The following is a 57,115-nucleotide window of genomic DNA, read 5'->3' on the forward strand; positions in this document are numbered from 1 at the left end:
CACCCGCACCGCCCCCGGCACCCCCGACCCCACAGCAGGCAAGAAAGCGAAGATGTGACTTCGGCGGAATCCACCGCCAGGCGCGAACCGGAGGATTCCAGAACACCGACCGCCCCCGGCGGAGTGGACGAGAGGCTGCTGGCGCGGCTCAAGGTCCTCGCGGTGTGTCTGCTCCTGGGAGCACTGGCGGCGAGCATCGACCCCGGCAGGATCGTCAGCGACACCAAGATCGACCTGACGGTCAACCCCCTGGGGTTCATGGAGCGAGCCCTGCACCTCTGGGACGCCTCGTACTTCGGGCAGATCCAGAACCAGGCCTACGGGTACTTCTTCCCCAACGGCCCCTTCCACCTGCTGTTCGATGTGCTCGGCATGCCCGAGTGGCTCATCCAGCGCCTGTGGATGGCGGTGCTGCTCATCGCCGCGTTCGTGGGGGTGTACAAGGTCGCCGAGGCCCTGGGGCTGGGCACCGTCAACACCCGCATCATCGCCGGTGTGGCCTACGCGCTCGCCCCGCGCGTGCTCACCCTGCTGTCGTACAACTCGGCCGAGCTCCAGCCCATGCTGCTCATGCCGTGGATCCTGCTGCCGCTCGTCCTGGGCGCCAGGCACGGGTACCCGCCCGCGCGCATGGCGCTGCTGTCCGGCCTGGCGTTCCTCATGTGCGGCGGCACCAACGCCGCCTCCGAGCTGGCGGTCCTGGTCGTCCCCGGCCTGTACCTGCTCACCAGGGCCGGCGGCCCGCGCAAGTGGCGGCTGATCCTGTGGTGGTCGGGCGCACTCGTGCTCGCGTCGTTCTGGTACGTCGTCCCGCTGCTCATCATGTCGCGGTACGTGTACTCGTTCATGCCCTACACGGAGGACGCCGCCGTCACCACGGGGATCGCCTCCCTGTTCAACTCCCTGCGCGGTACCTCCAACTGGATGGGCTTCCTGCCCGACATGGGCAACACCGCCCTGCCCTCGGGCGCGGAACTCTCCCTGACCCCGTGGCTGGTCGCGGTGACGGCGCTGGTCGCCGGGCTGGGACTGGCCGGGCTCATCAACCGCCGCACCCCCGAACGCCTCTTCCTCATCAGCTGCCTGCTGGCAGGCACCGTGATCGTCGTCGCGGGCCACACCGGGGCCCTCACCGGCCCCTTCGCGCCGCTCATGCGGGATCTGTTCGACGGTGCCCTGGCGCCCTTCCGCAACGTCCACAAGTTCGACGCGCTCATCCGACTGCCGATCGTCCTCGGCCTCGCTCACCTGCCCGTCGTGGTCGCCAGGGACTGGGCCGACCGCCGCGACCGCGATCCCGGAGCGGTGGCCGGGGTCCGCCGGACCGTGGCCGGAGCGAGCGCGGCGGTCTTCCTGGTCACGCTCACGCCCATCGCGACCGTCGGCATCGCCCCCAGGGGCGGGTTCGAGGAGATCCCGGACCACTGGTACGAGGCCGTGGAGTGGCTGGAGGACCAGGGTGAGGACCGGGGCATGACCATGGCGCTGCCGGGGTCGGCGCGCGGCGAGTACGAGTGGGGTCGCCCCCTCGACGAACCCATGCAGCCGCTGCTCTCCGGTGCCTGGACCAACCACCAGATCATCCCGTGGGGCTCCTCGGGTGTCTCGCGGATCAACCACGAGATCGACCAGCGGGTCTCCTCCGGGCGCGGCTCCGAAGGGCTGGCGGACACCCTGGCACGGATGGGCGTCACCCACCTGATCGTCCGCAACGACCTCCAACGGGTGGGCAACAACGGCGGCTGGCCCGCCCGCGTCCACCAGTCGCTCAGGAACTCCCCGGGGGTCGCCGAGGCCGCCGAGTTCGGCCCGGTGATCGGCTCGGTCGACCACTCGTCCGCGTCCCAGTGGTTCGACCAGCCCTACCCCTCACTCACGATCTACGAGGTGGAGGGGGCCGCGCCCACGGTCGGCACCGTGCCGTCGGGCGACGCGCTGCGGGTGACCGGCGGCCCGGAATCGGTCCTCCACCTGGCCGAGCAGGGCATGGTCAACGACGACCGCCCGATCCTGCTCGGCGACGACCCCGGCGCCGACGCGGTCGCCGCGCAGGACACGATCGTCACCGACACCGTCCGCCGCCGCGAGGTCGTCTACTCCGACGTGCGCCGCAACGTCTCGGCCACCATGACCGAGGACCAGGAGCTGGAGCGCGACGTCCCCGCCCCCGACATCATGGACCCCGCCTGGGAGGAGTACGTCTCCCACGCCGAGGACCTGGGTGTGGCGGGGGTGACCGCGTCCAGCTCCGAGGCCGGTGTGGAGTCCCGGGCCAGCGACCGCGACCCCGGGCACGCCCCCCACGCGGCCCTGGACTCCGACCTCGGCACCGCCTGGCGGTCCAGCGCCTTCGCGGGCGCCCTCGGCCAGTGGATCGAGGTCGAGTTCGAGGAGCCCCGCGACCTCGGCGGGCTGAGCGTGGCCTTCGAGCAGCTCTCCGGCGAACCGCCGCCCTCGCGGGTCACCCTCATCACCGACGAGGGCAGGACCGAGGCGGCCGTGGCCGCCACCGACGAACCCCAGGAGCTGGCGGCGCCGCCCGGGCTCACCACCACGCTCCGGGTGCGGATCGACGAACTGGCCTGGGAACCGGAGTACCGCTTCGGCACCCGGGTGGGGATCTCCATGATCTCCCTGCCCGGCCTGGAGCCCACCCGCACGCTGAGGGTCCCCGGTCCCACCGACGCCGGGACCCTCCTCTTCACCGGGTCGACCGGCACCGCCCCCGGCTGCATGGAGGGGTCGCACGTGTGGGTGTGCAACCCCCGGCTGGAGGTGAGCGGTGAGGACGCCAGCGGACTCGACCGCACCTTCGACCTCTCGGCCGGAGCTGCCGCCGGGCCGCACGCCATCTCCGGGGAGGTGGTCCTCACCGACCCCCGCGAGGCGGAGAACGCCGCGAACCGGGCCGGTGGGTACCCGCTGGTGACCGGTTCCTCCACCGCCGTCAGCCACCCCGCAGCCATGGGCCGGGGCGCGCTCGACGACGACGAGACCACCGTCTGGTATCCGGACCCCGAGGAGAGGGAACCCTGGCTCGACATCGAGCTGGGGGAGCGGACCGCGATCGACCACATGAGGGTCGAGTTCCCCCGGGCCGACAGCGTGATGCGGCCGATCCGCGTCACCGTCGAGGGCGGCGGGACCGTCCGGGAGGGGTGGCTGGACGGCAGCGGCAGGGTCGACTTCGCCGAACTGACCGCCTCCTCCGTGCGGGTGACCTTCGAACGCCCCGAGGGTCAGGCCCTGGAGATCGGCGGCGTCGAGCTTCCGGACGTGCCCGCCGTGGACCCGCTCCCCGAGGGGGACGCCTCCACCACCTGTGGCCTGGGCCCGACCCTGCGCGTCAACGGCGAGCGTGTGGAGACCCGGATCAGCGACGGGACCCTCGCCGACCAGCTCACCGGCCGCCCGCTGCGGTACGAGACCTGCACCGACCTGGACCTGACCGAGGGCGAGAACCGGATCGTGGTCGACCCGGGCAACCGCTACCAGGTGCGTTCGGCCGTGGTGGAGACCAGCGACGGCGCGGCCGGTGGAACCCCCGGGGTCGACATGGCGGCGGTCGACGCGGTGCACACCTGGGGGCCCGGTGAGCGCCGCTTCGACGTGGACGTCGACGAGGACAGCTTCCTGGTGGTCAACGAGAACTTCAACGAGGGCTGGGAGGCCCGGGTCGACGGCGGCGACGGGCCGCTGGAACCGGTCCGGCTCGAGGGTTGGAAGCAGGCCTGGGTGCTGCCCGAGGGCAGCGCGGGCACGGTCACCCTCACCTACGCCCCGGACGCCGTCTACCACCGCGTGCTGGTGGCGGGCGGCGCCCTGGCCGCGCTGCTCGTGGTTCTGGCCCTGTGGCCGCGCCGCTGGCTGCCGGGCGGCAGGCGGTCGACGGCCGCCCAAGGCCCGCATGGTTCGCGCGCCCTGCCCGGCGTGGGGCCCGGCTGGCTGCCCCGACGAGTGGTGCTGCCGTTGGGCCTGGCCTACGGGGTCTGGATCGCGGGCTGGGCCGGTGCGGCCGTGGTCGGGCTGATCCTGCTGACCCTGTGGTGGCTGGCCCGACGGGCCCCGAAACGCCTGCGCCACGCCAAACCCGGCAGGCCGTCCCTGGGAGGTCGGGCACTGCCGTACCTCGCGGGGCCCTGGGTGGTCACGGTGTCCCTGGCCCTGGCCGGACTGGCCATGGCCTCGGGGACGCACCTGGTGGTGAACATGCCCTTCCACGACATCACCGAGACCCTGGGCACGGCGCTGCGCGGCTGGGTTCCGCAGGCGCTGTGCCTGCCCGCGATGGCCCGGCTCGTCCTGGCCCTGGGCCAGCGAGGGGACGGGTACGGGCCACCCTTTGCCGATGCCCCCGGGGCTCCGGCCGAGGGCTCCACGGAGACCTCCGGAGGCGGGGACCGGCGGACCGGACCGCCCGAGAACGGGACGGAACCGGAACGGGTGACCGACCGGCTGCCCGAGGCCGGTCACGACGTCGAGGAGGTGCGCGGGTGACGGCCCCCATGAGAACCGGCGCGGAACCGCCCCGGAGCCTGCCCCGGGGCACCCTCCTGGTGGCGGCGGGGACGTTCCTGCTGACCCTCTCCCTGTTGCTGCCGCTGTACGTGCACGACCGCGTCGCCCTGCTCCCGGCCGACGCCACCCTCGGCCTGCGCATGGTCGACGCCGACGCCAGCTACCTGGACACCGCCACCTGGAGCCTGGTTGAGGGCGCCGACCTCGAACGGGACACCCGGGTGGTGGCCTCCGGGCACGGCGCCGACTGGTCGGCGTGGGAGATGACGGTGGACACCTCCTCGTCGGAGCGGGTGCTCGACCACTGGAGCCGCAGGGTCATCGTGGACCGCAGGACCGGTCGGGCGGTCAACTGCTGCGGTGAGCACGTCAACGGCGACCGCGCGGTGCGCCAGGCCGGGCTGGTCCTGTACTGGCCGCCCGGGGCGGCCGAGGGGAACCACTCCTTCTACGACGCCGAGGTGCGCTCGGCCCCCTCGGTCGAGTTCGAGGACGACGACGCGGTCGCCGGGGTGGCCGTGCGCCGCTACACCCAGACCGTGGACGCCACCCAGGTCCCCGACTCCGCGCGGGAGGTACCCGCCGCCCTGTTCGATCCCGACGCCGACGGCACCGTCAGCGCGAACCGCTGGCTCACGGCCGAGCGGACCTTCTGGGTCGAGCCGGTCACCGGCATCGTCGTGAACCTGGAGGAGCGCAGGCACGAGACCTTGCGGCCGCAGAACGGCTCGGGTGAGGTGGACCTGCTCGACACGGAACTGACCCTGTCCGACGGACAGGTCTCCGGCTACGCCGAACAGGCCCGGGTGCGTTCGCTGCTGCTGCGTGGACTCGACCGCTGGGCGCCCTGGACCCTGGCCCCGATCGGTGCCGTCGCCGTCCTGGTCGGTCTCCTCGGCGCCTGGCGGTCCCGGACCCCGGCCGCCGAGACGGAGACCGAAGCGGCGACCGGAACCGAGGAGCGCTCGCCGGAGGACGCGAAAACCGGGTGACGATCCGGGGGAGCGGAGGGCAGGATCGGTCCGAACCGATCCCCCGGAGGCGCCGTGCCCGACGATCCCCCGAACCCCGCCGCCCCGGCGGCGCGCCGCCTCCGCGCGGCGGCGCTGCTCACCGCCATCCTGCTGTCGTCGATGGGGGACGAGGTGGTGCTGGTCGCGGCCGTGTTCCAGCTCGCCGAGACCGGGAACTCCCTGTGGGTCACCGCTCTGCTGACCGCCCAGATCGGTCCGCTCGTCCTGCTCGCGCCGCTCGCCGGGGCGGTACTGGACCGCTTCGACACCGGCCGTGTCCTGGTCCTGGCCTGCGTGGGGCAGGGCCTGGCCATCCTGCCCGCCGTCTGGTTCCCCCACCCCGGTGTCCTGGTGCTGTGTGTCCTCACGGTCAGCTCCCTGGCGGCCCTCGTCAATCCCGCGATCCTCACCCTTCTGCCCGGCGCCGCCGGGGACCTCTCCCCGGTGCACGCCAACTCGCTGTTCGAGGGGGCCCGGGCCTCGGCCACCGTGCTCGGCCCTCTGGTGGGAGGGGTGCTGGTGGGCCTCTTCGGGATCGTCCCGGCCCTGCTCACGGACTCGGCGAGCTTCTTCGTGGCGGCCGGGACCTTCCTGCTCCTGGGCGTGCGGCGCCCCGCGGCCAGTACCACCGGCACCCTGTGGTCGGGCGCGTTGGACGGTGCCCGCCACGTCCTCCGGGCCCGGCTGTTCCGCGTGCTGATGCCGGTCCTGCTCCTCGCGGTGGTGGCCACGTCCACCACCAACGTGGCCATGGTGTTCGTGACACGGGAGGTGATGGGACACGGGGCCGAGGTCTTCGGGGCGCTCACGGCGGGCTGGGGCGCGGGCCTGCTGTCGGGTGCGTTGGCCGTGTCGGTGCTGCGCCCGGCCCCGACCGGGCGCGGGGTGGCGCTCGCCGCCGCCCTCGTGGGTGCGGCGCTGGCACTGTGGGCCTGGTTCCCGGTGCTGTGGGTGGCGGCAGTGTGCGTGGTGCTGGCCGGTGCGGGCAACTCCGTGTTCAACATCCTGCTCAGGTCGGTGGTCCACCGGCACACACCGGAGTCCCTCCTGGGGCGGGCCCACGCGCTCATGGGCGCGGTGGTCAACGGAGGTTTCGTCGTGGGATTCCTGATCGCCGGATGGTTCGCCGCTGACCACCCCCGGGAACTGCTGGCCGCCGCCGGGTCGGTGGCCCTCCTCGCCGGGCTGGTCGGGGCACTGGTCGTCCGGCTCTCCGGCGCGGACACCGGGACCGCAGGGACGGACGGGACGGACGGTGATCCCGGGGTCCCGGAAGGGCGGATCGCATAGGATTCCACCCATGTGCGGTCGCTATGCCCAGTCCAGGAACGTGCACCAGCTCCAGCTGGCCTTCGCCCTCCCCGAGGAGGCCCAGGACGGCACGGGGGACCCGCGCGCCTGGCCGCCGCTGGAGGAGCTCGACCCGGACTACAACATCGCGCCGGGCAGCCCGGTGTACGCCGTGCTCGGCCCGCCGCCCCAGGGGGGCACCTCCGGTGAACCGGGGCCGCGCTCCCTGCACACGATGCGCTGGGGCCTCGTTCCCGGCGGCGCCAGGGACCGCAACGTCGGCTACCGCATGATCAACGCGCGCGGCGAGACGGTCGCGGACAGGCCCGCCTTCCGCACCGCCTACCGGCACCGCCGGTGCCTCCTCCCGGCCGACGCCTACTACGAGTGGCAGCTGCTCAACAAGGACGGCACCACCGAGGCCAGCACCTCTCCCGCCACCGACCCACAGCACAAGAGGCGCAAGGCCAAGGCCGCCAAGAAGCCCTTCTCCGTGCACTATTCCGGAGACGAACCGCTCGCCCTGGCCGGGATCTTCGAGCGCTGGCGCGACCCCGAGGTCGACGACCCGAGCGACCCCGACGCCTGGTTGTGGACCTGTGCGGTCATCACCACCGAGGCCGCCCCCGAACTCGCCCACATCCACGAACGCATGCCCGTCGTGGTGCCGCGCGAGGACTGGTCCGTCTGGCTCGACCCCGCCACCGGCGCCGAGGAGCTGGCCCACGTGCTGGACGACTCCCCGGTGGACCGGTTCTCGGTGGACGAGGTCTCCACCGAGGTCAACAGCGTCAAGAACAACGGTCCCCACCTGCTGGAACCGGCCGAGGACTCCGGCCGCGGCGAACCGGAGACACTTTTCTGACCCCGGTGAGGCTGGACAGGGCCGGGGACGGCCTGTGTATGGTGTGCGAGGCCACGGGGGAGTGCTTCCCCGGGCCCTGGACACCGTGATCGAGGTGTCCCGGCACGTTTGACGTGCGCACATGTGAATACGCAACGCGGGAGCTCGCGCCATGGCGGGCTGAGAGGGCGACTCAAGGGTGTCGCCGACCGCAGAACCTGTTCGGGTAATTCCGACGTAGGGAGGCATGCCATGACGGCTATCGACGGTCGTGACGTTTCCACCGCCGACGAGCACCGGGTGACCACAGGTCCCATCATGGGATCTCGCAAGGTCCACGACGAGATCACCACCCCTGAGGGCACCACCCTCCGCGTCCCGCGCCGCCGGGTGGATCTCAGCAACGGCAGCCACTTCGATCTGTACGACACCTCCGGCCCCTACACCGACGACAACGCACGCATCGACGTCCACCAGGGGCTCCCGCGCACCCGCGAGACGTGGGCACTGGACCCCGTCGACGGGGCGACCACCCAGCTGGCCCACGCCAGGGCCGGAACCATCACCCCCGAGATGCGCTTCGTGGCCGCTCGGGAGGGCGCCGACCCCGAGTTCGTCCGCGCCGAGGTCGCCATCGGCCGCGCGGTCATCCCGGTCAACCGCAACCACCCCGAGTCCGAACCCACCATCATCGGCAAGAACTTCCTTGTGAAGATCAACGCCAACATCGGCAACTCCGCCGTCACCTCCTCGGTGCCCGAGGAGGTCGAGAAGATGGTGTGGGCCACACGTTGGGGCGCCGACACCGTGATGGACCTGTCCACCGGCAAGCGCATCCACGAGACCCGCGAACGCATCGTCCGCAACTCACCGGTGCCCATCGGCACCGTCCCGATCTACCAGGCACTGGAGAAGGTCAACGGCGACCCCACGAAGCTGAGCTGGGAGATCTACCGGGAGACCATCATCGAGCAGGCCGAACAGGGCGTGGACTACATGACCGTCCACGCGGGCGTCCTGCTCCGGTACGTGCCGCTGGCCGCCCGCCGCGTCACCGGCATCGTCTCGCGCGGCGGCTCCATCATGGCCGCGTGGTGCCTGGCCCACCACAGGGAGAGCTTCCTCTACACCCACTACGAGGAGCTGTGCGAGATCCTGCGCCGCTACGACGTCACGTTCTCCCTGGGCGACGGCCTGCGCCCCGGCTCCATCGCCGACGCCAACGACGAGGCCCAGTTCGCCGAGCTGCGCACCCTGGGCGAGCTCACCCACATCGCCCGATCGCACGACGTGCAGGTGATGATCGAGGGCCCCGGCCACGTGCCGATGGACAAGATCAGGGAGAACGTGCGCCTGGAGGAGGAGCTGTGTGGTGAGGCGCCATTCTACACGCTCGGCCCCCTGGCCACGGACGTCGCCCCCGGCTACGACCACATCACCTCCGCGATCGGAGCCGCGCAGATCGGCTGGCACGGCACCGCGATGCTCTGCTACGTGACCCCCAAGGAGCACCTCGGGCTGCCCAACCGCGACGACGTCAAGACCGGCGTCATCACCTACAAGCTCGCCGCCCACGCCGCCGACGTCGCCAAGGGACACCCGGGCGCCCAGGAGTGGGACGACGAACTGTCCAGGGCGCGCTTCGAGTTCCGGTGGCAGGACCAGTTCCACCTGTCCCTGGACCCGGAGACCGCGCAGGCCTTCCACGACGAGACCCTGCCCGCCGAACCGGCCAAGACCGCGCACTTCTGTTCGATGTGCGGGCCCAAGTTCTGCTCGATGAAGATCTCCCAGGACGTGCGCAGGTACGCCGAGGAGAACGGCCTGGACACCGTCGAGGCGATCGAGAAGGGCATGGCCGACAAGTCCGCCGAGTTCGCCGACGGCGGCAACCGCGTCTACCTGCCGCTCGCCGACTAGGGAGCGCCCGTCCCGGGCCCGTCACACCGCAGGGTGTGGCGGGCCCGCCGGCCATCGCCCAGAGTCACAGCAGCACCGGTGGCACCGGCGGTACCACCAGCTTCACACCCACCAGAAGCAACTGGAGCGGCGCCGGGCCCGGCTACTCGGGCTTGTGGGCGCTGGCGACCAGGTGGACGCCGACGTAGTCGTCGGAATCGGCCGCGTGCAGTTCCATCTCGACCAGCCGCGCCATGGACCTGGGATCGCGGGCCAGCATCATCTCGACCGTGGACGCCGACAACACCGTGCGCGGCTTGATCCACTCCAGTTCGAGCCCGGCCTCGGTGACCATCTCCGTGACCTGCTCGGCGGTGAAGCAGCGGGTGATCGAACCGTCCGGCCAGGGCACCAGGAGCACGTCGGCGCTGGGCGCGTGGCTCAGCTCCGGCCAGGCGTCCTGTTCGGCCAGCAGCGCCATGCCCAGGACCACGGAGTCCACGCAGACCAGCACCCGGCCGCCAGGACGCAGCACCCGGGCCACCTCGGACATCGACGACTCGGTGGCCAGGTGCCGGGAGAACACCCGGTTGTCGGCGATCACCCCGTCGAACGACTCGGGGGTGAAGGCGCGCAGGAAGGCGGAGTCGCCCACCACGTGCCGCAGACGACCGCGCGGTGTGGGGCGCGGCACCACGGCCCGGCCGTTCACCAGGGTGAGCGGCCGACGCATGGCCATGTCAACCGAGGGCAGCAGCGTGACGACGTCGTGGCCAGCGGCGACGGCGCGTGGAGTCCCCTGGAAGTCGGGGCTGGACAGGTCGAGCAGCCGGGAGGGCCGCTCGGGGAGCCACCGGCTGATCTGTGCCTCCGCGACCGCCCAGTAGAAGCGCCAGTAGTCCGAGAGCCGGTCCGTGGTGGCGAACTGGGCGGCGGGCGATCGGGGGCGGTCGGAGGCCGGAGTCGAGGACGGTCGCACGTGCACTCCTCTCCATCCTTCAGTGTGTCCTACCCGCACTCTGCCATGCCTCACCTTCACCGACGCGGGCAAACGACAAAGTTCGGGGCGAGGGGACCCGGCCACCGCCCGCAGGGGCGGAATCAGCCAGACGAGGACGTTGTTGTGACCAGCACCGCCCGGGGAGTGGTCCCGGAGGGGGTTCCCGAGGCGGGGACCCGCCAGAACACGGGAGCAGGAAAGGGGAGGGGTTCGAGCATGCCGACCGCTGGTGCGTGCCTTGAGCGCGAGGAAACGGCGTTGGCGCCACGCGGCGTCGATGCGCAGGTCGGGGGTGTGGGAACGTATCGTTGGGATACGGACACCCCACCAGGGGCCAGCGCGAGGAGGCCGAAGGGCTTGGACCAGAGCCAGGAGACAGCCGGGGAACGGGACGAGCGGTTCGAGAGGGACGTGCTTCCCTTCCTCGACCAGCTCTACTCGGCGGCACTGCGCATGACACGCAACCCCTCGGACGCCGAGGACCTGGTACAGGAGACCTTCGCCAAGGCGTTCGGTTCCTTCCACCAGTTCAAGGAGGGGACCAACCTCAAGGCGTGGCTGTACCGCATCCTCACGAACACCTTCATCAACTCCTACCGCAAGAAGCAGCGGGAGCCGAAGCAGGCCGGGACCGAGGACGTCGAGGACTGGCAGCTCGCCCAGGCCGCCTCGCACACGGCGGCGGGGCTGAAGTCCGCCGAGGCCGAGGCGCTCGAACACCTCCCCGACAGCGACGTCAAGCGCGCCCTCCAGGAGCTTCCGGAGGACTTCCGGATCGCGGTCTACCTCGCGGATGTCGAGGGGTTCGCGTACAAGGAGGTCGCCGAGATCATGGGCACCCCCATCGGGACGGTCATGTCCCGGCTGCACAGGGGGCGGCGCCAGCTGCGTTCCCACCTTGAGGAGTACGCGGTGGACCGTGGTTTCCTCCCCGCGACCAGAGCCGCGGAGGCCTCGGCCGTCGCGTCGGGGTCGGCTGCGGGGGGTCGAGGACAGGTGAGCGGGTCGGATCGGGGAGATCGGCAATGAGCGGCGGCCACGACAAGTCGGAGACGGACACCCCGTGCAGCGAGGTGCTCGAGAAGCTCTACACCTACCTTGACGGTGAGCTCGAGGAGAGCGACTGCCCAGAGGTCAGGGCGCACCTGGACGGGTGCAGCCCCTGCCTTGACGAGTACGGCCTGGAAGAGGCCGTGAAGAAGCTCGTCGCCAAGCACTGCGGTTGCGATCCGGTCCCGCTGGACCTGCGGGACAAGGTCCTCGGTCGGCTGGCGGAGGCCCGCAAGGAGCAGCTGGCCCGCGAGGCCAGGGCTGACTTCCCCGGGACCCCCGCCTGACAGCGGCCTGAGCCGTCGACGGCCGGGGGCCGTCCGGGGCGCGGTGGCGAAAGCTGGCATTCCAGCTTTCGCCACTTTTGTGTATTCAGGGGTGCTTGTTGGTTTCTGGTGCACTTTGGGTCATTTGTGTGCTTTTGTAAAAAGAGTGCGACGGATCCCGTTGGGTCCGGGGGTTTTGGTCACTCGGGTGTCGGGTGGGTGGTTCTCGGGGGGTTCGACACGCCCGATGACGCGAATCGGTTTTCGGTCGTGACCGAGTCGGAATGAATTTCCTTGAACTTGTGAGAGTCCGTTTCGAATGCTCACGATGGGTAGTCATGCCTGATGGCGTCCGCTGGCCTGGCTGGCAGGATCCCCCGGGGAATCGGCGGTCCCCGGTGTCGCGCCTGTGGTCTATTGTCACTCTGTGTAGTCATCTGGAATGACTAATTGAATTAGTAATTCCACGCTCCGGAACTTCTCACCCCCGGGGATGTCGAGTGTGCCTCCGGTTCGGGTTGGGGGTAATCAGGATGGTGTCGTGGCCCGTTAAACTGGAGGCCTTATCCAACGAATAAGGTAATTTGCGCGGCGTGCCCAGGGGATGAGGGGGCCGCCGCCACGGGGAGAAGGGGGACGACTGATGTTCGTCACCATGTTCGGTTCGATGATGTCCGCCGTTTTGATGGCTTCCACTTTTACCGGATGGTCTTGGTGGTAGAACAGAACCGGTGAAACCATGACAGTCCGGTCGTCGTCGGTGGGGGGTGAACGGGGGTGCGGGCTCTTCCTTGGGGCGCGCGTGTCTACGTCGGGATCATCGTTGTCAGTGCTGTCGCCATCATGCTCGTCGGTCCCTACACGGGGATCGACCTGGGGACCCTGGTACTCATCGCGGTCCTCTTCGTCGTCGCGGAGTCGATAAGCACACACGTCGTCGTCGACGTCAAGGAAGCCGGAATCTCGCCGAGCTCGGCCGTGGCCCTGGCCGCCGTCGTGCTGGTGGGACCGGTCGGCGCGGCCGTGGTCGGGTTCGCCTCCTGCCTGGCCGTCCGCAGACAGGGCCTGGTCAAGCGGGCCTTCAACGGGGCGCAGTTCGCGCTGGCGGCCCACGTGGCCGGACACGTCTACCTCCTGCTCGGCGGCACGGTGGGGGTGCCGGGACAGTCCGACTTCCCCGGCATCGTCCTGCCGTACGTCGCCGCGGTCCTGACGCACACGCTGCTCAACTCGGTGCTCATCGGCGTCCTCATGTGGTGCCTGGGCGTCACCCGGCCCCCCGGTGCGGGGCCGATGCGCTGGCGTCCGCTGGCCGCCCTGGAGGTCGCCTCCGTGGGCTACCAGATGCTGGGCCTGGCGATCGCGGCCATCTGGGGCGCGGTGGGGATCATCGCCCCGCTGCTCGTCCTGCTGCCGCTGTTCATCGCGCGGTGGGTCTTCGGGCAGCAGACCGCCGAGGCGCGGGCGCACGAGGCCACCCTGGCCACGCTGTGCCAGGCCGTGGAGACGAAGGACTACTACACCCGGGGCCACTGCATGCGGGTGGCCCAGGGCTCGGCGATGATCGCGGCCGAACTGGGTATGCCCGCCGAGCGGGTGCAGAAGATCCGGTACGCGGGGATGCTGCACGACATCGGCAAGCTCGGGGTGCCCACCAAGGTGCTCCAGAAGAACGGCAAGCTCACCGACGACGAGTACGCGGCGATCAAGCTGCACCCCACGCGCGGGTACGAGATCGTCCGCGAGATCAGCTTCCTGGACGAGGCGCTCGCGGGCATCCGGCACCACCACGAGCGTCTGGACGGGCGCGGCTACCCCATGGGGCTGGTGGGGATGGAGATCCCCGAGTCCGCCCGGATCATCAGCGTGGCCGATGTCTTCGACTGCCTCACCTCGACGCGCTCCTACCGCAAGGCCTGGTCCGTCGAGGACGCCATCGTCGAGCTCCGGCGCTGCGCGGGCAGCCAGTTCGATCCCCGCATGGTGGAGGCCCTCGTCCGGGCCGTCACCCGTGAGGGTTGGGAGACCCCGGACATCGCGGAACCGCCGGGTGGTTGCTACGGCGCCTCCGTCGAGTCCGGGGCCGGGGACACGGGCGCGACGGTGCCGGCCGCACCGCGGCGCGACGGCACGGCACCGGTGGCCGAGTCCACGTCGGCGGCCGCGGTTACGGGGGGCCAGGACCGGTGATGACGCAGAAGCAGTCGGAGGGGCCGCTCCCCGGGCCCTACCCCTGTGGCCCCGAGGGCGGGGCGCTGAGCCACCAGCGGTCCTGGGGGCCCGCCTGGCGCACCGCGAGACCCTTCCGGGCGGTCCTGGTGGGCGGGGTGGGCGCCGCCTCGCTGGCCGCCCTGGTGTGGACCGCGGCGGCCGGGTTCCACCAGCCCTACGTGGCCCTGGCCTTCTGCCTGGTCATCGCGGGCGGCGAGCTGGCCAGGATCACGCTCCCGGGACACCGGGAGTCCGCGCCGATCGCCCTGGCAGGGGCGATCGCCTACGCGTTCCTGCTCAGCCTGGGCGGTGAGGCCAGCCACCACACCGCCTGGCAGGTGGTGGCGGTGGTCGCCTTGGGCGTGGCCCTGGGCGAACTCCCGCACGTGGCGGTGGGCCGCGGCCCACGGCTGGAGGACGTCGCGCGCAGGGTGCTCACCGCGTCGCTGCTCGCCGTCGCCTTCCGCCCCCTGGTGGAGGCCCTGGCCCTGACCGGGCCCTCGGTCGTGGTCGCCCTGATGATGACCGTCCTGGTTGCCCTGGCGTGGTCGCTGGACGTCGCGGTCTCCGCCGTGCTGCGTGCCGAGCGGCTGCGCACCCGCCTGGTCGTGGCCATGCGCGACGAGGCCCGGGCACAGGTCGCCACCGGCGGCGCGATCGCCTCCAGCGGAGTGCTGATCGCCCTGGCCTGCACGGTGACCGGCCTGGTGGGTCTGCTGGTCTTCCTCGCCCCGCTGTTGGTCTCCCAGGTGGCCTTCCGCAGGCACGCCGAGGTGCGCCGCACCTACCTGGAGACGGTGCGGGCGCTGTCCCGCGTCACCGAGGTGGGCGGATACGTGGAGAACGGCCACTCGCGGCGTGTCAGCCAGCTCTCCCACGGCATTGCCTGCGAACTGGGCCTGGCCGAGGCGGAGCTGCTGGAACTGGAGTACGCGGCGCTCATGCACGACATCGGCCAGCTCTCCCTGCGCGAACCCATCGCGGGCGGCGCCACCCTGCTGTCCTCACCGAGGGAACAACGGCGGATCGCCGAGCTGGGTTCGGCCATCATCCGGGAGACCGGGGTGCTGGACAACGTCGCGGAGATGGTCCGACGCCAGTGCGAGCCGCTGGCCGGGGACGGCGACGAGGGGGTGCCCCCGCTGGGCAGCCGCATCATCAAGGTCGCCAACGCCTTCGACGACCTGGTCGGTGAGAACGGTGACGCCGAACGCCGGGCCGCCGTGGTCGAACGCCTGCGTATGGACACCGGCAGCGAGTACGACCCGCGCGTGGTCGACGCCCTCTCCAACGTGCTCGCGCGCGGCTGACCCGGTCACCCGGGAAAGGGAGAGACCGCCCCGGAGTCCGTCACCCGGGCAGGGCGGTGCGTCGACGACGTCCGAGCACCGGGGAACGTTTGCCCACGGCCCCTCCCCATGTGCGGGCGCAGGCCCCGGACCGGCGCCGGGAACGGTACCGCCGCCAACCGGTGCGGGGGCGTGACGGTGGCGGGGACGTCGGCGAGGGGCACCGCGAACGGCCGCGGAAGCGCGGACGCCACGAGCGGGTCCGAGGGCCCCGCACCCGGGCGGAGGGGGTCTCCGGCCCGGGGCGGGAAAAATCCGGTGGGAGGACGGACACGGGGGAGCGCGACGGGGTCCGCGCCGCGCGCCTGCCTGGATCAGTCCCGGGGCGGGCGCAGGCGGGTGACGAACTTGTAGCGGTCGCCGCGGTAGAGCGAGCGGACCCACTCCACCGGGTGCCCGTCGCCGTCGAAGCTGTGCTGGCAGTGCAGGACCAGGGGCAGCCCCACGTCCACACCGAGCAGGCGGGCCTCGTTGGGAGTGGCGAGGACGGTCTCGATGGAGGCCTCCGCCTCCGCGAGGGAGACGTCGTAGGCGCTCGCCAGAGCCTCGTAGAGCGACGCGTAGCGGTCCAGCTGCCTCCGGAGTCCGGGGAAGCGCCGCGCGGCCAGGTGGGCCGTCTCGACGGCCATGGGCTCACCGTTGGCCAGCCGTAGCCGTTCGATGCGCAGCACGCGGCCGCCGGAGCGGATCGCGAGGAGCTCCGCGAGCTGGTCGTCCGCGTTGATGTAGCTCACGTCCAGGATGCGGGTGGCCGGGTGCAGGCCGTGCGCCCGCATCTCCTGCGTGTAGCTGGTCAGCTGGAGGATCTGCGCGACCTTCGGCTTGGCCACGAACGTGCCCTTGCCCTGGATGCGCAGGAGCCGGCCCTCGACCACCATCTCGGTCAGGGCCTGGCGCACCGTGGTGCGCGAGGTGCCGAACTGGGTGGCCAGTGATCGCTCGGGCGGGACCGGGTTCCCCGCCGGCATCGCCTCGATCAGCTCCAGCAACTGCTTCTTGACCTGGTAGTACTTCGGCACTCTGGGGTTGCCGTCCAGGGTGTGCTGACCAGTCATCAGTCTCCTCCGCCGCGTTCCGCGCCCCGCCCGGACGTGGTCGGTGCGGCCGCCTTCCGGCCGTCGATTGGTGTGGACCACTGGTCGAGTGCGTGTCTCTTGAGTATGCACGGCTTCATGGGATGATTTGTGAGTGCCTCACCTCAGCGACCTCATTCGCCGTCACACGTCACTCAAGCAGGCGGACCTGGAGTGGATCCACTCTCTGGCCTCCGACTGGCAGCTTCTGGCCGACCTCTCCTTCGCGGACCTCGTGCTGTGGGTGCGCCTGCGCGAGGACGACGGGTGGATAGCCATCGCGCAGATGCGGCCCACGACCGGCCCGACCGCCTTCCAGGACGACCTGGTTGAGGCGGTGCTCCGGGACGACATGACCGATGTCACGTCCCGGTCCGCCCCCAGGGTGGTCGGCCGCCGGGCCCTGATAGACCGCGCCTGGAGCGAGGGACGGATCTGCCGCGACGGCGACCCCGACTGGTCCGGCGGGGTCCCGGTGCGCGAGGAGACCATTCCGGTCCGCCGTGAGGGCAACCTCATCGCGGTCATCCAGCGCAGCACCAACCTGAGTTCGGCGCGAACCCCCAGCCGCCTGGAGCTCACCTACCTCCAGAGCGCGGGCGACCTCGCCCAGATGATCGCCGAGGGCGCCTTCCCGTTCAGCGACCAGGGTCCGCTCATGGTCCGCTCCCCGAGGGTCGGTGACGGGCTGCTGCGCCTGGACCAGAACGGCGAGGTGGTCTACGCGAGCCCCAACGCCCTCTCGGCGTACCGGCGCCTGGGCCTGGCGGCCGACCTCGTGGGTGCGCGCCTGGACCGCACCACGCTGGAGCTGGCCGCGCAGGGGGAGGCCCGCGACGAGAACCTCACCTACACCGCGAGCGGGCGCGCGCCCCAGGAGGCCGAGGTCGAGGCGCGCGGGATCACCGTGCAGCTGCGGGCAATACCGCTGGTGATCGACGGGGTGCGGATCGGCGCGCTGGTGATGGTCCGCGACGTCACCGAACTGCGGCGGCGCGAGCGCGAGCTGATGACCAAGGACGCCACCATCCGGGAGATCCACCACCGGGTGAAGAACAACCTCCAGACGGTGGCGGCGCTGCTGCGGCTCCAGTCACGGCGTCTGGACATCCCCGAGGCGCGGGCCGCCCTGGACGAGGCGGTCGGCCGGGTGGGGTCCATCGCGATCGTGCACGAGATGCTCTCGCACACGCCGGACGAGGTGGTCGACTTCGATGACATCGCCGATCGCGTCATGCAGATGGCGGCGGAGGTGTCCTCGACGGGTCAGGCCGTGGTGCCCAGGCGCGACGGCCACTTCGGGCTGCTGAACGCGCTGGTGGCGACCCCGTTGTCGATGGTGCTGGCCGAACTGGTGCAGAACGCGGTGGAGCACGGTCTGGGCCAGGGGCCGGGACTGATCGAGGTGCGTGTGCGCCGGTTCGACACCGGGCCGGGCCATCCGGGGCCGAGCAGCCTGGAACTGGCCGTCTCCGACGACGGCGGCGGTCTTCCGGCGGACTTCGACCTGGAGGGGACCACGAGTCTGGGGTTGCAGATCGTGCGAACCCTGATCGTGGGTGAGCTCGGCGGGACCCTGGCGATCAAGCCGAAGGATTCCGGCGGTACCGAGGTGGCGATCAGCCTGCCACTGGAGCACGAGGAGCGGGAGGTTCCCTGAGGGAGCCCGAGGGGGCCGGGGGAACCGCTCCCGGTCGGGGGCCGCACGGACGTGTGCGATCCCCCGCCGCGCCAACGGGGGTCGTCGGTCGGTCGGGGCCGGTGGTCAGCTACGGACCATCGGGCGCAGCGTGGTGCCACGGCGCTTGATGCGACGGCGTTCCTCTTCGGAGGTGCCGCCCCAGACGCCGCCGTCCTGGCCGCTCTCCAGCGCCCACTTCAGACACGCCGAGCTGACCGGGCAGCGCTGACACACCGCCTTGGCCTCCTCGATCTGGTTCAGTGCGGGGCCGTAGTCGCCGATGGGGAAGAAGAGTTCGGGGTCTTCGTCACGGCAGGCTGCGTCATGGCGCCAGTCCATGCGGTCCACTCCTCACAGTGAGGCGATCATTTGTGAAGCTTTTCACGATCGGAATGTGCAAGGGCGCCCGGCGGAGGGGGTCCACCGGCGGTGTCGTCAAGGCCGAGGTAAGTGAGGTTTCACCCCACGGCCACGTGGGAAGCGCCCAAATTAACTCGCCCGTAACTCGCGGCGATATCCTGAGCGTGCCAGGAACGCGGGGGGCATGCAAGAGTCCCCGAGGCCAAAGGTCCTGTTCGGCGTGTCGGGTGCGTCACAGTCATCGGGAATGGCTGCTTTCGACGTTATTAACAGATGATTCGTAATGCCTTCGGTACCGAGTGGAAGTTGACCTCTTCGCGCTCGCCCAGGTATTCACCGTCGATTTGGAAGGCCCGGGGATGGGACGACGAGATGCGTAGTGACACCTGGTCGTGCCAGGTCACGTAGCCGTCTCCGCGTGCGGGAAGGCCCTTGGGGAAGAACATTTGGGAAAGAACCCAGCCAGTCAGCGCGTGCGAGGACTGCGTCAGCGCGAATGCGTCCAGACCCAGTTCGAAACGTGAGGCCGGGGTGGGCTGAAGTGGCAGCGCTCCCGCGTAGGTCCACGGAGTGGTGTTCGTGACCAGCGCGAAATAGACGTCCTCCAGTGACGTTCCGTCGCTGGACACGCTGAGTGACGGATCGCGGATATCGCCCCGGAAGAACAGCTTTACCGCGGTCTCCGCGTACAGCGCGGGGGTGGCCTTCCGGCCGTTGCCGCGTTCCTGCTCCACCTGCTGCACCACATCGGCGTCCCACCCGAAACCGGCGCAGAAAGTGAAGTAACGGTCGTCCTGGTCGCCGGTGATCCGGCCCAGTCCGATCTCCCGCTCACGCCCCGCCCGAATGGCCTCCAGGACGGCGCCGGTCGCCTCGACGGGGTCGCCGGGGACCCCGAGCGAGCGGATGAAGACGTTCGCGCTCCCGCCCGGGATGACGGCGTACCGGGGGCGGGGCAGGTCCTCGGGCGTGGTGAGGAGCCCGTTGACGACCTCGTTCACGGTGCCGTCACCGCCCAGGCTCAACACGAGTTCGTACCCGTCCGCGGCCGCGCCCCGCGCCAGCTCGCGAGCGTGGTCACGATGAGCGGTCTCGACGGGGGTCACGTCCAGCTCGGAGGCCAGGGCGCCCAGGATCACCTCGCGCGTGCGGGAGGTGGTCGTGGTCGCCTGGGGGTTCACGATGAATAGGGCTCGCACCCGGTCAGTCTAGGCGGTGCGTCGTCCGCGACGGGAGCGGAGTCGGGCCTCACCACGGGGGTTCGCCGCGCGTGGGCGCCGGGAGGCCCGCGCGCGGGAGGTGCCTCCGAGTGGGCGGGCCGGAGAGGGGGACACCGGGAGCGCGTATAGGCTCGTCGGGTGTCTTCGCGTCCCTTCACCATCGTCATCGCCGCCGTGCTGGAGGCCCTGATCGGGCTGGTCGCGGCGGTCGCCGGAATCTACAGCCTGTACACCGCGATCACCGGACGGGCCACCGATCCGGTCTCCTCCGCCATCCCGCTCACCGTGATCGGGGTCGGAGTCGGTGTGCTGCTCGTCTTCGTCGCGTACGGGCTCTGGAACCTGCGCGACTGGGCCCGTACCCCGGTGGTGGTCACCCAGCTCTTCATGGCCGTGGTGGCGTACTACATGTACACGGGGGAGCAGTACGTGATCTGCGCGGTCATGCTGGCCGTCGCCGTCGCCGCGGCGGCCGCCGTGCTGGCGCCGCCGACGACCGCGGTGCTGTTCTCCGACACCGAGGGGCGCCGGTAACGGTCACCGCGGCCGTCGGCCGCGCACCGGGTCAGTCGTCCGTGGTCAGAGCCTGCCGCAGCTGGGCCAGGGTGCGCGCCAGCAGACGCGACACGTGCATCTGGGAGATGCCCAGCTCCTGGGCGATCTGGGACTGCGTCATGTTCCCGAAGAAGCGCAGCAGCAGGATGCGCTTCTCGCGGGGCGGGAGCTGCTCCAGGAGCGGTTTGAGCGACTCCCGGTACTCCACGCCCTCCAGGGACTCGTCGACGATCCCCAGGGAGTCGGCCACCGCGGGGGCGTCCTCGTCCCCGCTGTCGGGGGCGTCCAACGACACCGTCGAGTAGGCGTTGGCGGACTCCAGGCCCTCCAGCACCTCCTCCTCGGTCATCTGGAGGTGCGCGGCCAGCTCCGCGACGGTGGGCGAGCGCCCCTCGCGCTGGGACAGGTCGCTGACCGCCTTGGTCAGCGAGAGCTTCAGCTCCTGGAGACGGCGCGGTACCCGCACCGCCCAGCCCTTGTCCCGGAAGTGGCGCTTGATCTCACCGACGATCGTCGGGGTCGCGTACGTGGAGAACTCCACCCCGCGCTCCAGATCGAACCGGTCGATGGACTTGATCAGCCCGATCGTGGCCACCTGCGTGAGGTCGTCCAGCCACTCGCCCCGGTTGCGGAACCTGCGGGCCAGGTACTCCACCAAGGGCAGGTGGAGCTCGACCAGTTCGTCGCGGATCGCCCTGCGCTCGGGCGCGTCCGCGTCGAGGTCGTTAAGGCGCTCGAACAACTCTCTCGCGCGCGCCCGGTCGGGCACCGCGTGCTCGGTCTTCGCTGTCAGAGCGGGCCCCCTTTCGCTCACGCCGGCTCCAGGGCGCCACGGCGTTTGTACAGGACGATGTAGACGCGGTCGTCCGGACCGACCCCCGCGTCGACATCCCCGGCGAGAGCGGAAAGAACGGTCCAGGCGAAGGTGTCACGTGCGGGCAGGCGTCCGTCCGCCGTCATCACCGAGACCGAGATGCGCATCCCGTCGGGGGTGAGTTCGAATTCCGTGGTCAGTTCTGTGCCGGGCAGCGCCTGGGAGAGGAGCATCGCGCAGGCCTCGTCGACCCCGATCCTCAGGTCCTCGATCTCGTCGAGGGTGAAGTCGAGTCGGGCGGCCAGCCCTGCCGTCGCCGTGCGCAGGACAGACAGGTAAGCGCTGTCGGCTGGCATGTTGACGGTGACAGCGTCGCGTACACCGGTGGCGTCGGCCGTGGGCACAGCGGTTTCTTCGGTCACGTCCCTCCTTCGGGGGGCGAGGTTGCCGCTTGAGAGCAATGTATCTCGTTTCACCCTGCCACTGACGCAGGGCGAAGGGATCGTGTCCAGCCCTCGGGGGGTGAACACGAGACGAATGGCCCGTCCGGACCCCCTGCGGGAGCCAGTGCGGTCAGCGCGTCGCCGTTCGGGCGACGGACCGTCAACACATCCGTGGGGGGCCAACCCAGGGTACGCGCCGCGCCGGTGGAGCCCGCCCCCGAGACTCACCGGGGCCGTCGGGCGACCAGCCGCTCCACCATGCCCATCAACAGACGGTCGTGGTGGCCCACCTCGAACCCGACCTCCTCGGCGACGGCGCGGGGCAGTCTGCGCGGGTGCGAGCGCAGGCGTTCGCGCAGCCGGAACGGGAACCGCGTGTACTCGATGTGGTCGACCAGCAGCAGCCGTCCGCCGGGGACCAGGACCCGGTACATCTCGGCCAGGGCTCGCTCCTGGTCGGGGATCGTGCACAGCGCGAGCGCGCACAGGACGGTGTCGAACGACTGGTCGGCGAAGGAGAGCCGTTGGGCGTCGCCCTCCACCAGGTGCACCGGGCGTCCCTGTTCCTCGGCCCGCTCCCGGGCCCGCGCGAGCATGGTGGGGCTCAGGTCCACCCCCGTGAGGAGGACCTGTGGAGGGTAGAGCTCGAGGTTGATCCCCGTACCCACCGCCACTTCGAGGGTGCGTCCCCGCGCGCCGCCGCACAGCAGGCGACGGGTGCGCCGGACACTCGGGGGTTCCACCCGAGACCCGGTGTCGTAACCTCCCGCCCTCTTCTCCCACAGCTCGCGAACCTTCTCCGTACGCGCGTCCATGCCTCTCCCCGGGCAGGTGGATGTCACGTGACGACTCTGGATGCGGGAGCCCCCGGGGTCAAGAGCATCGGGGGTGCTTTCGTGTGAACGAGGAGGGCCCCGCGCTCCGTGGGGAACGCGGGGCCCTCGCGGCTTCGCGGCGGACCGCGCGGCCGGTGTGTCTACAGCACCTTGGAGAGGAAGGCCTGGGTACGCTCGTGCTGCGGGTTGGTCAGCACCTCGGACGGGGTGCCCGACTCCACCACGACCCCGTCGTCCATGAAGACCAGGGAGTCGCCGACCTCGCGGGCGAAGCCCATCTCGTGGGTGACCACGACCATCGTCATACCGCCCCGGGCGAGGTCGCGCATGACGTCCAGCACCTCGCCGACCAACTCCGGGTCCAGCGCGCTGGTGGGCTCGTCGAACAGCATCAGCGACGGCTCCATGGCCAGCGCGCGGGCGATCGCCACGCGCTGCTGCTGGCCGCCGGAGAGCTGTTCGGGGTAGGCGTCCGCCTTGTCCGGGAGGCCGACCCGCTCGAGGAGCTCCCTGGCGCGTTCGGTGGCCTCGGCGCGCGGCACCTTCTTGACCTGTACCGGAGCCTCGATGACATTGCCGAGAACCGTCAGGTGCGGGAACAGGTTGAAGCGCTGGAAGACCATCCCGATGTCGCTGCGCTGGGCGGCGATCTCGGTGTCGCGCAGTTCGTACAGGCGCCCGCGCTTTTGCCGGTACCCCATCAGCTCGCCGTTGACCCACAGGCGGCCGGCGGTGAGCTTCTCCAGGTGGTTGACGCAGCGCAGGAACGTGGACTTGCCCGACCCCGAGGGGCCGACCACGCACATGACCTCGCCGCGCTTGACCTGGAGGTCGATGCCCTTGAGGACCTCCAGGCGCCCGAAGCTCTTGTGGACGTTCTCCGCCACCACGAGGGCGTCGGCGGGCAGTTCGGTGCCCTCCGCGGTCTCCACGACGCCCTCCGGCCCGTGGTCACTGGTCTGGTCTGCCATCAGTGCGCCCCTCCCACGATGCGGTCCCGGACCCCGCGTCCGCTCCGGTTGAACCTGCGTTCGATGAAGTACTGGCCCACCATCAGGACGCTGGTGATGGCCAGGTACCACAGACACGCGGCCACCAGCATCGGGAAGATCTGGTAGCTCCGGGTGCCGATCGCCTGGAGCTGGTAGAAGAGCTCGATGGTCACCGGAACGTAGGCGAGCAACGCCGTGTCCTTCAGCATGGCGATGGTCTCGTTGCCGGTCGGAGGGATCACCACCCGCATGGCCTGCGGCAGGGTGATCCGCCGCATGATCCTGCTCCGGCTCATCCCGAGCGCCTGCGCGGCCTCGGTCTGGCCCTTGTCCACGGACTGGAGGCCGGCGCGGATGATCTCCGCCATGTAGGCGCCCTCGGACAGCGACAGGGCGAGCAGACCCGCCGTGTAGCCCGTCAGGAGGGTGCGCGCGTCGATCTCGAAGAAGCGGGCGTCGCCCTCGAGGCCCAGCCACGGCATCCAGTAGTTGTCGAACGGCAGCCCGATGTGGATGGTCGAGTACAGGATGGCGAGGTTGCCGAAGAGCACCGCCAGCACGAGCCGGGGCACCCCGCGGAAGAACCACGTGTACATCCAGGAGACCGTGACCAGCACGGGGTTACCGGACAGGCGCATCACCGCGAGGATGATGCCCAGGAGGACACCGATGACCATCGACAGCACGGTCGCGCTCAGCGTGACCCACACGCCCCGGAGCACGGGCTCGGAGAACATGTTGTCGAACATGAACGGCCAGTTGAACGCGGGGTTCGTGAACAGCATGTGCACGAACATCGCGGCGAGGACCAGGATGATCCCGGCGGCCACCCACCGTTCGGGGTACCGGACGGGGACGGCGGTGATCGGAGCGGCCGAACGGCCCGGGGTCGGTTCCTTCGACCCCGGGCCGCCCACCGGTTCGCTCGGTGAGGTCACAGTCAGACTTTCGCTTGGTTGACGGGAGTGCGCGGTGCTGTGGGGCGTGTCCGGCGGACACGCCCCGGCTGCGCGTCGGATGCGCCGCTCGCGACGGCAGCATCCATGGAACACGCCCTAGGCGGCGGGGTTGACCTCGGCGGTCTCCAGGGCGCCGCCCTCGATGCCCCACTCGGCGAGGACCTCCTCGTAGGTGCCGTCCTCGATGATGGCGTTGAAGGCGGCGGCGACGGCCTCGGAGAGCTCCTCCTGCTCCTGGTTGACGACGACGCCGTAGGGGGCGGCGTCGTACTGCTCGCCGATGAACTCCAGCTGCTCGCCGGTCTGCTGGAGAGCGTAGAGCGAGGTCGGCAGGTCGGCCAGCGAGGCGTCGTTCAGGCCGGAGACGATGGTCTCGGTCGCCTGGGGCTGGGTCTGGAACTTCTCGATGGTGATGGCGTCCTCGCCCGCCTCGACACAGGCCTCACTGCGGGCCTCGATGTCCTGGTCGTGCGTGGTGCCCGTCTGCACCGCGATGCGCAGGCCGCAGGCGTTGTCGGGGTCGACACCGTCGGGGTTGCCCGCCGGGGCGAACCACTGGGTGCCGGAGGAGAAGTAGCTGACCATGTTCACGGCCTCCATGCGCTCCTCCGTGATGGTGAAGGAGGAGGCACCGAGGTCGTAGCTGCCGGTGTCGACACCGATGATGATCGAGTCGAAGGTGGTGGGCTCCCAGTCGGCCTCCAGGCCGAGCTTGCCCAGCGCGGCCTCGATGAGGTCGACGTTGAAGCCGAGGACGGTCTCGCCGTCCTCGTCCAGGTACTCGCCGGGCGGGTAGGACGCCTCGACTCCGATGGTGACGGCACCGGCGTCGGCGACCGCGTCGGGCAGGAGCGCGGCGAGCTCCTCGTCGACCGCGACATCGGGGGCGTCCGCCTCGTCGGAGGCACCGTCACCACCGTTGCCGCAAGCCGCCAGGGCCAGCACGCCGGCCGTGGCCAGGGCGGTGAGGTAGGTCCGGGGCTCGGACAGGGGCTTGCGCAGGGCCATGGTGGGTCTCCTTCAGGGAGCACGGAGTGCCTGGTCGAGGGGTGGGTCCGCTGCGTCGCGGGGCCGACCAGTGGGGACTTGAGGTGGATGTGGTGCCGGTGGGCGACACATCAGTAACGTTCCATTCTGTCGACCCGCGATTTTCCTCCGGTCACCGTTGTGAGAGAATTGCGTAACGGGTCATCCCCGTGAGATGCGGATCGCGCAGTACTCGTATAAGAGTCCGGCGAAGACCACCCCTCCCGGCGCACCCCGGTCATGGCCGACCGGTGCCGACGAGGGCCCCCTGGCACCCTGACGTCTTCGCGCGCGCTCCGTGGCCCACCGTCCACGTCATGGCCGACGCGGACGTACAGCAGACCGAGGGGTTTGAGTAGTGACCACCTTTTCTTCGCGTACCCAGAACACGTCCCCCCTGGACGAGGACCCGGCGTTCGCCATGCACCGTGGCGGCAAGCTGCAGGTGACGTCCTCCGTCGACGTGAGCGACCAGGAGGGCCTGTCCCTCGCCTACACCCCAGGTGTCGCCCGTGTCTGCGACGCCATCGCCGAGAACGCCGAACTCGTCGAGACCTACACCTGGAAGAGCAACCTGGTCGCCGTCGTCACCGACGGCACCGCCGTGCTCGGCCTGGGCAACATCGGCCCGGAGGCGTCCCTGCCGGTCATGGAGGGCAAGTCGCTGCTGTTCAAGCAGTTCGCCGACGTCGACTCCATCCCGATCGCCCTCAACTGCACCGACGCCGACGAGATCGTCGAGACCGTCGTGCGGATGTCGCCGTCCTTCGGCGGCGTCAACCTGGAGGACATCTCCGCCCCGCGCTGCTTCGAGATCGAGGCCAAGCTGCGTGAGCGCCTGGACGTCCCGGTTTTCCACGACGACCAGCACGGCACCGCGATCGTGACCGTGGCGGCGCTGCACAACGCGGCGCGCCTCACCGGTCGCACTCTGGCCGACCTGCGCGTGGTCGTCTCCGGGGCGGGGGCCGCCGGGGTCGCCGTCACCAAGATGCTGATCGACGGCGGGATCGGCGACATCGCCGTCGCCGACTCCAAGGGCATCATCCACCAGGGCCGTGAGGGCCTGACCCCGGTCAAGCAGGAGCTGGCCGAGATCAGCAACAGGGCGGGGCTCCAGGGCTCCATCGAGAGCGCGCTCGAGGGCGCCGACGTGTTCGTGGGCCTGTCCGCCGGGGAGGTCCCCGAGTCGGTCGTGGCCACCATGGCCGAGAACGCCATCGTCTTCGCGATGGCCAACCCCAACCCCGAGGTGCACCCGGACGTCGCCCGCAGGTACGCGAGCGTCGTCGCCACCGGGCGCAGCGACTTCCCGAACCAGATCAACAACGTGCTGGCCTTCCCGGGTGTCTTCCGTGGCGCCTTCGACGTCCAGGCCACCGACATCACCGAGAACATGAAGCTGGCCGCCGCCAAGGCGCTGGCCGACCTGGTCGGTGACGATCTCAGCGCCGACTACGTGATCCCCAGCCCCTTCGACGACCGCGTGGTCCCGGCGGTCTCCGCCGCCGTCGCCGCGCAGGCTCGCAAGGACGGCGTCGCCCGCCGCTAGCAAGCACGCGAAGGGGGCCCGGAGACCGACCATGGTCTCCGGGCCCCCTTGCGTGGGTGGGGCCAGGGCCACCGTGCGCGGGGTGGCACGGACACCCGAAGGCGGGGGACCGGCGTAGTGCCTCCGGAGGGGGCGCGTCCGTAGGTTTCCGGGGACACATCGCGCCGCGTTCGCGGCCACGCAACCCCTGGACAGGCCATGCACACACCCTTGCCCGACCCGACCGGGCGCCGTGCGGGCCCCACCGCCTGCTGGGCCGCGACGGCGATGACCGTAGTACTGGCCGCCGCCGTCGTCGCCTTCCTCCTGACACCTCGTCCCTACGAACTCACCGCCGCCACCAGCGGGGACCGGGAGCTCGCCGAGACGGTGAGGGAGGGCATCGGCGATACGACCGGCTACCACGGGCTGTCCGTGGCCCTCGTCGAACCCGGCCCGGAGGGACTCCGGATCCGCACAGCGGGGCTCGGGCTGGCGGGAGATCACGGAGAGGCGGTGGACGAGCGCACCCCGTTCGGCTCGGCGTCGGTTGCCAAGGTCCTGCCCGGAATGCTGCTGGCCGACATGGTGGACCGCGACGAGGTCGCCCTCGACACCACGGTGGGGGAGTTGCTTCCCGACCTCGCCTTCGCCGACCCACCGGTTCAGCGAGGACGTCGGGATCCGGCTGCTGGGGGTGGACGAGCCCAGTCCCGACAACGCGGCGGGGGAACGGGTGTACGGGATCGCCACTGTCGTGCTGACCCTCGTCCCGGCGCTGGCGTGGCTGGGCTTCGCGGCGCGCCGCCGCCCGGGGCACCGGGTGCGTCGTCCCTCGGACCGTCTGGGGGCGGTCTCCCACGGGACCGTGGCGGTGGCACTGCTCGCCTACGCCCACGCGGCGGGCTTTTGGCACCTGGTGTCACCGTGGGTGTGGACCACGGGCGCGGCCCTGGCCGCGGCGGCGGTGCTGGTGAGCGTCCACCGGTGGGAGGGGCTGCCCGTCGCACGCGGGCGACGGCCCTGGGCGCGCTGGCTGTCCACGGTCCCGCTTGCCCTGGCCGGGTTGGTCCTGCTGGTGGCCCTGGCCCTCGTGTGAGCGCCCGGGGCCCTCACAGCAGCTCGGCGGGGGAGCCAAACTCCTCGGTGAGCAGGGCGAAAGCCGTGCGCAGGTCGGCCAGGGCGGCGTCCGGGGTGTCCCCCGCACCGTGGGCGATGACCCCCGCGCGGAGCACGGCGCGGGCACACCAGACTCCGTCGCCGTCCTGCTCGATCGTGTACGGAACCAACACGGGGTTCCTCCTCCTTCGCCGACCCGCGTGCACGGAGGGGCCCGGAGGACCACGCCCCCGCGCGGTCCTCCGGGCCCCGTGCCGGGCCGGTCTCGGTCAGTCCTTCTTCTGGTCGTCCTCGCCGGTGGCGGTGGACCAGGGGTCCCCGCCGGAGGGCGGCATCGGTCGGGCGTCCGGGGTCTCCGGTTCGGGTTTGGACTCGGGTTCGGGCTCGGGTCGCTCAGCGGTTCCGGGCCCATCAGAGGACGCGGTGCCCTCGTCGGGGTCGGGCGGCCCCCAGCGGCCCATGTCGCGTCGGATCACCTCGACGGTCTCGTCCAGGATGCGCCGCAGGTCGTTGCTGGCGGACTCGCCCACCTGTCCGGCGCCGCGCACCATGTCGCGGACCTTCACCGAGAAGTCGCGCAGGGCGTGCTCGAACTCGGCGCGGTCCTGCGTACCGGGCTTCGCGCCGTCGGAGTCGGAGCGCTCCGAGCCCTCGGACTCGCCGCGTCCGCCCCAGGCCGCGCCGAAGGCACCGAACCCCTGGGCGAACCGCTCCCACTCGCGGGCCCACATGCCGTTGTCGCCGCAGTCCCGGTCCTTGTCGTCGGACTTCTTCCGATCCTCGCCGCCGGAGCTCTCACGGCGCCCCTCACCCGAGGCGAACTTGAGTTCGTCGCGCAGTGAGCTGATGGTCTCGCGGACGTCCTGCTTCACCGCGCGGGCGATGTCGCGGACCGAGTCGGTGATCTCCCTCTCCAGGTCGTCCAGGTCGCTCTCGCGGGCCCGCAGTTCCTCCCGACCCTTGTCGGTGAGGCTGTAGACCTTGCGGCCGCCCTTCTCCGTGTGCGTGACCAGTCCCTCCTCCTCCAGCCGCGCGAGCCGGGGGTAGATGGTGCCGGGAGAGGGCGAGTACACGCCGAGGAAGCGGTCCCGGAGCAGACTGATGATCTCGTATCCGTGGCGCGGGCTCTCGTCCAGCAGCTTGAGCAGGTAGAGCCGGAGCCTGCCGTGGCCGAAGATGGTACTCATTCAGGCCCCCTCGGGGATCGCGGCCGGGGCCTCGGGCGCGCGGCGCAGCAGCGCCGTTCGCCCGGACACGGAGTTGACACTGATGGAGGCGGGGTCGACGCCCACGCCGATCTTGCCGGTCAGGGCGGTGCGGGCCGGGGCACTGCGGCGGTCCAGACCGAAGTCCGAGTCCACCTTGCCGGTGACGGCGCGCAGCTCCACTGTGGCCGAGCTCTCCGAAGGCACCCGCAGGGCCACCTCGCCGGAGACCGTGGTCACCCGGACCCGGGCGGAGGCCGCCAGGTCCGTGTCCACCAGCACGTGGCCGGAGGCGGTCTTGGCGCGCAGCTCAGCCAGGCGACCGCCGGCCACCGCGAGCTGTCCGCTGGCGCTGTTGAAGGAGAGTGTCCCGCCGGGGTTGCGCACTGAGGCGTTGGCGGAGGCGGTGTTGACCTCGGTCTCGCCGGACACGTCGTCCAGGGTGACCTCCCCGGTGGCGGTGCGGACGCGGGTGCGGGAGGTCAGCCCGGCGACGACCACCGGAGCCCCGGCCGTGGTGACCTCCACGGGGCAGTCACGGGGGACCCGCAGGTCGACCGTGGCCCGCCGGGAGGCGATGTTGCGGTAACGGCCCAGCTGGATGGGCTTGAGCCGGTCCAGCAGACCCTGACCGGTGAGGTCCTGGTAGTGGATGGTGAGGATGCCCGCCTCCTGGGTGACCTCCAGGGGCTCGCCCTCGATCTCGGAGATCTCGAAGGTGACCGGGTCGTCCGTGGGGATGATGTTGACCTGTCCGCTGACAATGCGCACCTTGAGGGCGACGATGCCGTCCAGGGTGTGGGTCATCGGACTGTCGATGGACCAGCGTGCCATCGTGAATCCCTTCCGCTCGCTCTCGATGACTTCACGATATGTCGCGTGTTCGCCGAACTCAAGATATGTCGCGGATTTCAGGGTCGTGTCAGGGACGGCTCGGGGTCCGGTACGGGAACGGGCGAGGGGCCCGGGTCAGTGAAGACCCGGGCCCCTCGGCCGGATGACGCCGCTCGGCGCCGCTCCGTGTGACTACTCCTCGTCCTCGTCGTCCAACCGGGCCAACCAGGTGGCCAGGCGTTCGACCGGGGTCTCGAACTCGGGGTTGAGGTCGGTGAACACCCGCAGCTGCTCGGCGAGCCAGGCGAAGCTGACCTCCTCCTCGCCGCGGCGGTTCTCCAACTCCTCGATCCCGCGATCGGTGTAGTACATGGAAGCGTTCCTACTCTGCCGGCGGGAACACCGTGTCCACCAGGGCACGCTGCTCGGCCTCGTGGCGCTTGGCCGAACCGGCCGCGGGCGCGGAGGAGGCCGGACGCGAGATCCGGGTGAACGGACGGTCGAGCTGCTCGGAGAAGACCAGCGCGACGAAGGGCCACGGACCCATGTTCGCGGGCTCCTCCTGGACCCACAGGACCTCGCCCGCGTTCGGGTAGGCCTTGAGCTGCTCGCGGATCTCCTCGATCGGCAGCGGGTAGAGCCGCTCCGCCCGGATGATCGCGGTGTGCTTGTCACCGCTCTTGCGGCGTGCCGCGTCCAGGTCGTAGTAGATCTTGCCCGAGCAGATGACCACGCGACGGACCTTGTCCGCCGAGATCGAGTCGTCCCCGATCAGCGGCTGGAAGTGGCCCGACGTGAAGTCGTCGGCGGCCGAGGTCGCGGCCTTCAGGCGCAGCAGCGACTTGGGCGTGAACACCACGAGCGGGCGCTCGAACGGCGACTTCGCCTGCCAGCGCAGCAGGTGGAAGTAGCTCGCCGGGGTGCTCGGCATCGCGACGGTCATGTTCTCCTGCGCGCACTGCTGCAGGAACCGCTCGATGCGGGCCGAGGAGTGGTCCGGGCCCTGACCCTCGTACCCGTGCGGCAGCAGCATGGTCACGCTGGAGCGCTGACCCCACTTCTGCTCGCCCGCGCTGATGTACTCGTCGATGACGGTCTGCGCGCCGTTGACGAAGTCACCGAACTGCGCCTCCCACATGACCAGGGCGTTCGGCCGGGTCAGCGAGTAGCCGTACTCGAAGCCCAGTGCCGCGTACTCGCTGAGCAGCGAGTCGTGCACGAGGAACTTCGTGGTCCCGTTGTCGAACTGCTTGAGCGGCGTGTACGTCTCGCCGGTCTCGCGGTCCATGAGCGAGGCGTGGCGCTGGCCGAAGGTGCCGCGGCGGCTGTCCTGACCGATCAGGCGGACCGGGTGGTCGTCCAGCAGCAGCGAGCCGAAGGCCAGCAGCTCACCGGTGGCCCAGTCCACGGCGTCGGTCTCGACCATCGTGGCGCGACGGGTCAGCTGGGGCGCCAGCCGCGGGTGCGGCGTGAAGCCCTCGGGCATCGTCACCTGGGTGTCGATCACCCGCTTGACCGTCTCGGTGCTGATGGCGGTCTCGACCTTGGAGTGGTCCAGACGCGACTCGGTGAACACCTCGGGCTTGACCACCGCGCCCGGCTCGATCGGCTTCTTCTCGACCTCGCGGGTCTCGGTGAAGGCCCGCTCCAGCTCGGACTGGTAGTCGCGCAGGGCCTGCTCGGCCTCCTCCACCGTGATGTCGCCGCGCCCGATGAGGGACTCGGTGAACAGCTTGCGGGTGGAGCGCTTGGCGTCGATGACGTCGTACATGAGCGGCTGGGTGAACGCGGGGTTGTCGCCCTCGTTGTGCCCACGGCGCCGGTAGCAGACGAGGTCGATGACGACGTCCTTGTTGAACGCCTGACGGTAGGCGAAGGCCAGGTGCGCGACCCGGACCACGGCCTCGGGGTCGTCCCCGTTGACGTGGAAGATCGGCGCCTGGACCATCCGCGCGACGTCGGTCGCGTACACGCTGGAACGGCTGTCGGTCGGCGAGGTGGTGAAGCCGACCTGGTTGTTCACGATGACGTGGACCGTGCCGCCGGTGCGGTAGCCCCGCAGCTGGGACAGGTTCAGCGTCTCGGCGACCACGCCCTGACCGGCGAAGGCCGCGTCACCGTGGATGAGGATGGGCAGCACGGTGAAGCCGTGCGGTCCCTTGTCCAGCACGTCCTGCTTGGCGCGGACGATGCCCTCGGCGACCGGGTTGACCGTCTCCAGGTGGGACGGGTTGGCCGACAGCGAGATCTGGATCGAGTCGCCCTCACGGGTCTGGAAGGTGCCCTCGGTGCCCAGGTGGTACTTGACGTCGCCGGAGCCGTGCGCGCTGCGCGGGTCGAGGTTGCCCTCGAACTCACCGAAGATCTGACCGTAGGACTTGCCGCAGATGTTGGCGAGCACGTTCAGGCGGCCGCGGTGGGCCATGCCGATGACGGCCTCGTCCAGCTCGGACTTGGCGGCCCTGGAGATCACGCCGTCCAGCAGCGGGATCAGCGACTCGCCGCCCTCCAGGGAGAAGCGCTTCTGACCGACGTACTTGGTCTGGAGGAAGGTCTCGAAGGCCTCGGCGCTGTTGAGCCGGTGCAGGATGTGCAGCTGCTCGTCGCGGTCGAGCTTCTCGTGCTCGCGCTCGACGTGCGACTGGATCCACTCCCGCTCCTCCGGGCTCTGGATGTGCATGTACTCGATACCCACCGTGCGGCAGTAGGTGTCGCGCAGCACGCCCAGCACGTCGCGCAGCTTCATGACCTGCTTGCCGCCGAAGCCCCCGGTGGGGAACTCGCGGTCCAGGTCCCAGAGGGTCAGGCCGTGCTCGAGCACGTCCAGGTCCGGGTGCTTGCGCTGCTCGTGGTCGAGCGGGTTGGTGTCGGCCATGAGGTGGCCGCGCACGCGGTAGGCGTGGATCAGCTCCTGGACCCGGGTGGTCTTGTCGAGCTGGGTCGCCTTGTTGACGTGGATGTCCTGCACCCAGCGGACCGGCTCGTACGGGATCCGCAGCGAGTTGAAGATCTCGTCGTAGAAGCCGTCCTCGCCCAGCAGCAGCTGGTGGATGCGACGCAGGAACTCGCCCGACTGGGCACCCTGGATGATCCGGTGGTCGTACGTCGAGGTCAGCGTCATGACCTTGCTGATGCCGAGCTCGCTCAGGGTGTCCTGGGACGCGCCCTGGAACTCGGCCGGGTACTCCATGGCCCCGACGCCGAGGATGGTGCCCTGCCCGGGCATCAGGCGCGGCACGGAGTGCACGGTGCCGATGCCGCCCGGGTTGGTCAGGCTGATCGTGGTGCCCTGGAAGTCCGGCACGCCCAGCTTGTTGTTGCGGGCCTTGCGGACCAGGTCCTCGTAGCCGCTCCAGAACTCGTTGAAGTCCATCTCGCCGGACTTCTTGATGGAGGGCACGACCAGCTGACGGGAGCCGTCCGGCTTCTGGAGGTCGATCGCCAGGCCGAAGTTCACGTGTTCGGGCTTGGCGACGCCGGGCTTGCCGTCGATCTCCGTGTAGGAGTGGTTCATCTCGGGCAGGGCCTTGAGGGCCTTGACCATGGCGTAGCCGATGAGGTGGGTGAAGGAGACCTTCCCACCGCGGCCGCGCCGGAGATGGTTGTTGATGACGATGCGGTTGTCGAACAGCAGCTTGACCGGCACCGCGCGCACACTCGTCGCGGTCGGCAGGGTCAGGCTCGACTCCATGTTGGTCGCGGTGCGGGCGGGTGCTCCACGCAGCCGCTCCTCGTTGACCTGGAGTGCATCGTCGGTGTTCTTGGGTGCAGGGGCCGCAGCGGCCTTCTTCTTCGGCGCGGGTGCGGCGGGGGTCTTCTCGGGCTGCGCCTTTGCGGTCGCAGTGCCCCCACCCTTCCCGTTGGCCGAGTCCGCGGGCTTGTAGTCCGCGAAGAAGTTCCACCAAGCCTTGTCAACCGAATTCGGGTCGGTGAGGTACTTCTGGTAAAGCTCCTCGACCAGCCACTCGTTCGGGCCGAAATCTGTCAGGGGTTGAGACGCCTCAGACGACACGGCGGAGATCGCCCACTTCCGCAGCTCGCTTGTGAATGATTAGGAAAGACGGGTGGCTGCTGGCAAGTCGGGCCCGAAGAAGCACGGAGTCGCTCCCCATCACAGGGAAGAAGCTGACCTGGCCAGCACTCGTCGGGTACAAGGCTACTTGTACCGACCTCCCTGACGGGAACATCGGAGTAGCTGAAACTGGGAGATACCTAACAATCTTTCACACGAACCTTGTCTCTACGTGCCGGTCACTTTGCGTTGCGTGGTCAACATGCTTCGTTTGTTCCTGTTTGACGGGCTTTTCGGTGCGCATTCCTGTGACCGCCTTCGGCCAGCCCCTCTGTGGCGCGCACCACGTTTCCCACGGGCCGTGAGCGGGGCCGCCGGAGACCGCAACCGACGGTCACCCGCCCGGGTCCGGCCGTGAATCGCCGGTCTCCGGCAGCGCCGATGTGCGGATCTGTGCGCTCTTCCCCGTTCTCCCCCATGGCGGTGGCGCCCGTGCCTACGATCGCCCTACGAACGCGACAAGTCGGGTGGGGAGGCCCATGAAGGGACTCGGAGAACTGGAGGCGGCCATCATGGGGGCCCTGTGGAGTTCGGAGGGGCCGCTCTCGGTGCGCGAGGTCCGGGAACACATGGTCTACGACCGGGAGGTCGCCTACACGACCGTCATGACGGTGGCCAACATCCTCTTCCACAAGGGTCTGGTGGACCGGGAGAAGGACGGGCGGGCCTGGGCCTACTGGGCCCGTGAGAGCCACGCCGAGTACACGGCCCGCGTGATGGGCGAGGTCCTGGAGACGGGGCCCGACCCGGACGCGACCCTGCTGCGCTTCGTGGAGCGCTTCAGCGACGAGGAGATGGCCCGGCTGCACCACGTCTTCCGCCAGGTGCGCGACCGGCGGGGCGCGGGCCGCCCGCACACCTCACCGACGGCGTAGCGAGCGCACGCTCGGGGTGGCGACCGCCGCGAACGTCGCCGTCAGGGTCAGCCCCGCCACGATCAGGAGGGCCCGGTCCGGCCCGATGGCCTCGGCCACCGGCCCGATCGCGATCTGCCCCACCGGCATCGCCACGAACGACCCCAGGGCGTCGTAGGAGTACACGCGGGAGAGCCGTTCGGGCGGAACGTTCTCCTGCACCGAGACCTCCCAGGCCACGGTGAACTGCTCCACCGCCACCCCGCCCGCGAACATCGCGGCGAACAGCAGCGGCACCAGCGGGGAGGGCCCGGCCATCACGAAGAACGGCAGGGTCTGGAGCGAGACCAGCGCCGTGCCGTAGAACAGGGCGCGCTGCGGCTGCCACCGGGCCGCGAGCACCCCGCCGACCAGCAGCCCCACACTGTTGGCGGCCATGAGCAGCCCCCACGTGGTCCGGCCGAACGTGTCGTCGGCGATCCCCGGTCCCAGCACGGCCGTGACCGAGGACCAGCCGGCGTTGACCACCATGAACTGCAACACGACGATCCAGACCCACGGACGGGCCACGAACTCGCTCCACCCGTCCAGCAGGTCGCGCAGCACGCCCCTGCTCGGCACGGCCGTGGACGGCACCCGCAGGAACAGGAAGACCAGACCGGCGGCGGCGAACAGGGCCGCGTCCGCGCCGATCGCCCAGCCCGGACCGACCAGCCCCACCAGCACGCCGCCCATCGACATACCGGAGAACATGCCCAGCTGCTTGGCGATCCCCGCCAGCGCGTTGGCCTGGCGCAGCAGGGACCCAGGCACGGTCTGCGGGGTCAGCGCCGCGATCGCGGGCAGGTTCGCGGCGGCCGCGGCCCCGTTGAGCACGCTCAGCGCGACCAACAGCCAGAGGGTGGCCGTCCCGGAGAGCAGGAACACGGCCAGGAGCGCCTGGGAGAGCGCGGCCAGCAGGCAGGCACCCCGGATCACCAGGGTGCGCGGCAGCCGGTCGGCGAGGACCCCGCCGAACAGCAGGAGCGCCACGTTGGCGACGGACCGCGCGCCCACCACCAGCCCGACCTGGGCCAGGGAGCCGGTCACGTCCAGGACGGCGAAGGCCAGCGCCACGTGCGCCATCCCGTTGCCGAAGAGCATGAGCACACGGCCCGTCACCAGGACTCGGAAGGGCGCGTGGGCCAGCGGGGTCGTGATTCCGGGGGCGGCGCCCCTCTCCCGGGTCATCCGTGTCCCTGGTTCATCCGCGCTCCGCCCCTCGGTCCGCTCGACACCCGGGGCATCCTCTTCGAACACCTGGCCCGGGGCAACCGGTTTTTCGCGGTGGCGGGACGCTCAGCGGCCGAGGACCCAGCTCCGGCCCTCGGCCGCCAGCTTCTCCACGAGAGTGGCGCTGTCGTGCTCCTTGGCGAAGAGGTGTTCGGGGCGGGTGATCGGCACGATCCACAGCCACCGCACCGGGTCGCCCTGGAAGGACAGGCCGGAGGTGTCGGGCGGCGTCCGAGTGGGATCGGTCACCAGGGGGCCGGGGTCCTCCAGGAGCAGGACCGCGCCCGCTCCGCCGCGCATGGAACGGTCCTCGGAGTTGTCCAGCCACTTGATGGTGTGCCCGGTCCCGAACCACGTCACCGCACGCCAGGGGAACGCCCCGATCCAACGGAAGATCCTGGCGGCGTGGTGCGCGGGCAGGGTCGTGGCCAGGGCCAGCTCCACCCGCGCGTGGTTCGAGGTGTCGGCCATGTAGCGGTCCAGAGTGGGCATGCGCTGTCCGCACATGCCCACGGTGGAGAGCACGGTGAAGGGCCGCTCCTGCGAGGGCGGCCGCTCCGAGACCCGCAGCAGCGGCGGGTGCCCGTCGGACACGTCCCAGTAGTGGCCGGGTTCGCCCACCCTGCGGTTCAGGTGGCTGAGGACGGTCCGCTGCACGCTGCGCCACGCCCCGGAGGCGCGACGCCAGTCCCAGTAGGCCTCGGCGTGCACCACACGCGGCCACAGCTGGTCCCGCACCGAGTCCAGTTCCCAGGCGTAGGCGCTGCGCCCGATCGCCTCGCGGGCGTACCCGGGCAGACCGCTGTCGGCCTCGGCCCAGCCCGGGATCACCGCGAGCAGGCCCTCCTCGTCCACCAGGGCCACCCCGTCGCCCTCCTCGAACCACACGGCGCGCAGCGTGGCCGGGTCGAACCGGGGGCGTCCCTGGGGGTGCTTGGTGTGGGCCTCCGGCATCAGGGGGGCCTGCCCCCGGTAGAGCCCGCTCGACTCGCTGTCGCGCGGTGCCGCCTCGTGGTTGGCCAGCCACACCGGCACCCGGATGCGCTCACGGGCGTCCAGCAGGTAGGCGGCCGTGGTGTGGGAGTCGCACTCTACGACGACGCGGCGGCTCTGGTAGGGGCTGATCTCGTCCAGCAGGACGTCGATCTCGGTCACCGGCCCTCCCACGTGCCGACGGCTGTCGTGTCGTCGTGTCCGCCGGAAGCGGGTGCAGCCGCCCGGCCTGTCCACAAGCTAAGTAGAATCGACGGTAGTGCCCTGACAGTCGGAGCAGCACCGCAGTCGCGTATAGGTCGTATAACGACCCGTGCCGCCACATCCCTCCCGCACCGGGCGCAGACCACCGACTCCACTCCTTACGGATCCTTATGCCCGCCGAGCTCACATTCGTCGCACCCCGCCGCGCCAAGCCGCCCCGGCACCTGGCCGACCTCAGCCCCGAAGAGCGGCTGGAGGTCGTCAGGGAGCTGGGGGAGAAGCCCTTCCGTGCCAAGCAGATCGCCAAGCACTACTACGGCGGGCTGGAGTCGGACACCTCGAAGATGACCGACCTCCCGGAGTCCTCCCGGGAGCGGCTCGGCGAGGCGCTGCTGCCCACACTGCTCACCCCGGTCCGGCACATCACCTGTGACAACGGGATGACCCGCAAGACCCTCTGGAAGGCCTTCGACGGGGTGATGTTCGAGTCGGTGCTCATGCGCTACCCGGACCGCGTCACCCTGTGCATCTCCTCCCAGGCCGGGTGCGGCATGAACTGCCCCTTCTGCGCCACCGGCCAGGCGGGCCTCACCCGCAACCTGTCCACCGGCGAGATCGTCGACCAGGTCGTGGCCAGCGCCCGCGACCTGGCGCGCGGTGAGGTCGCGGGCGGCCCGGGGCGGATCAGCAACATCGTGTTCATGGGCATGGGCGAGCCCATGGCCAACTACAAGCGCGTGCTCCAGACCGTCCGCCAGATCACCGACCCGGTCCCCGACGGGATGGGTATCTCCCAGCGCGGGGTCACCGTCTCCACGGTGGGCCTGGTCCCGGCCATCAACAAGCTCATCGACGAGAGGATGCAGGTCCGCCTGGCGATCTCCCTGCACGCCCCCGACGACGAGCTCCGCGACGAGCTGGTGCCGATCAACACCCGCTGGAAGGTCGAGGAGGTCCTGGACGCGGCCTGGCGCTACGCCGGGACCACCGGCCGCCGCGTGTCCATCGAGTACGCGCTGATCAAGGACATCAACGACCAGGCCTGGCGGGCCGACCTCCTGGGCAAGCTCCTCAAGGGCCACCTGGTGCACGTCAACCTCATCCCGCTCAACCCCACCCCGGGGTCCAAGTGGACCGCCTCGCGCCCCGAGGACGAGCGCGAGTTCGTCCGGCGCCTCCAGTCCCACGGCGTCTCGGTGACCGTCCGCGACACCCGGGGACAGGAGATCGACGGGGCCTGCGGGCAGCTCGCCGCCGCCGAGAAGTAGGACTCCGACGTGGTGGAGACCGCCCTGGCCTTCGTGGTGGCCACCGCGGCGGGGCTGGTCCCGCTCATCAACATCGAGGTGTACCTGCTGGGCGCCGTCGCCCTCCTGGACGACGGCGCCCTCGTGGCGATGGCCCTGGCGTCGGCCCTGGGCCAGACCCTCGGCAAGATCCCCTACTACTACGTGGGCCGCGGGACGATCTCCACGCCGTGGCTGCGGCGCCGCGCCGCGACCCCCGGCAAGTGGACGGAGCGGGTGTCCCGCTGGCGGGCCAGGGCCGAGGAGCGCCCGGTCTGGGGCGCGGGCCTGCTCGCCCTGAGCTCCTTCGCCAGCGTGCCGCCGTTCATGGTGGTCTCGGTGCTGGCCGGGGTGCTGCGCATGAACATCGTGCTCTTCTGCGTGGTCACCTTCGTCACCCGCTCCGCCCGCTTCCTCATCCTGGTCCTGGCCCCCGCGTGGGCCATGGGCGTCATCCCCTGAACCGTGCCGCTGCCCGGTCAGAGGGCGTGGTCGGCGAGGCGGGTGACCGCCGCGACGACCTCGGGGCCGTGGATGATCCTCGGGTCGTTGTGGCCCGCTCCGGGCAGGACGACCTCCTCGAACAGGTCCGCGCTGGCCTCGGCCACCTCGTGGCTCTGCTCCGGGGGCACGACGCCGTCGGCGTCACCGACGACCACGGTGGTGGGCCGCTCGACCCGCGCGACCCGCTCCGTCACCGGGAACTCGTCCCGCAGCAGCCACCCCACGGGCACCACGGGGTAGTGGTAGCGGCCCATGTCCGCCAGCGAGCTGAAGGGCGAGCGCAGGAAGAGCGCCGCCGGAGGGCGCTGGTCGGCCAGGTCGGCGGCCACGGCCGCGCCCAGGCTCTCCCCGAAGTAGACCGTGCGGTCCGCGTCGAAGCCGCGCTGGGAGAGGTGGTCGGCGGCGGCACGCGCATCGGCGGCCAGCCCCTCCTCGCTGGGGGACCCCGAGTTCCCCCCGTACCCCCGGTAGTCGAAAAGCAGCACGGAGAAGCCCTCGGCGGCCAACGCCCGTGCCAGCGGCGCCCGGGTCCGCCTGTCGCCCGCGTTGCCGTTGGTCACCAGCACGACCGCCTCCCGGTCCCCGCTGGACGGGTGCACGAACCACCCGCCCAGTTCGAGCCCGTCCTCCGTACGTAGCCGGACGTCCTCGGCCCCCTCGATCACCGACCCGGCGGCCGGAGGTTCGTCCAGGGAGGGGAGATAGATCACGGATCGCTGCATCGCCCACACGAATCCCAGCAGCACCACCAGCACCAGTGCCGTCACGGCCGTCACGATCAGGACCGGTCTCACCAAGGTTCCTCCCGGGGGTCGGGTGTGCCTGTCGCGTGAACTACCCGTTCGCCGTGCCGGATACCGGGAGGTGCACTCCGGAACCGGAACGCGCTGGTCGGCGTCTGTTCCTGTGCCTGATCACCAAACACGAGGGAGGCCGCGATGCGGCGGGTCGGACGTGGCGGGATCGTCTCCGGGGTTGTCCTGGGGGCGTTGCTCCTGGTCACCGGATGTTCCTTCGAGTTCAGTATCGGCGGAGGAGACGCGGAGGGCGCGGAGGAGGCCTCGCAGGCCGCCGCTGCCTCCGTGAGTGTCGAGGAGGTGGAGCGCCAGTCGAGCGACAGGCTCTCCGAGCAGGTCGGACAGGTGCCCGACGACTTCACCTGCCCCGAGGACCTCCCGGCCGAGGAGGGAGCGCGGATGCGCTGCGAGCTGACCGCCGGGGAGCAGAGCCTCGGCGTCACCCTCACCGTGACCTCGGTCGACGGCGGTGAGGTCAACTGGGACATCGTGGTCGACGGATAGTCGCCGTCCCCGACACGGACGGGCCGCCCGAGACGCCCCGAGGGCGTACCGGGCGGCCTCCGGTGACTCAGTTGCTCACGAGGTCGCGGCCGCGGAAGCCCAGCAGCGCCACCGACCCGGCGAGCAGAACCGCGCCGAGGTACAGCAGGAACCTCGCGGGGTCGAACTCGTCCACGGGCGGGCGGGGCAGGATCTCGAAGGCGCTCAGGTCCATCACCCGCTCCGAGAAGTGGAACAGCCCGCCCAGCATCGTCGCGACCAGGCTGTAGGCGAACCACTGCCAGAGCAGGGGCAGCAGCCGGGGCGCCGTTCCGTACAGCAGCGCGGCGAGGGCGCCGAAGGTCAGGGCCGCAGGGAGCTGGGCGAGCACGGATCCGACCGTCCGCCAGGTCCAGTCGGCCTCCACCAGAGCGACCGAGGCACCCAGCCCCAGCCCCAGGCCACCCACGACGGTGATCAGCACCGAGGCCAGCGCGGCGACCACCAGGGCGGCGCCGAGCCACTGCGCCCGCCCCACCGCTGTGGACAGCACCAGTTCCGCGCGCCCGGCGCCCTCCTCGGTGTGTGCCCGCAGCACGGAGAGCGCCCCGTAGGCGGAGGCGGCCATGACCACGTAGACACCGATCATGGCCAGGAACCCGTTGATCACGTCGTCACCGGCGTCGCCCAGGATCGCCGCCAGGTCGGGGTTGCCGTCCAGCATCTCCCGAACCTGCGATGCCAGGGTGCCGAAGGCGTAGGCGAAGGCGAACACCGCCACCGTCCAGGCCAGGATCGCCCCGCGCTGCTGGTGCAGGTGCAGGGTGAGGGGGCCCGACAACAGCCGACCGGCCTGCGGCCTGCCGGGGCGGGAGGCCACGAGCCCGGCGCCCACGTCGCGACGGCCCGCCAGGACGTGGGAGACGGCCAGCAGCACCAGGACGACCACCCCGTACAGGGCCAGCGGTTCCCAGCGCAGGTCGACGAAGGGACGCGTCTGTTGCACCCACGCGAACGGTGAGAACCAGGACAGAGGGGTGCCGCCCCGCTCCTCGATGTCGCCCACCACCCGCACCATGTACAGCACGCCCACGGCCAGGAACGCGAGCCCCGAGGCGGAGCGCGCGTGCTCCGACACCTGGGCGCAGACCGAGGCGATCGCCCCGAAGGTGATCCCGGCCAGCGCCACTCCCAGCCCGTAGGCGGCCGAATCGGCGACGGAGAGGCCGTAGGCGGTCATCGCCGCGGTGACCAGGCCGCCGACGACCAGGTTGACCAGGGAGAGCGTGAGCAGGGCGGCAGTGGTCTGCGCGGCGGAGCCCACGACCCCGGCGCGCAGGAGTTCGGTCCGGCCGCTCTCCTCCTCGGCCCGGGTGTGCCGGACCACGTGCAGGACGCTCATGACGGCGAGGGCCAGGAGGAGGCTCATGGTCAGCTCGTTGACCAGCATCCGGCTGAGCGTGTAGTCGTCCACGCCGTAGCCGGGCCCGCCGAAGACGACGCCGGTGGGCGTCTCGATCAGCTGCGCGCGGGCCTGGCGCTCCTCCTGGCTGGTGAAGGTGTCGTCGAGCGCGGGGATGCTGGCGGCGGTCGTCCCGGCCAGGGCCACTGTCCACACGGCGAGCCGGACGCGGTCGCGGCGCAGCGCGAACCGGGTCAGGGTCCAGGTTCCGGTGAGGGCGCTCATGCCGGGTCACCCGCGCCGTTGGGGGAGTCGAGTTCGTCGCCGTAGTGGCGCAGGAACAGCTCCTCCAGGGACGGCGGGTTGCTCACGAGCGAACGCACGCCCAGGTCGGTGACCCGCCTGAGGACGTCGCCCATGTGGTCGTGGTCGACGGCGAGGGACACCGTGCGCCCCCTGACCGCCAGGTCGTGCACGCCGGTCAGACCGGAGAGCGCCGACGGGTCGCCCTCGACCTCGGCCCGGACCGTGGAGCGGGTCAGGTGGCGCAGCCGGTCCAGGGAACCGGACTCCACGGTCCGGCCCCGGCGGATGATCGTCACGGTGTCGCAGAGCTTCTCGACCTCGGACAGGATGTGGCTGGAGAGCAGGACGGTGCGGCCCTCCTCCTTGACCTCCCGCACGCAGTTGGTGAACACCGTCTCCATGAGCGGGTCCAGCCCCGAGGTGGGCTCGTCGAGGACGAGGAGTTCGGCGGTGGAGGCCAGCGCCGCCACCAGGGCCACCTTCTGCCGGTTGCCCTTGGAGTAGGTGCGGGCCTTCTTGGTGGGGTCGAGCTCGAAGCGCTCCAGGAAGGCCTGCTTGCGGCGGGTGTCGAGACCGCCGCGCAGCCGCCCCAGCAGGTCGATGGCCTCACCGCCGGTGAGGTTGGGCCACAGCGAGACGTCACCGGGAACGTAGGCCAGGCGGCGGTGCAGGGTCACCGCCTCCTTCCACGGGTCGCCGCCGAGCAGGCGTACCGAGCCGGAGTCGGATCTGATCAGGCCGAGCAGGACCCGGATGGTCGTGGACTTGCCAGCGCCGTTGGGGCCGAGAAAGCCGACCACCTGGCCGGTCTCCACGGTGAGGTCGAGCTTGTCCAGGGCCCTGAACCGGCCGAAGGACTTGTCGAGGCCACGGACCTCGACGGCGTTCGTTGGTGACATGGTCTGCTCCTCGTGGTGGTGCGGGGTCAGATGTCGTTGCCGTCGCCGCCGGTGTCCTGGGCGGTTGTGGGAGGGGCGCTGTCGGTGGCCGAGAGGTAGGCGTCCAGCAGGGAGGTGTCGGCCAGCACCGGTTCGCTGTAGGTCTCCAGGACGGCGAGCATGTGCTCCGCCATCCAGGTGTGGAAGACCCGCCGGTAGTCGACGTCGGGCCCGGGATGGCGCAGGCGCACGTGGAGCAGGAGCGAGCCGAGCGCCGAGGAGACCGCCCAGCGTGCCCGGCCCGCCGGGTCCCGGCTCGGGCGGACGGCGCCCGCCTCCTCCGCCACGGCCATGTAGCGCTCGGCGTCCTCGACCATCAGGTCGTACATCGACACCGCGAGGGGGCCGCCTGCCTGGAGGGCGTGCAGGACGTACCCCAGGATCGGCGCGTACTGGTCGGTCTCGGCCAGCTGTTGCAGGAAGGTCTGCTGCGCGGGCTCGGCGAACGCCTCCCCCTTGAGTTCGTTGATGACGCCCCGCACGTGGTCGTCGCAGGCCTGGCGGAGCCGGGCCTTGCTGCCGAAGTGGTGGATGACCAGTCCGGGGGAGACTCCCGCGTGGTCGGCGATGGTGCGTACCGAGACGCCGAAGCCGTGCTGGCCGAAGCACGCGACGGCAGAGTCGCGGACCCGGGCTCGTGCGGTCAGGTCTTCCGAAGGGGCTGAACTCATGTTCAATAGATTAAACGCGTGTTTAGTCGCTTCGCAAGGGGGTGCCCGGGATCCGGGCGTACACTCGGGGCACGTTCGGGACCGGCAGCCGGTCCGGTTCCCAGGTCACGAGGGGGAAGTTCGATGGTGCAGGTCGCGGTCGCCCAGTTCGCGCCGGGGCAGGACAAGGCGGAGAACCAGCGCTCGGTCGCGGAGCTCACCGCGCGGGCGGCCGGACGGGGCGCGCGGGTCGTCCTGTTCCCCGAGTACACGATGTTCACCGCCCCACGCACCGACCACCGCTTCGTGGAGGCCGCCGAACCCCTGGACGGCCCCTTCCTGGCAGACGCCGCCGACACCGCCCGACGCGAGGGCGTGTACCTGGTGCTGGGCGTGAACGAGGCAGGGGAGCCGGGCTCCACCCACTTCACGAACACACTGGTCGCGCTCTCGCCGGAGGGGAAGCGGGTCGCGCTCTACCGCAAGATCCACCTCTACGACGCCTTCGGGGCACGGGAGTCGGACGTGGTCGCCCCCGGGCCGATCGACGACCCGGAGACCTTCACCGTGGACGACGTGGTCTTCGGCCTCCAGACCTGCTACGACCTGCGCTTCCCCGAGGTGACCCGGCGGATCGCCGACGCCGGCGCGCACGTGGTGCTGCTGGCCGCGCAGTGGGTGCCGGGGCCCCTCAAGGAGGACCACTGGCGCACACTGGCCCGGGCGCGCGCCATCGAGAACACGGTGTACGTGGTCGCCTCCGGGCAGGCCGCACCCACTGGTGCGGGCGGCAGCACGGTGGTCGACCCGATGGGGACCGCGCTGGCGTCCCTGGGAGAGCAGACCTTCGAGGTGACCTCGGCGGAGGTTTCGGCCGAGCGTGTGGAGGCGGTGCGTGTCACGAATCCGGCGCTGTCCCTGCGCCGATTCTCGGTGATTCCGCACGCCCGGGACTGAGTCCCAGCTCTGTACGGGCCGGTACATATCCGGCTCATCGTATAAAGGACCATCAATGAACTGGGGTCTTCCCAGGGTTCGTCACTTAGGGTTATGATCTCCCTGCACGGAGTGATTTAGATCGGTCCGGACCCTTCCAGGCGCCGATAGCTTCTGATTCAATTAAGAGCCGGTAACTATCGGCCCGCCAGACTGTCCTAAACCACGGGGGGAGCAAGGACATTGCGCGGAACGAGCACGATGTGCGAACGGGACACGAGGCCTGACGCCGCATCCGAGATCCACGTCTACGACCCGAGCTGGCTCAGTGGGGCGCAGTGCATGGGGGATGCCTGCGTCGTCTGCCACGTCAAGTGGCCCCGGCCCCGCCGGGTCTTGGGCGAGCTGCCGGACGGCAGCCAGGTGTACGGATGTGACGAGTGCGCGGGGATGATCGGCCACCAGCCGGTCTCCGCCAGCGGGTCGCTGATCGCGGCCCGCTAGGTGGTGACGGCGGTGGAGACGGTCGCGCTCCGGGTCCAGGGGGAGTCTTGAGGACCCGGAGCGCTTCCGTTGACGCACCCGCTTCCATGGGGAGGAGGGGAATTGAGCACGTCCATCCAGGATGGTCTCTCGTGGCACGCGCTGTCCGCGGCCCGCGCCCCGCAAGGGGGCGCCGGTGACCCACGATACTCCGTGTGGCCCGCCGTAGACGGTCAGTGAGAGACATCCGTCGTTATTTCGACGGGCCCGGGGCTACCCGTTGACGGGAAAGCCCAGGTCGACGCCGCCCTGGGGGCGCTGTCCCGGGTCGGTCCACCGGGCCGTGACCGCCTTGGTGCGGGTGTAGAAGTGGACACCCTCGGTGCCGTGCGCGTGCGAGTCCCCGAACAGCGACTGCTTCCAGCCGCCGAAGGAGTAGTACGCCATCGGTACCGGGATGGGCACGTTGATCCCCACCATCCCCACTTCGATCTCGTTCTGGAAGCGCCTGGCGGCGCCGCCGTCGTTGGTGAAGATCGCGGTCCCGTTGCCGTAGGGGTTCTCGTTGACCAGCCGGACCGCCTCGTCGTAGTCGCCCACGCGGACCACGCTCAGCACTGGGCCGAAGATCTCCTCGCGGTAGCAGGACATCCCGGGGTCGACGTGGTCCAGGACCGAGGGCCCCAGCCAGAAGCCGTCCGCCGCACCGCCCAGCACGGGGTGGACCCGGCCGTCGATCGCCAGGGTGGCCCCCTCGCGGACCCCCGACTCCAGGTAGGAGGCCACCTTGTCGCGGTGCTCCCGGGTGACCAGCGGACCCATCTCACTGCGATCGTCGTCGCCGGGGCCGACCCTCAGGCGCGAGACCCGCTCACGGATACGCTCCAGCAGGTCGTCGGCGACCGAGTCCACCACGGCCACCGCCGAGATGGCCATGCAGCGCTCGCCAGCCGAACCGAACCCGGCCGAGACCGCCGAGTCCGCCGCCAGGTCGAGGTCCGCGTCCGGCAGCACCACCATGTGGTTCTTGGCGCCGCCCAGGGCCTGGACGCGCTTGCCGTGCTCGGCGGCGTTGCGGTACACGTACTTGGCGATCGGTGTGGAGCCGACGAAACTGACCGCGGCCACGTCCGGGTGCTCCAGGATCGCGTCCACCGCGACCTTGTCCCCGTGCACGACGTTGAACACGCCGTCGGGCAGCCCCGCCTCGGCCCACAGCTCAGCCAGGACCAGCGACGCGGACGGGTCCTTCTCGCTGGGCTTGAGCACGAACGTGTTGCCGCAGGCGATCGCCACCGGGAACATCCACATCGGGACCATCGCCGGGAAGTTGAACGGCGTGATCCCGCTGACCACCCCCAGCGGCTGGAGGATCGAGTAGGCGTCCACCCCGGTGGACACGTTCTCGGAGTACCCGCCCTTGAGCAGGTGGGGGATGCCGCAGGCGAAGTCCACGACCTCCAGGCCGCGCGCCACCTCGCCCTGGGCGTCGGAGAAGACCTTGCCGTGCTCGGAACTGACGACCGACGCCAGCCGGTCGCTGTTGGCGCGCAGCAGTTCCCGGAACCGGAACAGGATCTGGACCCGCCTGGAGAGCGAGGTGTCGCGCCAGCCCGGGAAGGCCGCCCTGGCCGCCGCCACGGCCGCGTCGACCTCCTCCGTTCCGGCGAGGGCCACCGTACCGGTGACCGCGCCGGACGCCGGATTGTAGATGTCACCGGTCCGCTCGGCGTGCCCCTCATGGGCGCCGCCGCCGATCCAGTGGGTGACGTGCTTGCTCATGCTTCCTCTTCCTGGTGGCGCGGGCTTCAGGCGTGGTCTGCGACGGCACGGACGGCGTCCAGCAGGATGTCGCGGCCCTCCGCCGCCTCCTCGGTCGACAGGTTCAGCGGCGGGGCCATGCGCAGCACGTTGCCGTGGACGCCCCCCTTGCCCACCAGCAGACCGCGCTCGCGGGTGGCCTCCAGCACCTTCCCCGCCAGCGGTGAGGACGGCGCGCCCGTGGTCGGGTCCACCATCTCGATGGCGAACATCAGGCCCTTGCCGCGCACGTCCCTCACGCAGTCCAGCTCGCGCAGCGCCCGCAGACCCTCGACCACGGTGGTGCCCTGGCGGAGCGCGTTGCCCTGGAGGTCGTGCTCCAGCACGTAGTCCAGGGTGGCCCCGGCCGCGGCCATGGACACCGGGTTGCCGCCGAAGGTGGCCACGCCCAGGGCCGTCAGGCCGTCCATGAGGTCGCCGCGCGCCACCACGCCGCCCACCGCGAAGCCGTTGCCCAGCCCCTTGGCGAAGGTCATGGCGTCAGGGGTGACCCCGTGGTTGCCGATCCCGAAGAAGCTGGTCCCGGTCCGGCCCCACCCGGTCTGCACCTCGTCGGAGACGAACAGGATGCCGTGCTCGTCGAGGACCTCCTTGTAGGCGGCGTACAGGCCGTCGGGGGGCATGGCGAACCCGCCCACGCCCTGGACCGGCTCCGCGATCAGGCAGGCCACGTTGGGCGCCGCGGTGTCCAGGACCTCGCGCAGGTCGGCCACGCAGACGTCGATGTACTCCTGCTCCGTGAGGTTCCGGAACGCGGGGGAGGAGTGGTCCGTGCCGTGCAGGTAGTGGACGTTGAGGGGGGAGAGCGAGGAGTTCTTCCAGGCACGGTTGCCGGTGACCGCGACGGTCCCGAAGGACCGTCCGTGGTAGCTGCCGCGCACGGCCAGGACCTCGTCGCTGCCGCGCGCGTGCGTGGCCAGCAGCAGCGCGGTCTCGTTGGCCTCGGTTCCGGAGTTGGTGAAGAAGACCTTGGCGTCGGGGATGCCGGACAGCCGGGCGATCTTCTCCGCCAGCTCGACCTGTGAGCGGATGAGGTAGAGGGTGGAGGTGTGGACGACGCCCTTGGCGAGCTGGCGTTCCACCGCCTCGCGGACCTCGGCGACGTCGTAGCCGAGCATGTTGGTCACGATGCCGGTGAAGAAGTCCAGGTAGGTGCGGCCTTCGGCGTCCGTGACCCGGGCGCCCTTTCCGCTCACGATCTCCAGCGGGGACTCGTAGTACAGGGGCAACCAGGAGGGCATGACCGCGCGGTGGCGCGCAAGGAGTTCCGACATGCCCCCAGTGTCCCCAGGGCCCGGGGGCTTGGCCAGGATCACCATGTTGACAACATGCTGGTCGGCCTTACAACGTGTAAAGCATACGTCGGACGGTCCCGCCGGAGCTCACGAGTCGGCGCCACCAGCACGATGTAAGCACTACGCCCTCGAATCTGACAGAGCGTCCTAGACTGTCGCCTGTGCTTCCCACCCTTGCCGAGGTCCTCCAGCTTCCCGCCCTCCAGAAGGCCAGGCCCCGAGTGGTGGCCGGTTCCGAGTACCTGGACGTGGCCGTGCGCTGGGTCCACATCGCGGAGGTCACCGACCTCGCCCACCTGCTGCGCGGTGGTGAGCTGGTGCTCAGCACCGGGATCGCCATGCCCGACGACCCCGACGCCCTGCGGCGCTACATCGAGGACATCGCCGACGCCGGTGTCAGCGGGATCGCCGTCGAGCTCGGTCGCAAGTACCACGCCGAACTCCCGAAGGCCTTCCTCGACGCCGCCCGCGACGCCCGCATCGCGGTCATCCTCCTCGACCGCGAGGCCCGCTTCGTCGAGATCACCGAGGCCGTGCACATCCGGGTGGTCAACGAGCAGCTGGAGGAGCTGCGCGAGTCCGAGAAACTCCACTCGGTCTTCACCCAGCTGTCCGTGGAGGGCGCCGACGTGGGGCAGATCCTGCACGAGGTGGCCCAACTCTCCGGCTGCCCGGTGGTCCTGGAGAACCTCACCCACCAGGTCCTGGCCTGCGACCTCAACGGGGAGGACCCCGGAACCCTGCTGACCGCCTGGGAGAGCCGGTCGCGCGCGATCCGTACCGGAACCCGGACCGTCCACGCGCCCGCCTCGGGCTGGTTGGTCACGACGGTCGGCGCCCGGGGGCAGGACTGGGGGCGGCTGATCCTCATCACCGGGGCCACCCCCACGGCCAGACAGACCATGCTCATCGAACGGGCCGCCACCACCCTGGCGCTGGGACGGCTGCTGGAGCGCCACCAGGAGAGCCTGGAACGCCAGACCCACCGCACGATCATCGCGGGCATCATCGACCGCGCCTACTCCGACCCGGAGGAGGCTCTGGTCCGGGCCCGCGCCGTGGGTGTGCCCCTGCACAACCGGGAGATGGTCGGCCTGGTCCTGCGGCTGCGCGAGAGCGGAACCGGGCTGGCCGCGCAGGCCCGTCTGTCCGACACCGCCGAGGGCGCCGCCCGCGCCTGTCGCGAACTCCGCCTGCCCGCGCTGGTGGGCTCCCTCGACGACCTGCGCGTGGGCATCCTGCTCGCCCTGCCGGACCGCAGGCGCCTGGACGCCACGCTGCACCTGCTGGCGGACCGGGTCCGTGGCGCCGTGGGGGACGCGGCGGTGCTCGCGGTGGGGTCGGCCGCAGACGACGTCCGCGAGGTGCGCCGGTCGTTCCTCGAGGCCCGACAGGTGGGCGACGTGGCGATCAAGCAGAGCGACCGGCGCCCCTTCTACCGCCTGCCCGACCTGCACCTGCGCGGACTGCTGCACCTGTTCCGCGACGACGAGCGCCTCCAGACCTACGTGGAGCGCGAGCTGGGGCCGCTTCTGGACCACGACGCCCGGCACGGCGGCGACCTCGCCGACATGCTCCGCCACTACCTGGGCGCGGGGCGCAACAAGGCGCTGGCCGCGAGCCGGGCGCACCTGTCCCGGCCCGCCTTCTACGAACGGCTGCGCCGGATCGCCAACGTGCTCGACGCCGACCTGGAGTCGGTGGAGACCTGCCTGTCCCTCCACGTGGCCCTGCTGTCACTGGACTCGGTCAGGGACCAGCAGTAGGGGAGTCCCACGTTCGGCACCTGTTCGTCACACCGGTGCAGTACGTTGGATTCCGTTGTGAATCTCCATCTTGACAAGGGATTCCTGATTTTGACGCGTGGAGGACCCCAGTGACCGAGCACCTTGACCCCGGACCCGCACGACGGGTCAACGGGGTGGTGTTGGACGAGACGGCCAAGCGCATCATCGAGGTCCTCCAGCAGGACGGACGCCTGTCCTACGCGGCCATCGGCAAGACCGTGGGCCTGTCGGAGGCCGCCGTACGCCAGCGCGTGCAGCGCCTCCTGGAGTCCGGGGTGGTCCAGGTGGTGGGCGTCACCGACCCCATGACACTGGGCTTCGAGCGTCAGGCGATGATCGGCGTGCGCACCAGCGGCGACCTCAACGCCGCCGCCGACGCCGTCTCCGAGCTGGCGGGCGTCGAGTACGTGGTCATCACGGCGGGCTCCTTCGACCTCATGGTCGAGGTCGTCGCCGAGGACGACGCCCGCCTGCTCGACATCCTCGCCGCGATCCGCGCCGTGGAGACCGTCGAGAGCACCGAGACCTTCCTCTACCTCAAGCTGCGCAAGCAGACCTACGCGTGGGGAACCAGGTAGGAGGAAGCGGTTGTGCCCTCCTGGGCCTGCGCTTCGCTATGGGGTGGACGGGCGCCTTTGCGGAGGAACCTTCGGCGCCTGCGGTGTGATGGCTCGTTCCTCGCAATCCCACCTGCGCCACCTGGCCGCGTCCGCGCCCCGCCCGGCTCACAGCGGTCCCGGCACCCCGGTGACCTCCATGCCCAGCAGTTCCGCGGCCAGAGTCTTGCCGTGGGCGTCCAGGTACAGGGACGTGGTGACCGTGTCGTCGGAGGCCCGCGCGCACACCAGGATCAGGGCGTGCACGTTGTCCATGCGGTGCACGGTGACCGGACCGCGAAAGCGCTCGCCCAACTCGGCGCGGACCCGCTCGGGCGTCAGCTCCCCAAGGAGGACCGGGTACCAGCGGGGGTCACGGGCGACGACGGAGATCGTGTTGAGGTTGCCCTTGTCCCCGGCTCTGGCGGTGGCGATCTCGTACAGCGGGACGCTCATCGCCGCTCCTCTCCGAACCAGCTGACCGCCGGTTCCACGTGCTCTCGTGCGATGGTGCTCGACAGGATGCCCACGACCTCACCGCTTCGGGTCCGTACCCCGCCCCCTCCGGCGGGGCCGCAGGTGTACAGGGCGGTGACCTCCTCCTCCACGGCCTGGGCCCCCGCCCGGTCCGTGCTCAGGGCGGCGACACGCAGTCGGCACTCCGAGAATGCCGCGTCGTCGTGCCCGGACCCCGCCCCGATCAGGTCGACCCGGCTGCGGACCCGGTCTCCCAGGCGTTCGCGGACCACCTCCCCGGCGAGCCTGGCCCGTGCCACGGCGCCGGGCCCCGTGTAGGAGATCTCCCCCTCGCCTCGGTATCCGGCCCGGTAGCCCACGCTGACCTTCAGTGTCCGGGGCCGCGCGAAGCCGCGCGCCCCGTCCACGAGGACGCGGTCCCCGCCCAGCTCCCGCAGGCGCACGCCCGTCATGTCCAGGGAGACGTCCGGGGTCAGGTAGGCCCGTGGGTCGGTCACCTCGTAGGTGAGCTGCTCAGTGACGGTCATGCGGTCGACCCTGCCGCCCGTCCCCGGGAGTTTGGTGACCACGGCACGGCCGTCGCCGTCGACCTCCGCCAGCGGGAACCCCAGGTCGGCAAGGCCCGCCACGTCCTTGCGGCCCGGATCGGCGAAGTACCCGCCGGTCAGCTGGCCCGCGCACTCCAGCAGGTGGCCCACCAGCGTCCCCGCCGCCAGCAGTCCCTCGTCCGACGGGTCCCAGCCGAGGTCGTGGACGAGCGGAGCCAGGAACAGCGAGGGATCGGCGGCCCGGCCCGCGACGATCACGTCGGCCCCGCCGCGCAGGGCGGGCAGCAGGGCCTCCGCTCCCAGGTAGGCGTTGGCGGAGACGAGCTCCCCGTGGGACTCCAGCGGCTCCCCGTCCTCCCAACAGGGCGCGGACGGGTCGATCCTGTCCAGGACGTCGTCGCCGGAGACGGCGGCCACGGTGGTCGGCAACCCAAGAGAGGCGGCCAGTTCCGCGGCCATCGCCCCGGCGGCCACCGGGTCGGCGGCGCCCGCGTTCGTGACCAGCCTCGTGCCCCGACGGTGCAGGGGTTCCAGGAGGAGTTCGAGGCGGCGGCGGAGCATCGGGTCGTACCCCGGCCCCGAGCCCTCGGACGCGCGCAGGGAGGCGAGCGAGACCGTTCGCTCACCCAGGCACTCCAGGACGAGTGTGTCGAGCGCACCCCGCTCGACCAGGTCGACGGCGGGTTGGAGTCGGTCGGAGGCGAATCCCGCGCCGCAGCCGATCCGGGTGCCAGGGGTCACGTGTTGCTCCTTCGGGTTCGCGCGGACCATCGGTTCGCGGGGTGTGCGGGCGTTGGCGGGGGCCGGTCACGCCGCCCACGGCAGGATGACGCCCATGGCGACGGCGGACCCGAAGACCACCAGGCTGACCAGCCAGGCCCAGGGGAACAGGAACCGGATGTGGGTGCCGATGGGGACCCCGGAGAGGCCGACCAGCAGGTAGAAGGAACCGGTCATCGGGCTGATCGGGAAGCCGACGGTCTCCTGGCCGGTGATCGAGGCCTGCGCGACGTCGATCGGGGCGACACCGAACTCGCCTCCCACGGCGGCCAGCACGGGCATGACGGCGAAGTAGTAGGCGTCCGGACCGAAGACGAGGCTCATGGGGACGGCCAGCACGCCGATCAGCAGGGGCAGACCGGGTCCGAGGAAGTCGGGCATGGCCCCGGTCATCGACACCGCCATCGCCTCGATCATGCCGCTCTCCTCCATGACTCCGAGGAAGGCCCCGGCCGCCAGGAGGGTGCTGGCCATGAGGATCGCCCCGCGAGCGTGGTCGTTGATCCTCTCGGTCTGGGCCGACATCCCCGGGTAGTTCACGGCCAGCGCGATGACGAGGGCGATCATGAACACCAGCTCCGGGGGCATCACCCCCGAGATGAGAGTGGCGACGGCGGCCAGGGTGAGCGCGGCGTTCAACCAGTACAGGCGGGGGCGCAGAAGCTCCGGACGCTCCGACTCGTACTCGGCGGGCGCGGCCACCCGAGGGGCGTCGTCACCGTCCGCACCGCCGGACGGACCGCCGGACGAGCCAGCGGACGGGCCGACCCCGGCGCCGACCGGACGCCCCGCGGCCGTCGTGCGCAACCGGTTCCGCTCGCGCACACCCAGGTAGTACGCGATGAGCAGGCACGTGACCATGCCGATGAGCTGGGCCGGGATCAGAGGGACCCACAGGTCGTTGGCCGGGATGCCGCTCGCCGTGGCCGCTCTCGCCGTGGGGCCGCCCCAGGGGAGGATGTTCATGATCCCCGCCCCGAGTCCCGTGAGCGCGGCGAGTACCACCCGGCGCATCCCCAGCGCGTCGTAGAGGGGGAGCATCGCCGGGATCGTGATGAGGAACGTGGTCGCGCCGGCGCCGTCGAGATGGGCCACCATCGCCAGGACCACCGTGGCCACGGCGATGGTCACCGGGTTGTCCCCGGCGAACCTCAGGACTCGGCGCACGATGGGGTCGAAGAGCCCGGCGTCGCGCATCACCCCGAAGTAGAGGATCGCGAAGACGAACATGGCGGTGGTGGCGGCCACCCCGGTGATGCCCGCGGACACGAAGGAACCGACCTCGCCGGGACCGAAGCCCATCACAAGGGCGGCGGCGACGGGCACGCCAGCCAGGGCCACGACCGCGCCCACGCGGTTGGACAACAGCAGCACGAGCACGACCGTGATCGTCGCGAATCCCATGGCGGTCAGCATCTGGAACGCTCCTCGGAAACGGGGGGAGAGAGTGACCTGCGGCACTCTCGCTCATGTTTCCGTGACGTTTCCTTGAGTGTCCAGCATTAACAAAGCAAGGAGCTATGCTCTCGGAGCATGGACCTGACGCTGAGGGAGTTGTCGGTCTTCGCGACCGTCGCCAGGCACGGGAGTTTCACCGCCGCCGCCGACACGCTGCACGTCGCGCAGTCCTCGTTGAGCCGGACCGTGATGGCGATGGAGCGCAACCTGCGCGTCCGACTGCTCGAACGCACGACCCGGAACGTGCGGTGCACGGCGGAGGGCGCCGAACTCCTCGCCGTGGCCGAGCGCCTGCTCGCCGCCCACCGTGCGGAAATGAACGGACTCGAACGCTTCCTGCGCGGAACCCGGGGCACCGTCGTCGTGGCGACGCTGCCCTCGGTCGCGGCCGCACTGCTGCCAGCGGTGATCGCGCGCTTCCGAGCCTGCGCCCCCGAGATCGACGTCCACGTCCTGGACGGCATGGCGGGCAGCGCGATCGAGCGCCTGCGGGCGGGGGAGTGCGACATGGCGCTGGTGGCCGCCCAGAGCCCGCAGGAGGGACTGCGGGCACGGCCGCTGCTCAGGGACCGCTTCCTCGCGGTGGTGCCGTCCGGGCACCCGCTCGCGCGGCGTCCGGAACTCACCTGGGCCGACCTCGCCCCGGAACCCTTCATCGTGACCGGCGGGGACTCCAGCGTCCGCCCGGTCACGGACACCGCCTTCCGGAGCGCGGGGCTCCGGCCGGTGCGCACCATCGAGGCGGGCAACATCTCCACCGTGGGCGGCCTGCTCTCCGCGGGCCTCGGTGTCGCCGCGCTCCCCGCGCTGTCCCGGATCCTCATGAGCTTCGCCGACCACGTGTGCCTGCCACTCGGCGCACCCGCCGTCGAGCGGAGGGTTGACGTGATCGTCCATGGGGAGCGACGCATGGGACGGGCGGCCGAGGCCTTCCTGGACCTTCTGCTGAGGATGCGTGCCGAGGACCACCCCCTCCCGGAGGGGGTGGCCTGGGTGGCGGACCCCGCCTGACGGCCGAGGCCGGACCGGTGGGCGTCCGCCGAACCCGCCCTACACCCCGGCCAGGGCCTCCTCCAGGATGTCCAGGCCCTCACGGAGGAGGTCGTCCCCGATGACCAGCGGCGGCAGCATCCGGATCACGTTGCCGTAGGTGCCCGCGCTCAGCAGGACCAGGCCCCGGGAGTGGCAGTGCCTCAGCACCTGGGCCACGGCCTCGGAGTTGGGCTCCTTGCCGTCACCGACCAGCTCGATGGCGACCATCGCCCCACGGCCGCGCACGTCGCCCACGACGTCGAAGCGGTCGGCGAAGGAGCGGAGACGGTCCAGCATGAGCGCACCGATCTCGCGGGCCCGGCCGGTGAGGTCCTCGGTCTCGATCACCTCCAGCGAGGCCAGCGCGGCGGCGCAGGCCGCCGGGTTGCCGCCGTAGGTGCCGCCCAGCCCGCCGCCGTGCACGGCGTCCATGAGCTCGGCCCGGCCGGTCACCGCCGCCAGCGGCAGGCCGCCCGCGATGCCCTTGGCCGTGGCGATCAGGTCCGGCACGATCCCCTCGTGGTCGCAGGCGAACATGTCGCCGGTGCGCGCGAAGCCGGTCTGCACCTCGTCGGCGACGAACACGATCCCGTTGGCGCGGCAGAACTCGACCAGCGCGGGCAGGAACCCGGGGGCGGGCTCGATGAAGCCGCCCTCACCCTGGATGGGCTCGATGACCATCGCGGCCACGTTCTCGGCGCCGATCTGCTTGACGACCTGGTCGATCGCGGCGGCCGCGGCCTCGGGTCCGCAGTTCTCGGGACCGGTCGGCCAGCGGTAGGCGTAGGCCATGGGCATGCGGTGGATCTCGCCCGCGAACGGACCGAAACCCTGCTTGTAGGGCATGTTCTTCGCGGTCAGGCCCATGGTGAGGTTGGTGCGGCCGTGGTAGGCGTGGTCGAACACCACGACGGCCTGCCGCCCGGTGGCGCTGCGCGCGATCTTGACGGCGTTCTCCACCGCCTCCGCGCCCGAGTTCAGCAGGATGGACCGCTTCTCGTGGTCGCCCGGGGTGACCCGGTTGAGCGCCTCGCAGACCTCCACGTAGGCCTCGTACGGGTTGACCATGAAACAGGTGTGCGTGAAGCGGCCGAGCTGCTCGGCGGCGCGCTCGACCACCCGCGCGTCGGCGTTGCCGACGTTGGTCACCGCGATACCGGACCCGAAGTCGATCAGCGCGTTGCCGTCGACGTCCTCGACGATGCCGCCTCCCGCGCGCTCCACGTACACCGGCAGCACGCTGCCCACGCCCTGGGCGACGGCGGCGGACCGGCGCTTCTGGATCTCGCGGGACTTGGGGCCGGGGATCTCGGTGACGATCCGGCGGGACTGGACGACCTCGGTCTGTGCCATGCGGCTGCCTCCTTGTGCGCGGGTGGTGCGACTGTGCGGACGGGCAAGACACTAGAGCGCCCTGAACCGGACACCCATGGACACAGTGGATAATCAGGAGGGAGTCCTGTGCCATTGCGTCAGGGATGGGGCCGCAGGGAGGAGAGCTACGCGAGGGAGTCCGGATGCCGCCGACACTGGGGGCGCTGCTGCGCACGCCGAGTCTGCGTCTGCGCCTGCTGACAGGGCAGGACCGCACGCACCGCCAGGTGGAGTGGGTCGCCGTCAGCGAGCTGGCCGACCCCACCCCCTATCTGGCCGGGGGAGAGCTGGTGCTCACCACCGGTGTGCGGTGGGTTGACCGCCTCCCCGACCTGCGCGCCTACGTGGGCCGCCTGGCCGAGCGCGACATCGCCGGGATCGGCTTCGGCGCGGCGGTCAACTTCGACCACACCCCCGAGGAACTCGTCGATGCCGCGGAGGAGTTCGGGGTGGCCCTCGTGGAGGTCCACCGCCTGACCCCGTTCATGGCGGTCGGCAAGGAGGTCTCCCGGCTGCTTGCCCAGGAGGAGTACGAGGGCCTGAACCGGGCCTTCGCCGCCCAGCGCGCGCTCACCCGGGCCGCGCTCACGGGTGCCCCCGCCGTTGTGGACCGTCTCGCTCGCGAACTCGGCGGCTGGGTGCTGCTGCTCTCCCCGGACGGCGCGGTTCGGCACGCGGC

The 57,115-nt window shown here is 70.7% G+C and carries 50 protein-coding genes and 1 riboswitch (1 of these 51 cut by a window edge); of the genes, 23 read left to right on the forward strand and 27 right to left on the reverse strand.

Features of this window, described 5'->3' with window-relative positions; all coding sequences use genetic code 11:
• Positions 1-54: 54 nt before the first annotated feature.
• The 5 genes from ADX84_RS12650 to thiC all read left to right on the forward strand — a co-directional run bounded on the left by ADX84_RS12650 (position 55) and on the right by thiC (position 9,585).
• Positions 55-4,497: an alpha-(1->3)-arabinofuranosyltransferase gene (locus tag ADX84_RS12650; protein ID WP_082206442.1), complete on the forward strand. Its 4,443-nt coding sequence runs from the start codon at positions 55-57 to the stop codon at positions 4,495-4,497.
• Between the two features lie 8 nt (positions 4,498-4,505).
• The gene (locus ADX84_RS12655) at positions 4,506-5,510 is read left to right on the forward strand and encodes a DUF3068 domain-containing protein (RefSeq protein ID WP_049572845.1); all 1,005 of its coding nucleotides are present in this window, start codon (positions 4,506-4,508) and stop codon (positions 5,508-5,510) included.
• A 54-nt stretch (positions 5,511-5,564) separates the two neighbouring features.
• On the forward strand, positions 5,565-6,821 hold the full coding sequence (locus tag ADX84_RS12660; protein WP_049572685.1) for an MFS transporter: 1,257 nt from the start codon (positions 5,565-5,567) through the stop codon (positions 6,819-6,821).
• A 10-nt stretch (positions 6,822-6,831) separates the two neighbouring features.
• Positions 6,832-7,686, forward strand: a complete 855-nt coding sequence (locus ADX84_RS12665; protein WP_049572686.1) for an SOS response-associated peptidase — start codon at positions 6,832-6,834, stop codon at positions 7,684-7,686.
• Between the two features lie 126 nt (positions 7,687-7,812).
• A riboswitch (TPP riboswitch) is annotated at positions 7,813-7,928 on the forward strand.
• On the forward strand, positions 7,918-9,585 hold the full coding sequence (gene thiC, locus ADX84_RS12670) for a phosphomethylpyrimidine synthase ThiC (RefSeq protein WP_049572690.1): 1,668 nt from the start codon (positions 7,918-7,920) through the stop codon (positions 9,583-9,585). It overlaps the preceding riboswitch by 11 nt.
• 142 nt (positions 9,586-9,727) lie before the next feature.
• On the opposite strand, the gene ADX84_RS12675 is transcribed toward thiC, so the two are convergent.
• Positions 9,728-10,549 (reverse strand): class I SAM-dependent methyltransferase, encoded by an 822-nt coding sequence (locus ADX84_RS12675; RefSeq protein ID WP_049572694.1) that lies wholly within the window; start codon positions 10,547-10,549, stop codon positions 9,728-9,730.
• Between the two features lie 372 nt (positions 10,550-10,921).
• On the opposite strand from ADX84_RS12675, the gene ADX84_RS12680 reads away from it, so the two are divergent.
• From ADX84_RS12680 to ADX84_RS12695, 4 genes are all read left to right on the forward strand, one after another.
• The gene (locus ADX84_RS12680) at positions 10,922-11,593 is read left to right on the forward strand and encodes a sigma-70 family RNA polymerase sigma factor (RefSeq protein WP_049572699.1); all 672 of its coding nucleotides are present in this window, start codon (positions 10,922-10,924) and stop codon (positions 11,591-11,593) included.
• Positions 11,590-11,901, forward strand: a complete 312-nt coding sequence (rsrA, locus tag ADX84_RS12685; RefSeq protein ID WP_049572703.1) for a mycothiol system anti-sigma-R factor — start codon at positions 11,590-11,592, stop codon at positions 11,899-11,901. The genes ADX84_RS12680 and rsrA overlap by 4 nt, the downstream gene beginning before the upstream one ends.
• Before the next feature lie 822 nt (positions 11,902-12,723).
• A complete protein-coding gene (locus tag ADX84_RS12690; RefSeq protein ID WP_199776573.1) occupies positions 12,724-14,070 on the forward strand; it encodes an HD-GYP domain-containing protein in 1,347 nt (448 codons plus the stop codon).
• A complete protein-coding gene (locus tag ADX84_RS12695; protein ID WP_049572711.1) occupies positions 14,070-15,401 on the forward strand; it encodes an HD domain-containing phosphohydrolase in 1,332 nt (443 codons plus the stop codon). Before ADX84_RS12690 ends, ADX84_RS12695 begins: the two co-directional genes overlap by 1 nt.
• A 353-nt stretch (positions 15,402-15,754) precedes the next feature.
• Here the strand turns inward: ADX84_RS12695 and ADX84_RS12700 are convergent, their stop codons facing one another.
• Positions 15,755-16,495, reverse strand: coding sequence for a GntR family transcriptional regulator (locus ADX84_RS12700; protein ID WP_017542519.1), 741 nt, complete (start codon positions 16,493-16,495; stop codon positions 15,755-15,757).
• A gap of 133 nt (positions 16,496-16,628) precedes the next feature.
• Here ADX84_RS12700 and ADX84_RS12705 point away from each other — a divergent pair, with 133 nt between their 5' ends.
• Positions 16,629-18,173: a sensor histidine kinase gene (locus tag ADX84_RS12705; RefSeq protein ID WP_049572715.1), complete on the forward strand. Its 1,545-nt coding sequence runs from the start codon at positions 16,629-16,631 to the stop codon at positions 18,171-18,173.
• Between the two features lie 105 nt (positions 18,174-18,278).
• On the opposite strand, the gene ADX84_RS12710 is transcribed toward ADX84_RS12705, so the two are convergent.
• A complete protein-coding gene (locus ADX84_RS12710; protein ID WP_017542521.1) occupies positions 18,279-18,533 on the reverse strand; it encodes a WhiB family transcriptional regulator in 255 nt (84 codons plus the stop codon).
• A 287-nt stretch (positions 18,534-18,820) separates the two neighbouring features.
• Positions 18,821-19,753, reverse strand: a complete 933-nt coding sequence (locus ADX84_RS12715) for a diacylglycerol kinase family protein (RefSeq protein WP_049572717.1) — start codon at positions 19,751-19,753, stop codon at positions 18,821-18,823.
• 159 nt (positions 19,754-19,912) lie between these two features.
• Here ADX84_RS12715 and ADX84_RS12720 point away from each other — a divergent pair, with 159 nt between their 5' ends.
• Positions 19,913-20,308 carry a hypothetical protein gene (locus tag ADX84_RS12720; RefSeq protein ID WP_049572719.1) on the forward strand — a complete coding sequence of 132 codons (396 nt, stop codon included), beginning with the start codon at positions 19,913-19,915 and terminating at the stop codon, positions 20,306-20,308.
• A gap of 31 nt (positions 20,309-20,339) precedes the next feature.
• On the opposite strand, the gene ADX84_RS12725 is transcribed toward ADX84_RS12720, so the two are convergent.
• From ADX84_RS12725 to ADX84_RS12750, 6 genes are all read right to left on the reverse strand, one after another.
• On the reverse strand, positions 20,340-21,098 hold the full coding sequence (locus ADX84_RS12725; RefSeq protein WP_199776574.1) for an RNA polymerase sigma factor SigF: 759 nt from the start codon (positions 21,096-21,098) through the stop codon (positions 20,340-20,342).
• A gap of 41 nt (positions 21,099-21,139) precedes the next feature.
• A complete protein-coding gene (locus ADX84_RS12730) occupies positions 21,140-21,565 on the reverse strand; it encodes an anti-sigma factor (RefSeq protein WP_026128903.1) in 426 nt (141 codons plus the stop codon).
• A gap of 245 nt (positions 21,566-21,810) precedes the next feature.
• Positions 21,811-22,401, reverse strand: a complete 591-nt coding sequence (locus ADX84_RS12735) for a class I SAM-dependent methyltransferase (protein ID WP_049572723.1) — start codon at positions 22,399-22,401, stop codon at positions 21,811-21,813.
• 161 nt (positions 22,402-22,562) lie between these two features.
• On the reverse strand, positions 22,563-23,393 hold the full coding sequence (locus tag ADX84_RS12740; protein WP_017542527.1) for an amino acid ABC transporter ATP-binding protein: 831 nt from the start codon (positions 23,391-23,393) through the stop codon (positions 22,563-22,565).
• Positions 23,393-24,352 carry an amino acid ABC transporter permease gene (locus ADX84_RS12745; RefSeq protein WP_017542528.1) on the reverse strand — a complete coding sequence of 320 codons (960 nt, stop codon included), beginning with the start codon at positions 24,350-24,352 and terminating at the stop codon, positions 23,393-23,395. Before ADX84_RS12745 ends, ADX84_RS12740 begins: the two co-directional genes overlap by 1 nt.
• A 117-nt stretch (positions 24,353-24,469) precedes the next feature.
• On the reverse strand, positions 24,470-25,381 hold the full coding sequence (locus tag ADX84_RS12750) for an ABC transporter substrate-binding protein (RefSeq protein ID WP_049572726.1): 912 nt from the start codon (positions 25,379-25,381) through the stop codon (positions 24,470-24,472).
• A 376-nt stretch (positions 25,382-25,757) separates the two neighbouring features.
• Here ADX84_RS12750 and ADX84_RS12755 point away from each other — a divergent pair, with 376 nt between their 5' ends.
• A complete protein-coding gene (locus tag ADX84_RS12755) occupies positions 25,758-26,951 on the forward strand; it encodes an NADP-dependent malic enzyme (protein ID WP_049572729.1) in 1,194 nt (397 codons plus the stop codon).
• 676 nt (positions 26,952-27,627) lie between these two features.
• A complete protein-coding gene (locus ADX84_RS26625; protein ID WP_049572732.1) occupies positions 27,628-28,029 on the forward strand; it encodes a hypothetical protein in 402 nt (133 codons plus the stop codon).
• Positions 28,030-28,042: 13 nt separating this feature from the next.
• Here the strand turns inward: ADX84_RS26625 and ADX84_RS12765 are convergent, their stop codons facing one another.
• From ADX84_RS12765 to ADX84_RS12785, 5 genes are all read right to left on the reverse strand, one after another.
• Complete coding sequence (locus tag ADX84_RS12765; protein WP_049572735.1) at positions 28,043-28,222, reverse strand: hypothetical protein; 180 nt, start codon at positions 28,220-28,222, stop codon at positions 28,043-28,045.
• 96 nt (positions 28,223-28,318) lie between these two features.
• Positions 28,319-29,236 carry a PadR family transcriptional regulator gene (locus tag ADX84_RS12770; protein WP_049572737.1) on the reverse strand — a complete coding sequence of 306 codons (918 nt, stop codon included), beginning with the start codon at positions 29,234-29,236 and terminating at the stop codon, positions 28,319-28,321.
• Complete coding sequence (locus ADX84_RS12775; protein WP_049572740.1) at positions 29,237-30,088, reverse strand: DUF4097 family beta strand repeat-containing protein; 852 nt, start codon at positions 30,086-30,088, stop codon at positions 29,237-29,239. It lies immediately after the preceding gene.
• 192 nt (positions 30,089-30,280) lie between these two features.
• Positions 30,281-30,460, reverse strand: a complete 180-nt coding sequence (locus ADX84_RS12780) for a DUF6104 family protein (RefSeq protein ID WP_017542535.1) — start codon at positions 30,458-30,460, stop codon at positions 30,281-30,283.
• Positions 30,461-30,470: 10 nt separating this feature from the next.
• Complete coding sequence (locus ADX84_RS12785) at positions 30,471-34,100, reverse strand: multifunctional oxoglutarate decarboxylase/oxoglutarate dehydrogenase thiamine pyrophosphate-binding subunit/dihydrolipoyllysine-residue succinyltransferase subunit (RefSeq protein ID WP_049572743.1); 3,630 nt, start codon at positions 34,098-34,100, stop codon at positions 30,471-30,473.
• 539 nt (positions 34,101-34,639) lie between these two features.
• Here ADX84_RS12785 and ADX84_RS12790 point away from each other — a divergent pair.
• Entirely contained in the window at positions 34,640-35,035 is a 396-nt protein-coding gene (locus ADX84_RS12790) for a BlaI/MecI/CopY family transcriptional regulator (RefSeq protein ID WP_049572747.1), read from the forward strand.
• Here ADX84_RS12790 and ADX84_RS12795 read toward each other — a convergent pair.
• Complete coding sequence (locus ADX84_RS12795) at positions 35,021-36,244, reverse strand: MFS transporter (RefSeq protein WP_049572751.1); 1,224 nt, start codon at positions 36,242-36,244, stop codon at positions 35,021-35,023. The genes ADX84_RS12790 and ADX84_RS12795 overlap by 15 nt on opposite strands.
• 108 nt (positions 36,245-36,352) lie before the next feature.
• On the reverse strand, positions 36,353-37,441 hold the full coding sequence (locus ADX84_RS12800) for a suppressor of fused domain protein (protein ID WP_049572754.1): 1,089 nt from the start codon (positions 37,439-37,441) through the stop codon (positions 36,353-36,355).
• Positions 37,442-37,653: 212 nt separating this feature from the next.
• Here ADX84_RS12800 and rlmN point away from each other — a divergent pair, with 212 nt between their 5' ends.
• Entirely contained in the window at positions 37,654-38,751 is a 1,098-nt protein-coding gene (gene rlmN / locus ADX84_RS12805; RefSeq protein ID WP_049572757.1) for a 23S rRNA (adenine(2503)-C(2))-methyltransferase RlmN, read from the forward strand.
• Between the two features lie 9 nt (positions 38,752-38,760).
• Positions 38,761-39,231 (forward strand): VTT domain-containing protein, encoded by a 471-nt coding sequence (locus ADX84_RS12810; protein ID WP_049572760.1) that lies wholly within the window; start codon positions 38,761-38,763, stop codon positions 39,229-39,231.
• 17 nt (positions 39,232-39,248) lie between these two features.
• On the opposite strand, the gene ADX84_RS12815 is transcribed toward ADX84_RS12810, so the two are convergent.
• A complete protein-coding gene (locus tag ADX84_RS12815; protein ID WP_199776572.1) occupies positions 39,249-40,067 on the reverse strand; it encodes an alpha/beta hydrolase in 819 nt (272 codons plus the stop codon).
• 144 nt (positions 40,068-40,211) lie between these two features.
• Between ADX84_RS12815 and ADX84_RS12820 the strand changes: the two genes are divergently transcribed.
• Positions 40,212-40,574, forward strand: coding sequence for a DUF4333 domain-containing protein (locus ADX84_RS12820; RefSeq protein WP_049572774.1), 363 nt, complete (start codon positions 40,212-40,214; stop codon positions 40,572-40,574).
• Between the two features lie 67 nt (positions 40,575-40,641).
• Here the strand turns inward: ADX84_RS12820 and ADX84_RS12825 are convergent, their stop codons facing one another.
• Genes ADX84_RS12825 through ADX84_RS12835 form a run of 3 tightly spaced genes read right to left on the reverse strand, consistent with a single transcriptional unit; the run spans position 40,642 to position 43,870 of the window.
• Positions 40,642-42,240: an ABC transporter permease gene (locus ADX84_RS12825; RefSeq protein WP_049572784.1), complete on the reverse strand. Its 1,599-nt coding sequence runs from the start codon at positions 42,238-42,240 to the stop codon at positions 40,642-40,644.
• Positions 42,237-43,160 carry an ABC transporter ATP-binding protein gene (locus ADX84_RS12830; RefSeq protein WP_049572795.1) on the reverse strand — a complete coding sequence of 308 codons (924 nt, stop codon included), beginning with the start codon at positions 43,158-43,160 and terminating at the stop codon, positions 42,237-42,239. The genes ADX84_RS12825 and ADX84_RS12830 overlap by 4 nt, the downstream gene beginning before the upstream one ends.
• Before the next feature lie 26 nt (positions 43,161-43,186).
• Positions 43,187-43,870: a TetR/AcrR family transcriptional regulator gene (locus tag ADX84_RS12835; protein ID WP_049572804.1), complete on the reverse strand. Its 684-nt coding sequence runs from the start codon at positions 43,868-43,870 to the stop codon at positions 43,187-43,189.
• A 123-nt stretch (positions 43,871-43,993) separates the two neighbouring features.
• Here ADX84_RS12835 and ADX84_RS12840 point away from each other — a divergent pair, with 123 nt between their 5' ends.
• Both ADX84_RS12840 and ADX84_RS12845 read left to right on the forward strand, forming a co-directional pair.
• Positions 43,994-44,806: a carbon-nitrogen hydrolase family protein gene (locus ADX84_RS12840; RefSeq protein ID WP_049572807.1), complete on the forward strand. Its 813-nt coding sequence runs from the start codon at positions 43,994-43,996 to the stop codon at positions 44,804-44,806.
• Positions 44,807-45,046: 240 nt separating this feature from the next.
• A complete protein-coding gene (locus tag ADX84_RS12845) occupies positions 45,047-45,289 on the forward strand; it encodes a hypothetical protein (RefSeq protein WP_049572810.1) in 243 nt (80 codons plus the stop codon).
• Positions 45,290-45,541: 252 nt separating this feature from the next.
• Here the strand turns inward: ADX84_RS12845 and ADX84_RS12850 are convergent, their stop codons facing one another.
• Positions 45,542-47,050, reverse strand: a complete 1,509-nt coding sequence (locus tag ADX84_RS12850; protein ID WP_049572813.1) for a CoA-acylating methylmalonate-semialdehyde dehydrogenase — start codon at positions 47,048-47,050, stop codon at positions 45,542-45,544.
• Positions 47,051-47,076: 26 nt separating this feature from the next.
• On the reverse strand, positions 47,077-48,363 hold the full coding sequence (locus tag ADX84_RS12855; RefSeq protein WP_049572816.1) for an aspartate aminotransferase family protein: 1,287 nt from the start codon (positions 48,361-48,363) through the stop codon (positions 47,077-47,079).
• 182 nt (positions 48,364-48,545) lie between these two features.
• Between ADX84_RS12855 and ADX84_RS12860 the strand changes: the two genes are divergently transcribed.
• Positions 48,546-50,150 (forward strand): PucR family transcriptional regulator, encoded by a 1,605-nt coding sequence (locus ADX84_RS12860; RefSeq protein ID WP_049572820.1) that lies wholly within the window; start codon positions 48,546-48,548, stop codon positions 50,148-50,150.
• A 110-nt stretch (positions 50,151-50,260) separates the two neighbouring features.
• Positions 50,261-50,749 (forward strand): Lrp/AsnC family transcriptional regulator, encoded by a 489-nt coding sequence (locus tag ADX84_RS12865; protein WP_049572823.1) that lies wholly within the window; start codon positions 50,261-50,263, stop codon positions 50,747-50,749.
• Positions 50,750-50,896: 147 nt separating this feature from the next.
• On the opposite strand, the gene ADX84_RS12870 is transcribed toward ADX84_RS12865, so the two are convergent.
• The 3 genes from ADX84_RS12870 to ADX84_RS12880 all read right to left on the reverse strand — a co-directional run bounded on the left by ADX84_RS12870 (position 50,897) and on the right by ADX84_RS12880 (position 53,988).
• Entirely contained in the window at positions 50,897-51,223 is a 327-nt protein-coding gene (locus ADX84_RS12870; protein WP_049572826.1) for a hypothetical protein, read from the reverse strand.
• Positions 51,220-52,533: an acyclic terpene utilization AtuA family protein gene (locus ADX84_RS12875; RefSeq protein WP_234003944.1), complete on the reverse strand. Its 1,314-nt coding sequence runs from the start codon at positions 52,531-52,533 to the stop codon at positions 51,220-51,222. The genes ADX84_RS12870 and ADX84_RS12875 overlap by 4 nt, the downstream gene beginning before the upstream one ends.
• A gap of 66 nt (positions 52,534-52,599) precedes the next feature.
• Entirely contained in the window at positions 52,600-53,988 is a 1,389-nt protein-coding gene (locus ADX84_RS12880; RefSeq protein WP_049572831.1) for a CitMHS family transporter, read from the reverse strand.
• Positions 53,989-54,105: 117 nt separating this feature from the next.
• Here ADX84_RS12880 and ADX84_RS12885 point away from each other — a divergent pair, with 117 nt between their 5' ends.
• Positions 54,106-55,041: a LysR family transcriptional regulator gene (locus tag ADX84_RS12885; RefSeq protein WP_049572834.1), complete on the forward strand. Its 936-nt coding sequence runs from the start codon at positions 54,106-54,108 to the stop codon at positions 55,039-55,041.
• A gap of 39 nt (positions 55,042-55,080) precedes the next feature.
• Here ADX84_RS12885 and gabT read toward each other — a convergent pair whose 3' ends face one another.
• Positions 55,081-56,415: a 4-aminobutyrate--2-oxoglutarate transaminase gene (gene gabT, locus ADX84_RS12890; protein ID WP_049572837.1), complete on the reverse strand. Its 1,335-nt coding sequence runs from the start codon at positions 56,413-56,415 to the stop codon at positions 55,081-55,083.
• A 164-nt stretch (positions 56,416-56,579) separates the two neighbouring features.
• Here gabT and ADX84_RS12895 point away from each other — a divergent pair, with 164 nt between their 5' ends.
• Positions 56,580-57,115, forward strand: the start of a protein-coding gene (locus ADX84_RS12895; protein WP_049572840.1) for a PucR family transcriptional regulator. Its footprint extends 910 nt past the window's final position; 536 of the gene's 1,446 nt are visible here — the first part of the coding sequence; the start codon lies at positions 56,580-56,582; its stop codon lies off the right edge, out of view.

The organism is Nocardiopsis sp. SBT366 (assembly GCF_001083815.1).
GTDB lineage: Bacteria > Actinomycetota > Actinomycetes > Streptosporangiales > Streptosporangiaceae > Nocardiopsis > Nocardiopsis prasina.

What these genes read in the sequence shown, in the direction of transcription:
- ADX84_RS12655 (WP_049572845.1), top strand. Translation starts at nt 4,506, where the DNA reads ATGAGAACCGGCGCGGAACCGCCCCGGAGCCTGCCCCGGGGCACCCTC.
- ADX84_RS12665 (WP_049572686.1), top strand. Translation starts at nt 6,832, where the DNA reads ATGTGCGGTCGCTATGCCCAGTCCAGGAACGTGCACCAGCTCCAGCTG.
- thiC (WP_049572690.1), top strand. Translation starts at nt 7,918, where the DNA reads ATGACGGCTATCGACGGTCGTGACGTTTCCACCGCCGACGAGCACCGG.
- rsrA (WP_049572703.1), top strand. Translation starts at nt 11,590, where the DNA reads ATGAGCGGCGGCCACGACAAGTCGGAGACGGACACCCCGTGCAGCGAG.
- ADX84_RS12690 (WP_199776573.1), top strand. Translation starts at nt 12,724, where the DNA reads ATGCTCGTCGGTCCCTACACGGGGATCGACCTGGGGACCCTGGTACTC.
- ADX84_RS12695 (WP_049572711.1), top strand. Translation starts at nt 14,070, where the DNA reads ATGACGCAGAAGCAGTCGGAGGGGCCGCTCCCCGGGCCCTACCCCTGT.
- ADX84_RS12700 (WP_017542519.1), bottom strand. Translation starts at nt 16,495, where the DNA reads ATGACTGGTCAGCACACCCTGGACGGCAACCCCAGAGTGCCGAAGTAC.
- ADX84_RS12710 (WP_017542521.1), bottom strand. Translation starts at nt 18,533, where the DNA reads ATGGACTGGCGCCATGACGCAGCCTGCCGTGACGAAGACCCCGAACTC.
- ADX84_RS12735 (WP_049572723.1), bottom strand. Translation starts at nt 22,401, where the DNA reads ATGGACGCGCGTACGGAGAAGGTTCGCGAGCTGTGGGAGAAGAGGGCG.
- ADX84_RS12740 (WP_017542527.1), bottom strand. Translation starts at nt 23,393, where the DNA reads ATGGCAGACCAGACCAGTGACCACGGGCCGGAGGGCGTCGTGGAGACC.
- ADX84_RS12750 (WP_049572726.1), bottom strand. Translation starts at nt 25,381, where the DNA reads ATGGCCCTGCGCAAGCCCCTGTCCGAGCCCCGGACCTACCTCACCGCC.
- ADX84_RS12770 (WP_049572737.1), bottom strand. Translation starts at nt 29,236, where the DNA reads ATGAGTACCATCTTCGGCCACGGCAGGCTCCGGCTCTACCTGCTCAAG.
- ADX84_RS12775 (WP_049572740.1), bottom strand. Translation starts at nt 30,088, where the DNA reads ATGGCACGCTGGTCCATCGACAGTCCGATGACCCACACCCTGGACGGC.
- ADX84_RS12780 (WP_017542535.1), bottom strand. Translation starts at nt 30,460, where the DNA reads ATGTACTACACCGATCGCGGGATCGAGGAGTTGGAGAACCGCCGCGGC.
- ADX84_RS12790 (WP_049572747.1), top strand. Translation starts at nt 34,640, where the DNA reads ATGAAGGGACTCGGAGAACTGGAGGCGGCCATCATGGGGGCCCTGTGG.
- ADX84_RS12795 (WP_049572751.1), bottom strand. Translation starts at nt 36,244, where the DNA reads ATGACCCGGGAGAGGGGCGCCGCCCCCGGAATCACGACCCCGCTGGCC.
- rlmN (WP_049572757.1), top strand. Translation starts at nt 37,654, where the DNA reads ATGCCCGCCGAGCTCACATTCGTCGCACCCCGCCGCGCCAAGCCGCCC.
- ADX84_RS12820 (WP_049572774.1), top strand. Translation starts at nt 40,212, where the DNA reads ATGCGGCGGGTCGGACGTGGCGGGATCGTCTCCGGGGTTGTCCTGGGG.
- ADX84_RS12825 (WP_049572784.1), bottom strand. Translation starts at nt 42,240, where the DNA reads ATGAGCGCCCTCACCGGAACCTGGACCCTGACCCGGTTCGCGCTGCGC.
- ADX84_RS12830 (WP_049572795.1), bottom strand. Translation starts at nt 43,160, where the DNA reads ATGTCACCAACGAACGCCGTCGAGGTCCGTGGCCTCGACAAGTCCTTC.
- ADX84_RS12835 (WP_049572804.1), bottom strand. Translation starts at nt 43,870, where the DNA reads ATGAGTTCAGCCCCTTCGGAAGACCTGACCGCACGAGCCCGGGTCCGC.
- ADX84_RS12840 (WP_049572807.1), top strand. Translation starts at nt 43,994, where the DNA reads ATGGTGCAGGTCGCGGTCGCCCAGTTCGCGCCGGGGCAGGACAAGGCG.
- ADX84_RS12845 (WP_049572810.1), top strand. Translation starts at nt 45,047, where the DNA reads ATGTGCGAACGGGACACGAGGCCTGACGCCGCATCCGAGATCCACGTC.
- ADX84_RS12850 (WP_049572813.1), bottom strand. Translation starts at nt 47,050, where the DNA reads ATGAGCAAGCACGTCACCCACTGGATCGGCGGCGGCGCCCATGAGGGG.
- ADX84_RS12855 (WP_049572816.1), bottom strand. Translation starts at nt 48,363, where the DNA reads ATGTCGGAACTCCTTGCGCGCCACCGCGCGGTCATGCCCTCCTGGTTG.
- ADX84_RS12870 (WP_049572826.1), bottom strand. Translation starts at nt 51,223, where the DNA reads ATGAGCGTCCCGCTGTACGAGATCGCCACCGCCAGAGCCGGGGACAAG.
- ADX84_RS12880 (WP_049572831.1), bottom strand. Translation starts at nt 53,988, where the DNA reads ATGCTGACCGCCATGGGATTCGCGACGATCACGGTCGTGCTCGTGCTG.
- ADX84_RS12885 (WP_049572834.1), top strand. Translation starts at nt 54,106, where the DNA reads ATGGACCTGACGCTGAGGGAGTTGTCGGTCTTCGCGACCGTCGCCAGG.
- gabT (WP_049572837.1), bottom strand. Translation starts at nt 56,415, where the DNA reads ATGGCACAGACCGAGGTCGTCCAGTCCCGCCGGATCGTCACCGAGATC.